Annotated in this window: 50 protein-coding genes and 2 pseudogenes (2 of these 52 cut by a window edge); 26 read left to right on the top strand and 26 right to left on the bottom strand. The window is 71.0% G+C overall.

The window, feature by feature from the left end; genetic code table 11:
- Both AB0I51_RS17720 and AB0I51_RS17715 read left to right on the top strand, forming a co-directional pair.
- Positions 1-1,599: the 3' portion of a GAF domain-containing protein gene (locus AB0I51_RS17720; RefSeq protein ID WP_362975979.1), read on the top strand. 87 nt of this gene lie to the left of the window's left edge; the window shows 1,599 of its 1,686 coding nt (coding positions 88-1,686); the start codon falls outside the window, past its left edge; the stop codon is at positions 1,597-1,599.
- 212 nt (positions 1,600-1,811) lie between these two features.
- Positions 1,812-2,294 (top strand): annotated as a pseudogene (locus tag AB0I51_RS17715) (M23 family metallopeptidase); the annotation flags it as partial.
- Between the two features lies 1 nt (position 2,295).
- Here the strand turns inward: AB0I51_RS17715 and AB0I51_RS17710 are convergent.
- The 5 genes from AB0I51_RS17710 to AB0I51_RS17690 form a co-directional block, all read right to left on the bottom strand.
- Positions 2,296-3,183: a Cof-type HAD-IIB family hydrolase gene (locus tag AB0I51_RS17710; protein ID WP_362975977.1), complete on the bottom strand. Its 888-nt coding sequence runs from the start codon at positions 3,181-3,183 to the stop codon at positions 2,296-2,298.
- A gap of 90 nt (positions 3,184-3,273) precedes the next feature.
- The gene (locus AB0I51_RS17705) at positions 3,274-4,167 is read right to left on the bottom strand and encodes an LLM class flavin-dependent oxidoreductase (RefSeq protein ID WP_362975975.1); all 894 of its coding nucleotides are present in this window, start codon (positions 4,165-4,167) and stop codon (positions 3,274-3,276) included.
- Positions 4,168-4,235: 68 nt separating this feature from the next.
- Entirely contained in the window at positions 4,236-4,598 is a 363-nt protein-coding gene (locus tag AB0I51_RS17700) for a hypothetical protein (RefSeq protein WP_240103464.1), read from the bottom strand.
- Positions 4,599-4,652: 54 nt separating this feature from the next.
- Entirely contained in the window at positions 4,653-5,897 is a 1,245-nt protein-coding gene (locus AB0I51_RS17695) for an SWIM zinc finger family protein (RefSeq protein WP_362975973.1), read from the bottom strand.
- Complete coding sequence (locus AB0I51_RS17690) at positions 5,894-8,773, bottom strand: DEAD/DEAH box helicase (RefSeq protein ID WP_362975971.1); 2,880 nt, start codon at positions 8,771-8,773, stop codon at positions 5,894-5,896. The genes AB0I51_RS17695 and AB0I51_RS17690 overlap by 4 nt, the downstream gene beginning before the upstream one ends.
- A 208-nt stretch (positions 8,774-8,981) precedes the next feature.
- Between AB0I51_RS17690 and AB0I51_RS17685 the strand changes: the two genes are divergently transcribed.
- A complete protein-coding gene (locus AB0I51_RS17685) occupies positions 8,982-9,230 on the top strand; it encodes a type II toxin-antitoxin system CcdA family antitoxin (protein WP_362975969.1) in 249 nt (82 codons plus the stop codon).
- On the top strand, positions 9,227-9,628 hold the full coding sequence (locus tag AB0I51_RS17680; protein ID WP_362975967.1) for a DNA-binding protein: 402 nt from the start codon (positions 9,227-9,229) through the stop codon (positions 9,626-9,628). Before AB0I51_RS17685 ends, AB0I51_RS17680 begins: the two co-directional genes overlap by 4 nt.
- Before the next feature lie 72 nt (positions 9,629-9,700).
- Here AB0I51_RS17680 and AB0I51_RS17675 read toward each other — a convergent pair.
- From AB0I51_RS17675 to AB0I51_RS17645, 7 genes and pseudogenes are all read right to left on the bottom strand, one after another.
- Positions 9,701-9,925, bottom strand: a pseudogene (locus tag AB0I51_RS17675) (LLM class flavin-dependent oxidoreductase); the annotation flags it as partial.
- 42 nt (positions 9,926-9,967) lie between these two features.
- Complete coding sequence (locus tag AB0I51_RS17670) at positions 9,968-10,414, bottom strand: hypothetical protein (protein ID WP_362975965.1); 447 nt, start codon at positions 10,412-10,414, stop codon at positions 9,968-9,970.
- 68 nt (positions 10,415-10,482) lie between these two features.
- On the bottom strand, positions 10,483-11,031 hold the full coding sequence (locus tag AB0I51_RS17665) for an RNA 2'-phosphotransferase (protein WP_362975963.1): 549 nt from the start codon (positions 11,029-11,031) through the stop codon (positions 10,483-10,485).
- 122 nt (positions 11,032-11,153) lie between these two features.
- A complete protein-coding gene (locus AB0I51_RS17660; protein ID WP_362976054.1) occupies positions 11,154-12,068 on the bottom strand; it encodes a MerR family transcriptional regulator in 915 nt (304 codons plus the stop codon).
- A gap of 89 nt (positions 12,069-12,157) precedes the next feature.
- Entirely contained in the window at positions 12,158-13,099 is a 942-nt protein-coding gene (locus tag AB0I51_RS17655; RefSeq protein WP_362975961.1) for a metal-dependent hydrolase, read from the bottom strand.
- Positions 13,096-14,874: an SDR family oxidoreductase gene (locus tag AB0I51_RS17650; protein WP_362975959.1), complete on the bottom strand. Its 1,779-nt coding sequence runs from the start codon at positions 14,872-14,874 to the stop codon at positions 13,096-13,098. The genes AB0I51_RS17655 and AB0I51_RS17650 overlap by 4 nt, the downstream gene beginning before the upstream one ends.
- Positions 14,871-15,713, bottom strand: a complete 843-nt coding sequence (locus tag AB0I51_RS17645; RefSeq protein ID WP_362975957.1) for a M24 family metallopeptidase — start codon at positions 15,711-15,713, stop codon at positions 14,871-14,873. Before AB0I51_RS17645 ends, AB0I51_RS17650 begins: the two co-directional genes overlap by 4 nt.
- Before the next feature lie 246 nt (positions 15,714-15,959).
- Between AB0I51_RS17645 and AB0I51_RS17640 the strand changes: the two genes are divergently transcribed.
- From AB0I51_RS17640 to AB0I51_RS17620, 5 genes are all read left to right on the top strand, one after another.
- Positions 15,960-16,940, top strand: a complete 981-nt coding sequence (locus tag AB0I51_RS17640; RefSeq protein WP_362976052.1) for an ABC transporter ATP-binding protein — start codon at positions 15,960-15,962, stop codon at positions 16,938-16,940.
- Positions 16,930-17,838 carry an ABC transporter permease subunit gene (locus AB0I51_RS17635; RefSeq protein WP_362975955.1) on the top strand — a complete coding sequence of 303 codons (909 nt, stop codon included), beginning with the start codon at positions 16,930-16,932 and terminating at the stop codon, positions 17,836-17,838. The genes AB0I51_RS17640 and AB0I51_RS17635 overlap by 11 nt, the downstream gene beginning before the upstream one ends.
- Positions 17,835-18,746 carry an ABC transporter ATP-binding protein gene (locus AB0I51_RS17630; protein ID WP_362975953.1) on the top strand — a complete coding sequence of 304 codons (912 nt, stop codon included), beginning with the start codon at positions 17,835-17,837 and terminating at the stop codon, positions 18,744-18,746. The genes AB0I51_RS17635 and AB0I51_RS17630 overlap by 4 nt, the downstream gene beginning before the upstream one ends.
- 11 nt (positions 18,747-18,757) lie before the next feature.
- Entirely contained in the window at positions 18,758-19,477 is a 720-nt protein-coding gene (locus AB0I51_RS17625) for an ABC transporter permease (RefSeq protein WP_362975951.1), read from the top strand.
- Between the two features lie 80 nt (positions 19,478-19,557).
- Complete coding sequence (locus AB0I51_RS17620) at positions 19,558-19,797, top strand: hypothetical protein (protein ID WP_359610812.1); 240 nt, start codon at positions 19,558-19,560, stop codon at positions 19,795-19,797.
- A 313-nt stretch (positions 19,798-20,110) separates the two neighbouring features.
- Here AB0I51_RS17620 and AB0I51_RS17615 read toward each other — a convergent pair whose 3' ends face one another.
- From AB0I51_RS17615 to AB0I51_RS17575, 9 genes are all read right to left on the bottom strand, one after another.
- Positions 20,111-20,914, bottom strand: a complete 804-nt coding sequence (locus AB0I51_RS17615; protein ID WP_362975949.1) for an HAD family hydrolase — start codon at positions 20,912-20,914, stop codon at positions 20,111-20,113.
- Positions 20,911-22,188 carry a serine--tRNA ligase gene (gene serS / locus AB0I51_RS17610; RefSeq protein ID WP_362975947.1) on the bottom strand — a complete coding sequence of 426 codons (1,278 nt, stop codon included), beginning with the start codon at positions 22,186-22,188 and terminating at the stop codon, positions 20,911-20,913. The genes AB0I51_RS17615 and serS overlap by 4 nt, the downstream gene beginning before the upstream one ends.
- A 562-nt stretch (positions 22,189-22,750) precedes the next feature.
- A complete protein-coding gene (gene pheA, locus AB0I51_RS17605; protein ID WP_362975945.1) occupies positions 22,751-23,683 on the bottom strand; it encodes a prephenate dehydratase in 933 nt (310 codons plus the stop codon).
- Positions 23,684-23,754: 71 nt separating this feature from the next.
- On the bottom strand, positions 23,755-25,053 hold the full coding sequence (gene efeB / locus AB0I51_RS17600; protein ID WP_362975943.1) for an iron uptake transporter deferrochelatase/peroxidase subunit: 1,299 nt from the start codon (positions 25,051-25,053) through the stop codon (positions 23,755-23,757).
- Positions 25,054-25,061: 8 nt separating this feature from the next.
- Complete coding sequence (locus tag AB0I51_RS17595) at positions 25,062-27,128, bottom strand: copper resistance protein CopC (RefSeq protein ID WP_362975941.1); 2,067 nt, start codon at positions 27,126-27,128, stop codon at positions 25,062-25,064.
- Between the two features lie 16 nt (positions 27,129-27,144).
- On the bottom strand, positions 27,145-27,588 hold the full coding sequence (locus AB0I51_RS17590) for a copper chaperone PCu(A)C (RefSeq protein ID WP_362975939.1): 444 nt from the start codon (positions 27,586-27,588) through the stop codon (positions 27,145-27,147).
- The gene (locus AB0I51_RS17585) at positions 27,585-28,235 is read right to left on the bottom strand and encodes an SCO family protein (protein WP_362975937.1); all 651 of its coding nucleotides are present in this window, start codon (positions 28,233-28,235) and stop codon (positions 27,585-27,587) included. The genes AB0I51_RS17590 and AB0I51_RS17585 overlap by 4 nt, the downstream gene beginning before the upstream one ends.
- A 95-nt stretch (positions 28,236-28,330) precedes the next feature.
- Positions 28,331-29,047 carry a YcnI family protein gene (locus tag AB0I51_RS17580; protein ID WP_362975935.1) on the bottom strand — a complete coding sequence of 239 codons (717 nt, stop codon included), beginning with the start codon at positions 29,045-29,047 and terminating at the stop codon, positions 28,331-28,333.
- 170 nt (positions 29,048-29,217) lie between these two features.
- Positions 29,218-30,072 carry a hypothetical protein gene (locus AB0I51_RS17575; RefSeq protein WP_362975933.1) on the bottom strand — a complete coding sequence of 285 codons (855 nt, stop codon included), beginning with the start codon at positions 30,070-30,072 and terminating at the stop codon, positions 29,218-29,220.
- A gap of 236 nt (positions 30,073-30,308) precedes the next feature.
- On the opposite strand from AB0I51_RS17575, the gene AB0I51_RS17570 reads away from it, so the two are divergent.
- The 9 genes from AB0I51_RS17570 to AB0I51_RS17530 all read left to right on the top strand — a co-directional run bounded on the left by AB0I51_RS17570 (position 30,309) and on the right by AB0I51_RS17530 (position 41,984).
- Positions 30,309-30,755, top strand: coding sequence for an ATP-binding protein (locus AB0I51_RS17570; protein WP_019073437.1), 447 nt, complete (start codon positions 30,309-30,311; stop codon positions 30,753-30,755).
- 373 nt (positions 30,756-31,128) lie between these two features.
- Positions 31,129-31,629 carry a tetratricopeptide repeat protein gene (locus AB0I51_RS17565; RefSeq protein WP_362975931.1) on the top strand — a complete coding sequence of 167 codons (501 nt, stop codon included), beginning with the start codon at positions 31,129-31,131 and terminating at the stop codon, positions 31,627-31,629.
- Positions 31,630-32,053: 424 nt separating this feature from the next.
- Positions 32,054-33,244 carry a cupin domain-containing protein gene (locus AB0I51_RS17560; RefSeq protein ID WP_362975929.1) on the top strand — a complete coding sequence of 397 codons (1,191 nt, stop codon included), beginning with the start codon at positions 32,054-32,056 and terminating at the stop codon, positions 33,242-33,244.
- Positions 33,245-33,357: 113 nt separating this feature from the next.
- Positions 33,358-34,596 (top strand): cupin domain-containing protein, encoded by a 1,239-nt coding sequence (locus AB0I51_RS17555; RefSeq protein WP_362975927.1) that lies wholly within the window; start codon positions 33,358-33,360, stop codon positions 34,594-34,596.
- Entirely contained in the window at positions 34,593-35,873 is a 1,281-nt protein-coding gene (locus AB0I51_RS17550; protein WP_362975925.1) for an MFS transporter, read from the top strand. Before AB0I51_RS17555 ends, AB0I51_RS17550 begins: the two co-directional genes overlap by 4 nt.
- Complete coding sequence (locus tag AB0I51_RS17545; protein ID WP_362975923.1) at positions 35,870-37,855, top strand: M13 family metallopeptidase; 1,986 nt, start codon at positions 35,870-35,872, stop codon at positions 37,853-37,855. Before AB0I51_RS17550 ends, AB0I51_RS17545 begins: the two co-directional genes overlap by 4 nt.
- A gap of 17 nt (positions 37,856-37,872) precedes the next feature.
- Entirely contained in the window at positions 37,873-39,840 is a 1,968-nt protein-coding gene (locus AB0I51_RS17540; protein WP_362975921.1) for a S9 family peptidase, read from the top strand.
- Positions 39,837-41,231: a Zn-dependent hydrolase gene (locus AB0I51_RS17535; RefSeq protein ID WP_362975919.1), complete on the top strand. Its 1,395-nt coding sequence runs from the start codon at positions 39,837-39,839 to the stop codon at positions 41,229-41,231. The genes AB0I51_RS17540 and AB0I51_RS17535 overlap by 4 nt, the downstream gene beginning before the upstream one ends.
- A 168-nt stretch (positions 41,232-41,399) precedes the next feature.
- On the top strand, positions 41,400-41,984 hold the full coding sequence (locus tag AB0I51_RS17530; protein ID WP_362975917.1) for a TIGR00730 family Rossman fold protein: 585 nt from the start codon (positions 41,400-41,402) through the stop codon (positions 41,982-41,984).
- Between the two features lie 26 nt (positions 41,985-42,010).
- On the opposite strand, the gene AB0I51_RS17525 is transcribed toward AB0I51_RS17530, so the two are convergent.
- A complete protein-coding gene (locus tag AB0I51_RS17525) occupies positions 42,011-42,865 on the bottom strand; it encodes a helix-turn-helix transcriptional regulator (protein ID WP_362975915.1) in 855 nt (284 codons plus the stop codon).
- Positions 42,866-43,724: 859 nt separating this feature from the next.
- Between AB0I51_RS17525 and AB0I51_RS17520 the strand changes: the two genes are divergently transcribed.
- The 7 genes from AB0I51_RS17520 to AB0I51_RS17490 all read left to right on the top strand — a co-directional run bounded on the left by AB0I51_RS17520 (position 43,725) and on the right by AB0I51_RS17490 (position 50,292).
- Entirely contained in the window at positions 43,725-43,910 is a 186-nt protein-coding gene (locus AB0I51_RS17520; RefSeq protein WP_362975913.1) for a hypothetical protein, read from the top strand.
- A 77-nt stretch (positions 43,911-43,987) separates the two neighbouring features.
- The gene (locus AB0I51_RS17515) at positions 43,988-45,106 is read left to right on the top strand and encodes a ParB N-terminal domain-containing protein (protein WP_362975911.1); all 1,119 of its coding nucleotides are present in this window, start codon (positions 43,988-43,990) and stop codon (positions 45,104-45,106) included.
- Between the two features lie 46 nt (positions 45,107-45,152).
- Positions 45,153-46,592, top strand: a complete 1,440-nt coding sequence (locus AB0I51_RS17510) for a PLP-dependent aminotransferase family protein (RefSeq protein ID WP_362975909.1) — start codon at positions 45,153-45,155, stop codon at positions 46,590-46,592.
- On the top strand, positions 46,589-48,088 hold the full coding sequence (gene gatA / locus AB0I51_RS17505) for an Asp-tRNA(Asn)/Glu-tRNA(Gln) amidotransferase subunit GatA (protein ID WP_362975907.1): 1,500 nt from the start codon (positions 46,589-46,591) through the stop codon (positions 48,086-48,088). The genes AB0I51_RS17510 and gatA overlap by 4 nt, the downstream gene beginning before the upstream one ends.
- Before the next feature lie 43 nt (positions 48,089-48,131).
- Complete coding sequence (locus AB0I51_RS17500) at positions 48,132-48,428, top strand: hypothetical protein (RefSeq protein ID WP_362975905.1); 297 nt, start codon at positions 48,132-48,134, stop codon at positions 48,426-48,428.
- 82 nt (positions 48,429-48,510) lie between these two features.
- Complete coding sequence (locus AB0I51_RS17495) at positions 48,511-49,449, top strand: intradiol ring-cleavage dioxygenase (protein WP_362975903.1); 939 nt, start codon at positions 48,511-48,513, stop codon at positions 49,447-49,449.
- A gap of 9 nt (positions 49,450-49,458) precedes the next feature.
- Positions 49,459-50,292, top strand: a complete 834-nt coding sequence (locus tag AB0I51_RS17490) for a triphosphoribosyl-dephospho-CoA synthase (RefSeq protein ID WP_362975901.1) — start codon at positions 49,459-49,461, stop codon at positions 50,290-50,292.
- Positions 50,293-50,295: 3 nt separating this feature from the next.
- Here AB0I51_RS17490 and AB0I51_RS17485 read toward each other — a convergent pair whose 3' ends face one another.
- The 4 genes from AB0I51_RS17485 to AB0I51_RS17470 form a co-directional block, all read right to left on the bottom strand.
- Positions 50,296-51,522 carry an MFS transporter gene (locus AB0I51_RS17485; protein ID WP_362975899.1) on the bottom strand — a complete coding sequence of 409 codons (1,227 nt, stop codon included), beginning with the start codon at positions 51,520-51,522 and terminating at the stop codon, positions 50,296-50,298.
- Positions 51,523-51,590: 68 nt separating this feature from the next.
- Positions 51,591-52,964 (bottom strand): PLP-dependent aminotransferase family protein, encoded by a 1,374-nt coding sequence (locus AB0I51_RS17480; protein ID WP_362975897.1) that lies wholly within the window; start codon positions 52,962-52,964, stop codon positions 51,591-51,593.
- 104 nt (positions 52,965-53,068) lie between these two features.
- Entirely contained in the window at positions 53,069-54,562 is a 1,494-nt protein-coding gene (locus tag AB0I51_RS17475; RefSeq protein WP_362975895.1) for an aminopeptidase P family protein, read from the bottom strand.
- Positions 54,563-54,655: 93 nt separating this feature from the next.
- Positions 54,656-56,200 (bottom strand): SpoIIE family protein phosphatase, encoded by a 1,545-nt coding sequence (locus AB0I51_RS17470; RefSeq protein WP_362975893.1) that lies wholly within the window; start codon positions 56,198-56,200, stop codon positions 54,656-54,658.
- 459 nt (positions 56,201-56,659) lie between these two features.
- Between AB0I51_RS17470 and AB0I51_RS17465 the strand changes: the two genes are divergently transcribed.
- Positions 56,660-57,008 carry the 5' portion of a bifunctional DNA primase/polymerase gene (locus AB0I51_RS17465; RefSeq protein WP_362975891.1) on the top strand. The gene runs 317 nt beyond the window's last position, so the window shows 349 of its 666 coding nt (coding positions 1-349); the start codon lies at positions 56,660-56,662; the stop codon falls past the right edge of the window.

Here is a 57,008-nt window from a genome sequence, read left to right as displayed (position 1 = left end):
GCGATGCGGTCCGTGGGCAGCGGGCTCGAACTGCACTCCACGCTGGAGCGGATCTGCGAGGCGGCGGCCAAGCTGACGGACGCCCGTTACGCGGGACTCGGTGTCGTCGACGAGGACGGCGACGCCCTCGCCGACTTCGTCTTCCACGGGGTCGACACGGGAACCGCGCGGCGCATCGGCCGGTTTCCCGACGGGCACAAGGGGCTGCTCGGCGCCCTCATCCACGAGCCGGAGCCGGTCCGGCTCGTCGATGTGACCCAGGATCCGCGCTCTTGGGGCTTCCCCGCGCACCATCCGCGGATGCGTGGCTTCCTAGGTGTTCCGATCCGGGTCCAGGGGGAGGTCTTCGGGAATCTCTACCTGGGCGAGAAGCGCGGCGGGGGCCCCTTCAGCGACGACGACGTCAGCATGGTCCGGGTCCTGGCGACCGAGGCCGGCATCGCGATCGGCAACGCGCGGCTGTACGAGGCCGCCCAGCAACGCGAGCGGTGGATCGACGGGTCGGTGGCCGTCACGACCGCCCTCCTGTCCGGCGGGGACGCCGAGGACGCGCTCCAGGTCGTCGCGGAACGGGCCCGCCGGCTGTCCGGATCGGCAGCCGGCATCGTGCTGCTGCCCGCCGACGAGGGAGGCATGGAGATCGTCGCCGTGGCCTCGGAACGGCCGGCGGACGCGCTCGGCGCGGTCGTGCCCCCGGAGAGCGAGATCGTGACCCAACTGCTCGACGGGCAGCCGGTGTTCGTGGCGGACGCGGCCACCGATCCCCGCATGGTCACCGGCCTCGCGCGCATGTACGGGCCGGTCATGGCGCTGCCCCTGCAGAGCGGCGGGCGCGTCCTGGGCGCCCTCGTCACCCCTCGGGCGCGGGACGAGCGGCCGTTCACGGAGGTGGAACGCACCCTCGCGATCCAGTTCGCCTCGCAGGCCGCGCTCGCGCTGATGATGGCCGAGGCGCAGCGCGACCGGGAACGCCTCGCGGTGTACGAGGACCGGGACCGCATCGCCCGCGACCTGCACGACCTGGTCATCCAACGGCTGTTCGCCACCGGCATGATGCTGGAGAGCGCCAAGCGCGACTCGCTCGTGCCCGAGGTGCGGCAGGGCGTCGGCAACGCCGTCGACGAACTCGACATCACCATCCAGGAGATCCGCACCGCGATCTTCGCGCTCCAGCAGGGGCCCACCGAAGCCCCCTCAGGGCTGCGCACACGGGTACTGCGGGAGATCAACACGGCCGCCGTACCACTCGGTTTCACGCCCGCGCGCCGTTTCGTCGGCGCGGTCGACACCGTGGTCGGCGAGCTGACCGGCAAGAACCTCATTGCGGCCCTGCGCGAGGCACTCTCCAACGCGTTCCGGCACGCGGCGGCCACCCGGATCGAGGTCGTCGTCGACGCGACCGCGACCCTGCCCGACGGACGGCCGGGCGTCCGGCTCACCGTGTCGGACAACGGGGTCGGCATCCCGGAGGGCGGTCGCCGCAGCGGCCTGAAGAACCTCAAGCGACGGGCCGAATCCCTGGGCGGCGACAGCTGGTACGGACCCGGCACCGGCGAGGACGGGGGCGGTACGACGGTGGTGTGGCAGGCACTCGTCTGAGCCCGTCACCACGGGGCTCCCACGGAGCCGTTCGCGCCACCCTGTCCCCCATGCGTACGACCTGAACAGGGCACCGGTCCGCCGCGCGGGTCACGATCGCTGACATGCCCTCATCTCGCCGTCACCCACTGCTCGTTCCCGTGTTGCTGTGCGCGATCGCCGTGCTGGCGGCCCGCCCCGGCGACGGCGACAGCCACACCGCAGGCGCCAGGCAGACGGACGCCTCGGTCGCGGCGGGCTCCTGCCCGGGCGCCGTCCGTCTCGATCAGCCGCCCACCACTGAAACCGCCTCATGGGTCGCGCCGGTGGAGACGGGCGAACTGTCCGCCGGATTCGGCAGCAGCGGCTCCCGCTGGGCGAACCGGCACACCGGCCAGGACTTCGCGGTGCCCATCGGTACGCCGGTCCGGGCGGCCGGAGCGGGCCGCGTGGTGCGGGTGTCCTGCGGCGGCGCCTTCGGCAATCAGATCGTGGTCGAGCATCCGGGCGGCTACTGCACGCAGTACGCCCACCTCGCCACCGTCGCCGTCGACGAGGGGGACCGGGTCACCGCCGGCCAGTGGATCGGCCGGTCCGGCACGACCGGCAACTCAACCGGTCCCCACCTGCACTTCGAGGTACGGGTCAGCCCGGAGGCGGGGTCGGCGGTCGATCCGCTGCCGTGGCTGGCGGCGCGCGGAGTGGCTGTCGGCTGAGCTACCGCCCCTTCGACAGCATCCGCTCGATCACGACGGCCACGCCGTCCTCGTTGTTGTCCACGGTCCGCCCGGAGGCCGCGGCGAGCACGGCGGGGTGCGCATTGCCCATCGCGTACGACCGCCCGGCCCAGGTGAGCATCTCGACGTCGTTCGGCATGTCCCCGAAGGCGACGACCTCCTCGGGCGCGATACCCCGCTCCGCGCAGCACAGGGCGAGCGTGCTCGCCTTGGAGACGCCCGGGCCGCTGATCTCCAGCAGGGCGCTGGGGCTGGAGCGGGTGACGTTCGCGCGGTCGCCCAGGGCGAGGCGGGCGGTGGTCAGGAAGTCGTCCGGGTCGAGGTCGGGATGGAACGCGAGGATCTTCAGCACTGGTTCGTCGGCCCCCGGGGCGTCCGCCGCGAGGAGCTTCTCGGCGGGCGCCAGGGTGTCCGGGATCTCCATGTGCAGCTTCGGATACGCCGGCTCCTGGTAGAAGCCGTAGGTCTGCTCGATCGCGTACACCGTCCCGGGCGCCGCCTCGCGCACCAGTCGTACGGCGTCGAGGGCGTTGTTCCGGGCCAGTTCGCGGACCTTCACGAAGTGGTGGGCCCCGGGGCCGCCGTGCAGGTCGACCACGGCGGCGCCGTTTCCGCAGATCGCCAGGCCGTGGCCGTGGACGTGGTCGCTGACGACGTCCATCCAGCGGGCCGGGCGGCCGGTCACGAAGAAGACCTCGATGCCCGCCTCCTCGGCAGCCGCCAGGGCGGCCACCGTGCGGGGGGACACCGACTTGTCGTCGCGCAGCAGAGTGCCGTCCAGGTCGGTGGCGATCAGCCGTGGCGGGACGGCGGAGGCCGGGGTCTCGGGCTGTCGAGTCGCTGAGGTCACCGGGCCATTCTCCCGCATATGCCCGCACGGCCGTGCGAGGGTGCGCACATGTGAGTGGTTACGGCCCCCAGCAGGGTCGTTGCGCCCGAGGTCACGGGTGCCGCCGGGTCAGCGGAGTTGTGTGGGGGCTTCCATCGCGATCTGCTCGAAGACCTTCTCGTCCGCCGCGAAGTCGGAGTCCGGGATGGGCCAGTGGATCACGATGTCGGTGAAGCCCAGTTCCTGGTGCCGGCCCGCGAAGTCGACGAAGGCGCCGAGGGACTCCAGCGGACGGCCACGGTCCGGGGTGAAACCGGTGAGCAGGATCTTGTCGATCCCGGCCGTGTCCCGGCCGATCGCCGCGCAGGCGTCGGCCAGCTTCTCGGCCTGCCCACGAATGGCGTGAACCGACTGCTCGGGAGTGCCGCTCTCGAACAGCCGGGGATCACCGGTGGTCACCCAGGCCTGCCCGTGGCGGGCGGTGAGCTTCAGACCACGGGGCCCGGTGGCGGCCACCGCGAACGGCAGCCGGGGCCGCTGCACACACCCCGGAATGTTCCGGGCCTCGTGCGCCGAGTAGAAGTCACCCTCGTACGACACCGAGTCCTCGGTGAGCAGCCGGTCCAGCAACGGAACGAACTCCCCGAACCGGTCGGCGCGCTCCCGCGAGGTCCACGGATCCTGTCCGAGGGCGGTGGCGTCGAAGCCGGTGCCGCCCGCACCGATGCCGAGGGTGATGCGTCCGTCGGAGACGTCGTCGAGCGTGATGAGGTCCTTGGCGAGGGTCACCGGGTGCCGGAAATTGGGCGAAGTTACGAGTGTACCCAGCCGCATACTCTGCGTAGCCATAGCTGCTGCGGTCAACGTGGGGACCGCCCCGAACCACGGCCCGTCCCGGAAGGTGCGCCAGGAGAGGTGGTCATAGGTGTAGGCGGCGTGGAACCCGAGGTCTTCGGCACGCTGCCAGACCTTCTGCCCCTCGCCCCACCTGTGGATGGGGAGGATTACGGTGCTCAGTCGCATGCCTTCGACCCTATGCTCCGGTGACTGCAGGCAACGACAGCACTGGACGTCCCCGGCTGGGGTTGCCTTCAGCGCTCGCGGTAACGCTCGAAGACGCGGGCGCGCTCCTGCTCCCAGGTCCAGTCCGCGGCTGTCCGGTGAAACGGGGCCCCGCCGGCCAACTCGAAGAACTGTCCGGCCGGCCTGCCGGTCTTCTTGAGGATGACGATGGCGGAGAGCATGGGCCTGGGCCCCTTGCTGTCCCTGCGGCACGCGTCGGCCAGCAGGTGGCTGATGATGGAGCCGCGGTAGTGGACGTGGTGTCCCTCCGCCTTCAACGCTTCGCTGAGGGACTTGTACCAGCCGTCGGTGCGGCCTTCCCGCGCCCAACGCCGAAGGATCTCCATCGTCTCGTCCAGCGCTGCCACGTACTCGGCGTCGCCCAGTCTCATCCCGCCCCCGTTCTCACGTCCGGTGAACGGACGCCACGCGCACCAGCGCTGTCGTCACGTCCCAGTACGCTGCCAGACCGCGGTGAGCGCGGCAACGGGGTCGGTGGCGGCCGGTGCCGCCGGCCACCATTCGCCGTCGTTTTCCTGGATGTAGGGGTACCAGCGGGCGTCTGGGCCGAGGCGCAGCTGGATGCCGTGGTCGGTGAGGGTGAGACGGTTGCGCCAGGCCCTGATGCACACAGGGGCGTCGGTCATCTCGGCGAGGGCCGCGGTCAGTGAGGTACGGGCCACTGCCATCGCCGACGGGTCCGGGCTGTGGGGCTGTTCGGCAACAGCGATGCCGGTAGGACCGCCGTGGCGCCAGGCGCGGGTGAGACGGGCGAAGGCGATCGGGTTGGCGCCGGTGGTCTGGATCAGGTGGTGGAACCACTCCGGGCCGGGACCGCTCGCGGCGATGCGTACCGCGTCCTGGTGCTGGGTCAGCTGCAGGGTGGAGGTGTCGCCGGCCAGCAGCTGTGTCGCCCGCGCGGAGGCGTCGGTCATCAGGCGCTCCAGGTCCGTGCTGGTCAGACCGCTCCCGGCCGGTGCGGGAACCGGCAGCGCGGCGGCGAGGGCGGACGGTTCGGGCAGGTCGGGCAACCCCGGGGCGTGCTCGGCCAGGGCGGCCCACGCGGCGTAGGCGCCAGCCGCGTGGATACCGGCCGGAGTGGGCGGGGCGTCTGCGGTCCGGCCGGCGGTGCGGCGTGCGCGCAACTCCGCGAGAACCTCGTCCCGGCCGCGGCCCCGCAGCGCGAACAGCAGGAACGGGTCGGCGTCGATGGTGGCTGCGATGGCGTAACAGAGCGCGGCGGCGTGTTTGCAGGGGTGGCCCCAGTCGGGGCATGAGCATTCGGGGTCGAGTTCGGTGGGCTGCGGGAGCAGGGGGACGCTGACGTGGCGGGCGTCATCGACGAGTTCGGCGGGCATTTCGCCGTCGAGGAGCGCGGCGAGATGGCCGGCGCGGGCCGCGATGGTGTCAAGCAGGGTGTCCCACTGGGCGTCGGTGAGGACGGGCAGGTGGACGGCGGAGCGGTAGGGGCGGGGACGGCTGCCCTGCACGGCTGCTTTGACCTGGCCGGGGGCGACAGTGACGGGGCCGACCATGCCCTGGCGGGCATAGGTGCGTCCGCGGGACAGGCGTCCCGAGTCCAGGGTGGAGTCCTCCAGGGCGGTTACCCACGCCTGGCCCCACCAGGTCGCGGCGAAAGCGCGCTTTCCGCGGGTGGGCGCGCGGCGCGGGCCGGGGAGAGAGGGGCTCATGACTGCCTCCCCAGGGCGACGAGTTCGGCGAGGTCGGCGTCGGACAGTTCTGTCAGCGCGGCCTCGCCGGAGCCGACCACGGCGTCGGCGAGCGCGCGCTTGGACTCCAGCAGCTGCGTCACCTTGTCCTCCACGGTGCCCTCGGCGATGAGCTTGTGGACCTGCACGGGCTTGTCCTGGCCGATGCGGTAGGCGCGGTCGGTGGCCTGGTCCTCGACGGCCGGGTTCCACCAGCGGTCGTAGTGCACGACATGGGTGGCGCGGGTGAGGTTGAGTCCGGTGCCCGCGGCCTTCAACGACAGCAGGAAAACCGGCACTTCACCGCATTGGAAGCGTTCCACCATCTCCTCGCGCCGCGCGACGGGCGTGCCGCCGTGCAGGAAGAGGGTGGGGATGCCGCGCCCGGCGAGGTGCTTCTCCAGGAGGGTCGCCATCTGCTTGTACTGGGTGAAGACCAGCACCGACTCGCCCTCGGCGGTGATGGTGTCGACGAGTTCGTCGAGAAGGTCGAGTTTGCCCGAGCGGCCGTGCAGCGGTGTGGACTGACGCAGGTACTGGGCCGGGTGGTTGCAGATCTGCTTCAGCGCGGTGAGGAGCTTGAGGATCAGGCCGCGGCGGGAGATGCCGTCGGCTTCGGCGATCTTCGCCATGGTCTCGCGGACCACCGCTTCGTACAGGCTCGCCTGCTCGGCGGTCAGCGGAACGACGCGGTCGGTCTCGGTCTTGGCGGGCAGTTCCGGCGCGATGCCCGGGTCTGACTTCCTGCGGCGCAGCAGGAACGGGCGGACGAGGCGGGACAGCCGTTCGGCGGCATGCGGGTCCTCGCCTGACTCGATGGCGCGGGCGTGGCGGTCGCGGAAGGTGGTGAGCGGGCCGAGGAGCCTGGGGGTGGTCCAGTCGAGGAGCGCCCACAGTTCGGAGAGGTTGTTCTCGACGGGGGTGCCGGTGAGGGCGACGCGGGCGCGGGCGGGCAGGGCGCGCAGTTCGCGGGCGGTGACGGCGTAGGGGTTCTTGACGTGCTGGGCCTCGTCGGCGGCGATCAGCGACCAGGCGTTCTCGGCAAGGGTCTCCCGGTCGCGACGCAGCACCCCGTAGGTGGCCAGCACGATCTCGTCGTCGGCCAGGTCCCTCAGGTGGCGGTCGCCGCCGTGGTAGCGGCGCACCGGCGTGGTCGGTGCGAACCTGGCCGCCTCGCGCTGCCAGTTGCCGAGCAAAGAGGTGGGGCAGACCACGAGCGTGGGCCCCGCGGTGGCAGGGTCGGTCTGGCGGTGCAGGTGCAGGGCGAGCAGGGTGATGGTCTTGCCCAGGCCCATGTCGTCGGCGAGGCAGCCGCCGAGGCCGAGCTCGCACATCTCCGCCAGCCAGGCCAGACCCCGCTTCTGGTAGTCGCGCAGCGTGGCCTTCAGAGCGGCGGGCTGGGTGGCGGGAGTACGGGATTCGGGTTCACGGATACGGGCGACGAGGTCGCCGAGCGCCCCGACCGCAGCACAGGTGATCGTCTCCCCGTCCCGCTCCACCTCGCCGGTCAGCGCGGCACCCAGGGCCTCCATGGGAGTGAGCGATTCCATCCGGCGGCGTCGGGCGCGGGCCACCAGCTTCGGGTCGGCGACCACCCACTGGTCGCGCAGCCTGACGAGGGGGCGGCGCGCCTCGGCGAGGGCGTCCATCTCGGCATCGGTGAGCGGCTCACCGCCGAGCGAGAGCTGCCAACGGAAGTCGAGGAGGGCGTCGGCGTCGAGCATGCGGCCGGCGCTGGAGCCGGGTGCGGTGCGCTGCCCGATCTCGGCAGTCGCGGTGAGAGCCTTGACCAGTTCGCGCGGCCAGTGCACGTCGATACCGGCGGCCCGCAGTGTGTCGGTGGCGTCGCCCAGCAGGTCGAGGGCTTCGTCGTCGGTCAGCCGCAGCTGGTCCGGAGCGGCGTCCTTCAGCAGCCGGTCGAGCGGAGGCCAGACGCGGGCGCCGCGGCGCAGTGCGAGCAGCGTCTCGGTTTCTGCGCGAGGGCCGAGGAGGCGTTCGGTTTCGGACGGCTCGTTCCACAGCCGTGCGGCCTCTACGACGAGCGCGGGATCTGCCGCGGTGTGCAACTGCAGCACGGCCCTGAACTGCCGACGCCGCCCCTCGGGTACATCGACCCGCAGTGAGACGCCGACGTCGGCGGTGAACGCGGCGGCGGTCTCCTCGGCCCACTCCCGCAGGGCGGGCACGGCACGTGCCTCGCGCCAGGCGTACGGCAGCGCCCCCATCGCGAGCGGCGCGGCCGGAGTACGGACCAGGTCGTCCGCGACCGCGTCGCAGAACTGGCGTACCAGCGCGACCGGTTCCGCGATGCGCAGTGGAGCCGGGCCGGGTTCGGGCAGGCAGTGGGCGTGGGGTGGGAAGGCGGCGCCGAGGGCGTCCAGCGTCTGCCGCTGTACGGCGGTGAGGGGACCTGCCTGCCACGTGTCGTAGCCGGCGTCGGTGAGGGCCGGATGGAGACGGCCGTCGGCGAGCAGCCGCAGCGCGAAGCGGGAGGCGGCTTGCCAGGCCGCGGCGGACGGATGCGCCGGCCGGGCGTCGGCCAGAGCGGCGACAGCGACGGCGGCGGGCAGTGCATAGCCCTCGACTCTGCGGCGTCGGACCGACCGGCCGTGCGGCAGCACCAGTTCCACCGACTCGGATTCGATGCCCTCGGGCACTGTGCCGTCTGTCGCCGCTCCCCCGGTGGGCTTCCAGAGCAGCAGCCGTCCGAGGCGGGCGGGTTCGCCGGGCAGGAACACCGTCGCCCAGCCGCCGTCGAGCAGGGCGACCGCGAAGGTGGTTGCCTCCGGCGTGGCGAGCGGTGGCGTGATCCTTGTGCTGGTGCGTGGTTCTCGTACGACGACCCGTGCCACGCCCATTCGCCCCATCGTGTTCAAGGCGGCCCTCACCGCGTCCCGCTTACCAGGCCAGGCCCATCATGAGGGGTCGGCGCAGCCTTGCTCAAACCCGGACGTCGGCGGCTGTTCCCTTTCGGCAAGCATGGCCCCGGTGTGGCTGGCAGTGGGTACGGTGCGGACGTGCGCCGAGCGACACGACCCGGGGCGCATATCGCAGTATGCTCGGGTCATGGCGGACACCACGCGTATCACTGTGACGCTGCCGAGCGAGCAGGTCGCCGAGCTCAGGAAGCTCACCGACAACGTCTCCGGCTATGTCGCCGAGGCGGTGGCGCGGCAACTGCGGCACCAACTGCTCGGTGCCGACCTGCAGCGTCACCAGGAGGAGCACGGGGCATTCACCGAGGAGGAGTTGGCGGAGGCGCGCTCCAGGATCTTTGGGACGACGGGTACGGACGGATCGGCCAGCGCGGCGTGAAAGAGCATGTCGAGACGGTCGTACTGGACTCCCAGGGGCTTTCTGCCTGGATCGCCCAGGACCGCAAGATCCTCGCGATGTTCCAGGTGTTCCATGCCGTGGGTGCCGATTTCGTCATCGGTGCCAACACCATCGTGGAAGTCAGCCATGCGCGGGTGAACATGCCTCGGCTGCGGTGGACGCTCTCCCGAGTCAAGGTCGAGCCGGTGACCGAGGACGCGGCGAAGGCGTCCGCGGAACTGCTCAAAGCCGCCGGTCTGCACGGCCACAAGTACGCGATCGACGCGACCGTGGCCGAGGTGGCCCTGCGTCAGCCGGGTCCGGTGGTCATGCTGACCTCCGACGTCGACGACATGGCCCGGTTGTGTGGCGACCGTGTCCGGCTCATCGGCATCTGAGAGGGGCAGCTGTGCCAGCTGACCGAAGGAAACCTTCGCAGGTCAGGCTGCGATAGGTGAGAAAGGCTTGACCGACGTGACGAGCGTGCCCAGGCGCATCCGCTCAGTGACTGCCGCGGCGGCGGTCAGCGTCGGTACGGCGCCGAACCACGGGCCGTTCCGGAAGGTGCGCCAGGACAGGTGGTCGTAGGTGTAGGCGGTGTGGAAGCCGAGCTGCTCCGCGCGCTGCCATGCCTCGCGGCTCCCCTCGTTCCAGCGGCGGTACGGGACGATCACGGTGCTCAGGCGCAGGTTCATGGCTCCCAGGCTGTGCGGCCGTCCGTGTTTCACGTGAAACCGTCACCTGATGCGGCCGTTCAGCCAAGGCGTGAGAGTGATCATCGAGATCCACTCCTTGTGCGTCCGGTCGCCGGGCAGCGGGACGATCAGGTTGCAACTGGGTGGGAAACGGCGGGCCTTGACGTAGGCGTGGCCGTCGAAGACGGAGCGGAGGAAAGCGGGGACGTCGTCGCGTGCGACGTCGGGGCAGGCGATGCCCTCGACCGTGATCACGGCGTCGCCCTCGGGAAAGAGCCGTACGCTCACCCGTGGCAGTCCGCCGAACTCGACGAAGGCCTCGTGCGGAAGCGAACCGTCGGGGTCCGTGGTGACGCCGAAACCCGCGGAGGTGCGGCGCGAGGTCTGGTCGGCACCGATGTCGTGGGTGACCTCGATCTCACGCGCGTACTCGGTCGCGATGTCGCGCAGGGCGGTGACGGCCGCCTCGGCGCTGGGGAAGTGGTCCATACCTCTGATCATGCCGGGGGTGGTGCGGCCGAGGCCATACCCGGTGACACATCTCGGGCCGCACGGGATCAGTGGGATTCGGGGAACCGCAGATAGCGCGTGGGTACCGTCTCCGTGAGCCACACCCCGTTCTCGCTGACCCGGAACACATGGCCGTCGCCGTGCATCGCGCCCGCGTCCACGGCGAGCACGACGGGCCGGCCGCGGCGGGCACCCACCCTGGTCGCGGTCTCCCGGTCGGCGGAGAGATGCACGGCGTGGCGGTTCATGGGGCGGAGTCCCTCGGCCCGGATCGCGTCCAGGTTGCGTGCCACCGTGCCGTGGAAGAGATACGACGGTGGGGTGGCCGGGGGCAGTCCGAGGTCGACCTCGATGCTGTGGCCCTGGCTGGCGCGGATACGCGTGCCCTCGATCGCGAAGCGTTGCTTGTCGTTCGTGGCCACCACATGGTCGAGCTCCTCACGGCTGAACCGGAACCCGTGCGCGGCACAAGCGGCGATCAGCGTGTCGATCTCGACCCAGCCGGCCTCGTCGAGGGTGAGCCCGATCCGCTCGGGCTGGTGGCGCAGGTGCTTCGAGAGGTACTTCGACACCTTCACGGTGCGTCTTTCATCCATCCGCTCAGCATGACGGGAGAGACGCGGATCACGCATTTTCTTTTGGAGCCGATGTTTGGTCCACAACCAACTGTAGTTATCCACAGGGGATTTGGCGTTTCTGTGGACAACTCCCTGTCATGTCACACCTGTTCGTCAAGATCGGCCGGGGGGCGACCACTTGGCATGAGCGCATCCAACGCCCTTGCCCGCAGCTCCCGTTCAGCCGCCAGCGCGACGAACTCCGCCGCTCTCGCCGTCCCAACCAACCCCTCCACGGACCGCATTGTCTCCTCGGGCACGGCCACGGAACGTGACGAGGACACCGGCGGCGAAGGTTCCGCCGCCCCGAGGTGCTGCCGCAGCGAACGGTTGGCGAACAGCCGCATCGCGCGGGCGAGTTCGGCATCCACAGTCTGCTGGGCGAGCGGGCGCAGCCGTCGTACGAGGGAGGCCGCCTCGGCCGCGTCCGCGTCCGTCGGACGGTGCGGGCCGTCGAGGTAGCGGGCGAAGACGTGCTCGGTGGTGAACTCCAGGAAACGGGAGGCGATGTGCTCGACCTGGACCCTCAACTCCCGCAGATGGGAAGAGATCGCGGACAGCGGGACTCCGGAGGCGTGCAACTCGACGGCCACCGCCAGCTCTTGGGGGCTCGGCACGAGGAAGGAGTCGGCGTCTCCGGGGACCGGCTCCAGCACGCCGAGTTCGACCGCTTCGGCGATAGCCGCGTCGTCCGGGCTGCCGCCGAAGCGCCGCTCCAGTTCGGCGCGCGAGATCCGGGCCGCCTCCTCGTCAGTCCACGGCCCGTCGACCTCCGCGACCAGCCCGAGCACCCCGCCCAGGCCCCGGCCCGCGTCCCAGGCCTCCAGCAACTCCTTGATGGAGGCCAGGGTGTAGCCGCGGTCGAGCAGGTCCGCGATCTGGCGGAGCCGGGCCAGATGGACGTCCGCGTACACATTGGCCCGCCCGCGCCGTTCGGGGCGGGGGAGCAGACCGCGGTCCTGATAGGCGCGGATCGTCCGGACGGTGGCCCCGCTGAGCTGCGCGAGATCCTCGATCCGGTAGGCGACCCCACCGGAGCCGGAGCCGGAGCCGGAGCCGGAGCCGGAGCCGGTGCCGGTGCCGGTGCCGGTGCCGGTGCCGGCACTCACGCGGCCCCCGCCCCTGCCTCCGCCCGCGCCGCCGGTGACCGCCTCAGGTACTCGACCGCCCGGCTCAGCGATCCCTCCCGCGACGGATGGTAGGAGCGCCGCAGATAGCGGGGGACGGCCGCGCCGAGCGACCGCCAGGTGGGCAACAGGCCTTTCCGTACGGCCCTGTTGTGCTCGGCGAGCGAGTAGCGGACGCGTCCGGCGAGCTGGGGGTCGTGGCGGATCAGGTAGGCCGTGCCCCAGGCCCACAGGTAGAGCATCACGGGCGCGGTGACCGTCATGCCGGCGATACGGCGGGCGTACCGGGGGAGACCGCGGCCCCCGCAGTGCTGGAACATGTCGAAGGCCACCGCGCGGTGTTCGACCTCCTCCGCGCCGTGCCAGCGCAGCAGGTCGAGCATGATCCCGTCGGCGCCCGCCCGGTCGAGGTCCTCGGCGGCCAGGATCCAGTCGCCCAGCACCGCTGTGAACTGCTCGATCGCCGCGACGACCGCGAGCCGGAAGCGCAGCCACTCGCGCTCCGGCAACGGCGCGCCGAGCGGCGGGCGTTCGCCCAGCAGCCGTTCGAAGAGGAAGTCGACGTGCCGGGTGAAGTCGGCGGTGTCGAGCCGCTGGGCTGCGAGATGGTCCAGCACGTGCGCGTGCTGGACGCTGTGCGTGGCCTCCTGGCCCATGAACCCCTTGACGTCCGCGAGGAGTTCGGGGTCCCTGACCAGCGGCAGGCCCTCCTTGAGGACCTTCACGAACCACCGCTCCCCCGCCGGCAGCAGCAGATGCAGCACGTTGATGACATGCGTGGCCGTCGGCTCGTCCGGGATCCAGTGCAGGGGTGTGCGCGACCAGTCGAAGGAGACCCGGCGGGGCGCGATCGCGTGGTGCTCGCTCACGTCGTGCTCGTGCCCGTTCTCGTCGTGCTCGTGCTCGTTCGCGGAGGTCACAGCGGCGGCTCCAGCCGGGCCACCGTCCGCAGCGCGCGCGGGGCGAACCGGGACAGCAGATGGGCTCCGCGCGCCTCCGGAGTGACCGGCACGACCGCCTCGTCGCGGACGACCGCCCGCAGGATCGCGTCGGCGACCTTCTCCGGTGGGTAGTTCCGCAGTCCGTACAGCCGTGCCGACCGCTTCTGGCGCCGCTTCTCCTCGGCGGCGTCCACCCCGGCGAAGTGCGCGGTCGAGGTGATGTTGGTGTTGACGAGGCCCGGGCATATCGCCGAGACGCCGATCCCCTGCCCGGACAGTTCGGCGCGCAGGCACTCGCTGAGCATCAGGACGGCCGCCTTGGAGGTGCTGTAGGCGGGCAGCGCCTTGGAAGGCTGGAAGGCCGCCGCCGACGCGGTGTTGACGATGTGGCCGCCCTGACCGCGCTCGGCCATCTGCTTCCCGAAGAGCCGGCAGCCGTGGATCACGCCCCACAGGTTGACGTCGAGGACCTTCTTCCAGTCCTCCGGGGTGGTGTCGAAGAAGGAACCGGAGAGTCCGATTCCAGCGTTGTTCACCAGGACGTCCACCACGCCGTACTCGCCGGGGACCTTCGCGGCGAGCTTCTCCATGGCCTGTCCGTCGGAGACGTCGACCGTCTCGGCCCAGGCCTCGGGGGCACCGATCAGCCGGGCCAACTCGGCGGTGCGGGCGGCGCTTTCCGCGTCCCGGTCGACGGCCACCACGCGTGCGCCCGCCTCGGCGAACGCGAACGCCGTGGCCCGCCCGATCCCGCTGCCCGCCCCCGTGACCAGCACGAGCTGCCCGCCGAACCGCTGGGCGTACCTGCCCGTCCCCGTGGACACCGCCGGAGCTCCTTCGCCGGACGTCACCCGACCTCCTTCGCCGGCGGTCACGAACTCCGTGATCCAGGCCGCCAGTTGATCGGGTCGGGTGCGCGGGATCCAGTGCTTGGCCGGCAGCGTCCGCCGTACCAGCTCCGGCGCCCACTCCTCCAGCCCGTCGTAGAGCCGCTCGGAGAGAAACGCGTCCCCCAGGGGCGTGATGAGCTGCACGCGCGCGTGCGCGTACGCGTCGGGGCGCGGGCTGCGCAGCCTCGCCCGGATGTTGTCCCGGTACAGCCAGGCGCCGTGGGCCGCGTCCAGGGGAAGCGACGACGTGGGGTAGTCGCCGCGCGGCACCTTCTCGACGCGTTCCAGGATCTTCGGCCAGCGTTTGCCGAGCGGGCCGCGCCAGGCGAGTTCGGGCAGTGCGGGCGTGTGCAGCAGGTACACGTACCAGGACTTGGCGCCCTGGCCCAGGAGTTGGCCGACGCGGCGAGGGGTGGGACGGGTCAGGCGCTTGTTGATCCAGTGCCCGAAGTGGTCGAGGGAGGGCCCGGACATCGACGTGAAGGAGGCGATACGGCCCTTCGTGCGCTCGACCGTGACGAACTCCCAGGACTGCACCGAGCCCCAGTCGTGCCCCACCAGGTGGACCGGCCGGTCCGGGCTGACCGCGTCCGCGACCGCCAGGAAGTCGTCCGTCAGCTTCTCCAGGGCGAAGCCGCCCCGCAGCGGTTTCGGCGCCGTAGACCGGCCGTGGCCCCGGACGTCGTAGAGCACGACGTGGAAGCGGTCGGCCAGCCGGGAAGCGACCTCGGACCACACCTCCTTGCTGTCGGGATAGCCGTGCACCAGGACGACCGTGGGGTTCGACGGGTCCCCCAACTCGGCCACGCACAGCTCGACTCCGCCGGTCCGCACCCGGCGCTCGCGCGCACCCTCAAGCGTCACTTGTCCTCCGCCCAGCGCCGCACGTGCGGCAGATCGTCGTCCAGCCAGAAGGCGCTCTGCTCGGGGTCCTTGGAGTCGGTGACGACGAGGATCTCCTCGAACTTGGCGCCGGTACCCCGGAATCCGAGATGCGGTTCGACCGCCCACAGGCCCGGGTGCGGGGGATGGTCGGAGAAGCGGTACGGCGACCACAGCGGGGACCAGCCGTCGCGGTGGCCGTGCAGCGCGTCGCTCGCGAGGCCCTTCAGGGCCTGGGTTCCGAATCCGAACAGGCGCGGGGACCAGGGGCGTTCGGCGACCCGGTCGACCTTGTGCGCGATCACGCCGAAGGGATACGCGCGGTGCCGGTTGGCGTAGCCCTGGCGGACCATGAGGCGGTCCACGTCCTCGTAGATCTCGCGCAGCGGGCGCCGCTCGCGCACCTCGCGCAGCAGCAGCTCACGATGGGCCTCCAGGTCGGCCATCAGCCGGTCCTGTACCGGGTTCGAGCCCAGGGAGCCCGAATACCCGATGTCGGCCGTGAAGCCCTTGTGCACGGGGGCCATGTCCAGGATGAACGGCATCCCGGGCTCCAGTCGGCGGTTCGTGGGGAAGAACTGGAGCGGTATCCGGAAGTTCGTGAACGCCGTGCGGTCGCCGAACCAGGCGAAGGGCAGATGGAACCAGTCCTTCACGCCCCGCGCGCGCAGCCACGACCGCTGCATCCGGGCCGCCTCGCGCTCGGTCACTCCCGGCTCCAGCCGGGCCGCCACGGCTTCGGCGCACTCGTACGCCAGCCGCTGGACCTCCCTGAACCCCCGCAGTTCCGCGGAGAGTTCGCGTGTCACCGCCGTAGTCATGCCACCGCCCCACCTGTACACACCGACTGCGGTACGTGCCCGTAACTTGACACTGGTGAATGTGACAGTTGTTAGAGGCTGCGTCAATAGGCTTGATCTCTACCTGTGGACAACCCCGCGGGCCGGTCGGGTAGCTCTCAAGTAGGGGCATCCCCTACGGACCCGTACGTCTGGAGTCTGACGCGAGGACAGCTCTGCGGGTTGACGACCGGAGTGGTCCGCGTCACTACCTTCGTAGACGTGACTGTGATCGCGACCGAAAGCCTGAGCAAGCGGTTCCCCCGGGTGACCGCGCTTGACCGGCTCTCCGTGGACGTCGGCCCCGGTGTGACGGGGCTCGTCGGTGCCAACGGAGCCGGCAAGTCGACCTTGATCAAGATCCTGCTGGGTCTGTCCCCCGCCTCCGAGGGCCGAGCCGAAGTGCTCGGCCTCGATGTCGCCACCAAGGGTGCCGACATCCGTGAGCGCGTCGGGTACATGCCGGAGCACGACTGTCTGCCGCCCGACGTCTCGGCCACCGAGTTCGTCGTCCACATGGCGCGCATGTCCGGACTGCCGCCCACCGCGGCACGCGAGCGCACCGCGGACACGCTGCGCCATGTCGGTCTGTACGAGGAGCGCTATCGCCCCATCGGCGGCTACTCGACGGGCATGAAGCAGCGCGTCAAGCTCGCGCAGGCACTCGTCCACGACCCGCAGCTGGTCTTCCTGGACGAGCCGACCAACGGCCTCGACCCGGTCGGCCGCGACGAGATGCTCGGCCTCATCCGCCGTATCCACACGGACTTCGGCATCTCGGTGCTGGTGACCTCGCACCTGCTGGGCGAGCTGGAGCGCACCTGCGACCACGTGATCGTGGTCGACGGCGGCAAGCTCCTGCGCTCCAGCTCCACCACGGACTTCACCCAGACCACGACGACCCTGGCGATCGAGGTCACCGACACCGACGAGCACCCGGACGGCACCCGCGCGGTGCGCGAGGCGCTCCACGCGCGCGGGGTGGACACCCACGACAGCAGCGGCCTGCCGGGCGCGGGCCACGTTCTGCTCCTGACGGCCTCGGGCGAGGAGACGTACGACGTGGTCCGGGACGTGATCGCGGACCTCGGCCTCGGCCTGGTGCGCATGGAGCAGCGCCGCCACCACATCTCCGAGGTCTTCACCGACACCGAGACCGGCACCGGCAGCGACGCAGAGCGGAAGGAGGCCGTAGGCCATGGCAATTGACCAGCCCCTGGTCCCCCAGCCGGGCGACCAGACCCGTATCCACAACATCGGCTACCGCAACTACACCGGCCCCCGCCTGGGCCGCGCCTACGCCCGGCGCTCCCTCTACTCGCAGTCCCTGCGCGGCGCCTACGGCCTCGGCCGCTCGGTGAAGTCCAAGGTGCTGCCCATGCTGCTGTTCGTGGTCATGTGCGTGCCCGCGGCCATCATGGTGGCCGTCGCGGTCGCCACGAAGGCCAAGGACCTGCCCGTCGACTACACGCGCTACGCGATCATCATGCAGGCCGTCATCAGCCTCTACGTCGCCTCCCAGGCACCCCAGTCCGTCTCGCGCGACCTGCGCTTCAAGACCGTGCCGCTGTACTTCTCCCGGCCGATCGAGACTGCCGACTACGTGAGGGCCAAGTTCGCGGCCCTCGCCTCGGCCATGTTCATCCTGACCGCCGCCCCGCTGATCGTGCTCTACGTAGGAGCGTTGCTCGCGAAGCTGGACTTCGCCGACCAGACCAAGGGCTTCGCCCAGGGACTCGTCTCCGTGACCCTCCTCTCGCTGCTCTTCGCCGGCATCGGCCTGGTCATCGCCGCGGTCACCCCGCGCCGCGGCTTCGGCATCGCGGCCGTCATCGCTGTACTGACCATCTCCTACGGCGCCGTCTCCACCCTCCAGGCCATCGCCGACGCGCAGAACGCCACGAGCGCCATTCCCTGGATCGGCCTCTTCTCGCCCGTCACCCTCATCGACGGCCTGCAGTCGGCCTTCCTGGGCGCGAGTTCGGCGTTCCCCGGAGGCGTCGGCCCCACCCACGGACAGGGCGTCGTCTACGTCCTCGCCGTCCTGGGCCTCATCGCCGCGACCTACGGCCTCCTGATCCGCCGCTACCGGAAGGTGGGCCTGTGACCACGCTCTCCATCGACCACGTCTCCCGCTGGTTCGGCAACGTGGTCGCCGTCAACGACATCACCATGAACGTCGGCCCCGGCGTCACCGGACTCCTCGGCCCCAACGGCGCCGGAAAGTCCACCCTCATCAACATGATGGGCGGCTTCCTCGCCCCCTCCACCGGTACCGTCACCCTCGACGGCCAACAGGTCTGGCGCAACGAACAGATCTACAAGCACATCGGGATCGTCCCCGAGCGCGAGGCGATGTACGACTTCCTCACCGGACGCGAATTCGTCGTCGCCAACGCCGAGTTGCACGGCCTCGGCGCCAAGGCGGCCCAGAAGGCGCTGGCCACGGTCGAGATGGAGTACGCGCAGGACCGCAAGATCTCCACGTACTCCAAGGGCATGCGCCAGCGCGTGAAGATGGCGTCCGCCCTGGTCCACGACCCCTCGCTGCTCCTGCTCGACGAGCCCTTCAACGGCATGGACCCGCGCCAGCGCATGCAGCTCATGGACCTGCTGCGGCGGATGGGCGACGAGGGCCGCACGGTGCTGTTCTCGTCCCACATCCTCGAAGAGGTCGAACAGCTCGCCTGGCACATCGAGGTCGTCGTCGCCGGCCGGCACGCGGCCAGCGGCGACTTCCGCAAGATCCGCCGCCTGATGACCGACCGCCCGCACCGCTACCTGGTCCGCTCCAGCGACGACCGCACACTCGCGGCCGCGCTGATCGCGGACCCGTCGACCTCGGGCATCGAAGTCGACCTGGCCGAGGGCGCGCTGCGCATTCAGGCCGTCGACTTCGGCCGGTTCACCGCCCTGCTGCCCAAGGTGGCCAGGGACCACGGCATCCGGCTGCTCACGGTCTCGCCGTCGGACGAGTCGCTCGAATCCGTCTTCTCGTATCTCGTCGCGGCGTAGGAGGCCAAGAGATGTACGACCCCACAGTCGCCCGACTCACCTACCGGGCCCTGCTCGGCCGGCGCCGGGCTCTCATCCTGGGCGCCCTGCCCCTGCTGCTGATCGTGATCTCCGTGGTGGTGCGCGCGCTCGCCGGCGCCGACGACCAGACCGCCGTCGACGTCCTGGGCGGCTTCGGGCTCGCCACGATGGTGCCGATCATCGGCGTCATCGCGGGTACCGGCGCGATCGGACCGGAGATCGACGACGGCTCGGTGGTGTACCTGCTGTCCAAGCCGCTGAAGCGGCCCACGATCATCTTCACCAAGCTGATCGTGGCGGTCGGCGTCACCATGGTCTTCTCGGCCGTGCCCATGCTGATCTCCGGGCTCATCCTGAACGGTAACGGCCAGCAGATCGCCGTCGCCTACACCGTGGCCGCCCTGGTCGCCTCCATCGCCTACGCGGCACTCTTCCTGCTGCTCGGCACGGTCTCGCGGCACGCGGTGGTCTTCGGGCTCGTCTACGCCCTCGTCTGGGAGGCCCTGTTCGGCTCCCTGGTCGCCGGCGCCCGCACCCTGAGCGTCCAGCAGTGGTCCCTGGCCGTTGCCCACAAGGTGTCCGGCGGTGAGTTGGTGACCTCGGACGTCGGGCTGACCACGGCGACGGTGTTCCTGGTCGCGGTCACCGTGGGAGCGACCTGGTACGCCGGACAGAAGCTGCGCTCGCTGACCCTCGCCGGCGAGGAATGACAGGTCCTGATCTTGACGGGGGCTTCATCTCTGTCCGGGCACACTGGGCAAATGGGGACGCACGGCTAGGAGGAACGGGGATGGCGGGACAGGCACCGTACGGCGGCGGACAGGCCGAATCCGGGGACGGCTGGGACAAGTTGGTCCTGGACGACGACTTCATACGGTCCGCCGAGACGGCCGAGCCGTCCGCGCGCGCCCGGATGCTCGCGGCGCGCTGGCGCAACGAGTCGCCCGAGCCGCAGCCCTGGCGCTCGGACGAGCCGCCCGCAGGCTGGTTCTTCAGCAAGGCGCGTCGGCGCAGGTGGCGCCGGAGCTAGCCCTCACCCGGCTGTCCTTTTTTATTCGGTGGCGTCCAACTCGGCGTACAGGCACAGTTGTTCTGTCGACGCCGGAGCAGCCGGCGCCACCGACTGGGAGAGGAGCTGGACGATGTCGATGCACGACAGGACGTCCAACTCCCTTCAGGGCAGCCCGCGGCGGTCTCCGGAGTAGTTACCCCTCCGTCGAGTCGCCCACCACGGGAAGCTGCCCGGGGCGGCCGCTTCGAGCACGCGACTCATTATCGCGTGGGCCGCCCTCCCCGTTGCCCCCATCGCAGGGGGCATGCCGAGCTGGGGCGGTTGCCCACACCTACGCGAGCAACCGCTCCAGCACGACCGCGATGCCGTCGTCCTCGTTGGAGGACGTCACCTCGTCCGCGACCGCCTTGAGTTCCTCGTGGGCGTTGGCCATCGCCACGCTGTGGGACGCCCACGCGAACATCGCGATGTCGTTGGGCATGTCGCCGAAGGCGATCGTGTCGGCGGCCTTCAGGCCCAGGCGGCGGGCCGCGATGGAGAGGCCCGTGGCCTTGGAAAGGCCCAGGGGCAGCAGTTCGACGATGCCCTCGCCCGCCATCGCGACCGTGACGAAGCCGCCCGCGGCCTCGCGGGCCGCCTCGGCGAGCTGGTCGTCGGTGAGGGCCGGGTGCTGTATGTAGATCTTGTTCAGAGGAGCGGCCCACAGATCGGACACGTCCGTGAACGGGGTCGCGGGCAGTGCCCCCGCGACCCGGTACCCGGGACCGACCAGCACCTCGCCGTCCAGGCCGCCCTGGCTGGCAGCCAGGAACAGCGGGCCGACCTCCGCCTCGATCTTGGCGAGCGCCACAGCGGCCAGTTGCCGGTCCAGGGTGACCGAGGTGAGCAGGCGGTGCTCGCCGGCGTCGTAGACCTGGGCACCTTGGGCGCAGACCGCGAGGCCCTCGTAGCCGAGGTCGTCGAGGATGTGCCGGGTCCAGGGGGCCGCGCGGCCGGTCACCACGATGTGCGCGGCGCCGGCCTCCGTGGCCGCCGCGAGGGCGGCACGGGTGCGCGGCGAGACCGACTCGTCGGAGCGCAGCAGCGTCCCGTCGAGGTCGGTCGCGATCAGCTTGTACGGGAAGCCGGTGCTCACTTGGCGACCGGCTGCAGAACCTCACGGCCGCCCAGGTACGGACGCAGCATCTCGGGCACGCGCACCGAACCGTCGGGCAGCTGGTGGTTCTCCAGGATCGCCACGATCGTGCGCGGTACGGCGCACAGCGTGCCGTTGAGCGTGGCCAGCGGCTGTACCTTCTTGCCGTCGCGCAGCCGCACGGAGAGCCGTCGGGCCTGGAAGCTGTCGCAGTTGGAGGCCGAGGTCAGCTCGCGGTACTTGCCCTGGGTCGGGATCCACGCCTCGCAGTCGAACTTGCGGGACGCCGACGCGCCGAGGTCGCCGGAGGCCACGTCGATGACCTGGAAGGGGAGTTCGAGGGCGGTGAGCCACTGCTTCTCCCAGTCCAGGAGGCGTTGGTGCTCGTTCTCCGCGTCCTCGGGGAGGACGTACGAGAACATCTCGACCTTGTCGAACTGGTGCACGCGGAAGATGCCGCGCGTGTCCTTGCCGTAGGTGCCGGCCTCGCGGCGGAAGCACGGGGAGAAGCCCGCGTAGCGCAGCGGGAGCTTGTCGGCGTCGAGAATCTCGTCCATGTGGTACGCGGCGAGGGGGACCTCGGAGGTGCCGACCAGGTAGTAGTCGTCCTTCTCCAGGTGGTACACGTTCTCCGCGGCCTGGCCGAGGAAGCCGGTGCCCTCCATGGCGCGCGGGCGGACCAGCGCCGGGGTCAGCATCGGGATGAACCCGGCCTCCGTGGCCTGCGCGATCGCCGCGTTGACGAGCGCCAGTTCCAGGAGGGCGCCGATGCCGGTGAGGTAGTAGAAACGCGAGCCGGAGACCTTGGCGCCGCGCTCGACGTCGATGGCGCCCAGCGCCTCGCCGAGCTCCAGGTGGTCCTTGGGCTCGAAGCCCTCGGCGGCGAAGTCGCGGATCGTGCCGTGCGTCTCCAGGACGACGAAGTCCTCCTCGCCGCCCACGGGCACGTCGGGGTGCACGAGGTTGCCGAGCTGGAGGAGGAGCTGCTTGGTCTCCTCGTCCGCCTCGTGCTGCTCGGCGTCGGCCGCCTTGACGTCGGCGGCGAGCCGGCCCGTCTTCTTGAGCAGCTCGGCCTTCTCGTCGCCGGAGGCCTTGGAGATGAGCTTGCCGATGCTCTTCTGCTCGGAACGCAGCTCGTCGAAGCGGATGCCGGACGACCTGCGCCGTTCGTCGGCGGACAGGAGAGCGTCGACGAGCGCGACGTCCTCTCCACGGGCGCGCTGGGACGCGCGCACACGGTCGGGGTCCTCACGGAGCAGGCGAAGGTCAATCACGTGGAACAGGCTACCGGTGCGGGGTTCCGGCTCACGACTTGGTATTCCGAACTGTGGCTTACATCCAGTTATGGGGTAATTGCGGGGAGTGTCGATGTCGGTGGATGCGAGTCAATAAATGAGCGTCCCGCTCCCTGGAACGGGGCAGACGCGAGGCGGCCTGTTGACTCGAATCCCTTGTGGGAAACGGGACTTGAGGCCGCGGTTGTCCACAGGAATCCACACCCCGGAAGAGTTATCCACAGGCTGTGTGGAAGATCTGTGGATGCCGGAAGTGATCATTCCTAAAGAGGTCACCAGGTCGAGGAATTCCCGACCCAAACATCCCTCACACCCACTTTCGGGTGGAATTGCGTCGCTCCATAGGATTGCTCGAAGGAAACGGGTGGACGAAGAGTGACCTACGCGCCGGTGCCCGCACGAGGGGCCTGTAGGGCGATTTGTCGACAGACTGATGCCCCACTGTCGACTTGTCCCCAGGTCGAGAAGTGAGCCTGTGGATAACTTCTGTGGATAACGAAGATACGCAGGTACTACCGGGGCACTGTCGGCGCACCGCCGGTCAGAAACGGCCGTCCTGGCAGTGCGCGACCCAGTCCGCGGCCGACAGGAACTCCTCGTCCGAGGTCCCCGGGAACAGCGGCCGTACGCCGTCGACGCCGACGTCCGCGCGCGGGTACGAACCGAGGAAGCGCACCTGCAGACAGATCCGCTTGAGCCCCATCAGCGCCTCGGCGACCCGGCGGTCCGAGATGTGTCCCTCGGCGTCGACGCAGAAGCAGTAGTTGCCGATGCCTGCGCCGGTCGGGCGGGACTGCAGCAGCATGAGGTTGATGCCCCGGGTGGCGAACTCGCCCAGCAGGTCGCGCAGACCGCCGGGGTGGTCGTCGCGCTGCCAGATCACCACGGACGTCTTGTCCGCGCCGGTCGGGGCCGCGGGGCGGGCGGGCCTGCCCACCAGTACGAACCGGGTCTGCGCGTTCTCCGCGTCGTGGATCTCCGTCTCCAGGGCCTCCAGGCCGTACCGGGCGGCGGCGAACTCACCGGCGAACGCGGCGTCGTAGCGGCCCTCCTGGACCAGCCGGGCGGCGTCCGCGTTCGAGGCGGCCGACTCCCACAGGGCGTCCGGGAGGTTAGCCTTCATCCAGTTGCGGACCTGCGGCTGGGCGGCGGGATGCGCGGAGACCGTCTTGATGTCGGAGATCTTCGTGCCGGGCCTGACCAGCAGCGCGAAGGTGATCGACAGCAGCACCTCGCGGTAGATCATCAGCGGCGCGCCCGCGACCAGCTCGTCCAGGGTGGTGGTGATACCGCCCTCGACGGAGTTCTCGATCGGCACGAACGCGGCCTCGGCGTCACCGGAGCGCACCGCGTCCAGGGCGGACTGCACCGACACATACGGGATCAGCTCCCGGGTGGCCGCCTCGGGAAGCGTCCGCAGGGCGACTTCGGTGAAGGTGCCCTCAGGGCCGAGATACGCGTAGCTGGCTGGCATGACTTCACCCTAATGGGCCTTGCGAAACCCGGTGCACCCTTCCCGAACCGGCCACCCCAACGGGCGACGGCTCACCCCTCCAGCAACCGCTGCCCGACGTACTCGCCCTCCGCCGCCCCGCCCGGGACCGCGAACAGGCCGCTCGCCTCGTGCCGGATGTATGTGGACAGGGCGTCGCCGCGGTCGAGTTTGCGCTGCACGGTGACGAAGCCGCGCAGCGGGTCGGCCTGCCAGCAGACGAAGAGGAGCCCGGCGTCCGGCGTGCCGTCGGCGGCGATGCCGTCGTGGTACGAGAAGGGGCGCCGGAGCATCGCCGCGCCGCCGTTCTGGTCGGGGCGGGCGATCCGGGCGTGCGCGTTGATGGGGACGACCAGGGCGCCCTTCGCGTCGGTCTTCTCCAGGTCCATCGCGGTCGTCTCACCGCCCCCGGAAAGCGGCGCCCCATTGGACTTGTGGCGCCCGACGACGTTCTCCTGGGCGCCGACCGAGAGCTTCTCCCAGTCGTCGAGGAGCATGCGGATCCGGCGTACGACCGCGTAGGAGCCGTTCGCCATCCAGGCCGGGTCGGCCGAACCGGACGCCGGCACGAAGATCCGCTTGTCGAAGTCGGACTCGGTCGGCTTGGGGTTGCGGGTGCCGTCGAGCTGGCCCATGAGGTTGCGGGCCGTCATCTTGTGGGCTGTCGCCCCCGGCGTCCGGTTGAAGCCGTTCATCTGCCAGCGGACCCTGGCCGCGCTGCCCGCGTCCTTCTGGATCGTGCGCAGGGCGTGGAACGCGACGAGAGCGTCGTCGGCGCCGATCTGCACCCACAGGTCACCGTTGCTGCGCGCCTTGTCGAGCTGGTCGGAGGAGAAGTCCGGCAGCGGGTCGAGGGAGGCGGGGCGCTGCTTCTCCAGGCCCGTACGGGAGAAGAAGCTGTTGCCGAAGCCGAAGGTGATCGTCAGCGAAGAGGGCCCCGCGTCCCGGGCGACATCCGTGTCGTCCTGCGCCGCCGCCTCGCCCGCCATCAGCCGCTGGGCGGTCGTCGACCAGCGGCGCAGCAGGGCAGCCGCCTCCTTGCGGCCCGTGCCCGCCGCCAGGTCGAAGGCGACCAGGTGGCCGCGCGCCTGGAGGCCCTCGGTGATGCCGGGCTGATGTTTCCCGTGAAACATTGCCCTGTCCGCGCCAAGTGAGGTGAGGGGTGTGGCCCCGGCCGGTGCGGACGCGTACCCCACGGCCCCGCCCGCCGCACCGAGCACGAGCCCGGTGGCACCGGCCGTAGCGAGGAGCCGTCGGCGGGAAACACCCTCCCCCGGGGAGGCGTTTTCGGAAACGGCCTCCCCAGGAGGTGCCTTTACGGTGCTGGCCTCGGGAATGGACTGGTCAGGCATGGCGTGGTTCAGCCGATCTGCGCGTTCTTGTCGACGGTCGTCTGGTCGATGTCGGAGGTCCGCACGGTCACCGAGATCTTCCAGTCGCCCGCCATGGGGATCTGGATTCCGTTCGCGGCCCAGTGCCCGGTGGTGATGCGGTCGGGCGTCACGGGCAGCGGACCGATCTTCTTCGCCGCGAGCGTGAAGGCGACCTTCACCTCGGGGACGTCGAAGGCCCGGCCGTTGGGGCGCTGCACATAGACGTGCATCTCGTTGCCGCCCACCCGCGCGGGGTCGATGTCGACCCGGATGACGCCCTTGCCGTCCGCGCCCCCGGTGTCGAAGGACATGTCCAGGGTCAGCGCGCCCGAGGACGACGAGGAAGAGGACGAGGAGGAAGCCTTGGCCGCCTTCGCGTCCTGCTCCGTGCGGCCCGGTTCGGTGGTCGTCAGGGCCGTGGTGACGGCGAGGACGACGACCGCGACGGCGGCCTCGGCGAGGACCGAGCGGCGCAGCCCGAAGAGGTTCGGATCGGCGTCCCGCAGCCGCTTCTGCCGGGTGCTGTCCACGGCGGCCTGCTGGCGCGCGAGTTGGGCGGCGCGCTTGGAGTCACCGGACGCGGTGGACGAGGTCGACGAGGTCGCGGGGGGATCGGACTCGGCCGATGATGCGCCGACGACGGCGGAGTCCGTGGCCTTGGAGTCGGTGACCGCGGCGGACGCCTTGGCGCCGGAGTCGACGGCCTTGGCGGACGCCTTGGCGCCGGAGTCGACGGCCTTGGCGGACGCCGTGACGTGCTCCTTCTCCGGCTCGCGCTCCTCGGCCGTCTCAACTGCCTTGTCCGTCACGGAGATCTCGGCCGTGTCCGCGAGCCGCCCCGTCCACCGCCGGGAGATCGACGCGATCCCGACGAGCAGCGCCACAAGCCCGATCTTGACGAGCAGCAGCTGCCCGTAGCCGGTGTCGGTGAACGCCGACCAGGAGCCGAGCTGGCGCCAGGACTGGTAGACGCCGGTCGCGACGAGCGCGACGACACTGCCGAAGGCGAGGCGCGAGAAGCGTTGTACGGCGGCCCGGCCGACCGGGTGGTCGGCGGGCGCCCGGTACAGCGAGACGAGGAGGGCGGTGAGGCCGCCGAGCCAGGCCGCGACGGCCAGCAGGTGGACGACGTCGACGGGCATCGCGATGCCGGGCTGCAGCCCGGTCGAGGCGTGCTCGGACAGGGCCCAGCTCGCGGCGAGTCCGGCGGCCACCACACCGCCGCCGATGGCGAGCCCGAAGGTCAGGTCGCGCTTCTCCTCGTCCTCCCGCTTGTCGTAGGCCCCGAAGAGGACGGCGATGAACAGCGCGGCGGCGGCGAGCAGCAGCAGCCGGGAGACGAGCGAGGCGCCCGTCTTGGTCTGGAGGACCTGGCCGAGGAGGTTCAGGTCGAAGATGTCGCCGAACTTCCCGGAGGTCGTGTACGAGCCGCGCAGGAGCAGCAGCCAGAGTGTGGCCGCGGTCAGCGAGACCCAGCCGGACACGACCAGCCGCTGGAGGGCGCGCACTCCGGCGCCCCGCTGCCAGCAGGCCAGGACGAAGGCGGCGCCGCCGACCATGACGATGAAGCCGGCGTACGACATGTAGCGCCCGAAGCCGTACAGCCCGCCGACGAGCCCGCCGCCGACGTCCTGTTCGGCCGACGCGGAGACGGTGGTCTTCGAGGGGGAGCCGATCGAGAAGGTGAAGGCGCCGCCCACGGGGTGGCTGTCGGCGGACACGACCTGCCAGGCCACCGTGTAGGTGCCGTCGGGCAGTCCGCTGCGGATCTGCACGGCGTACGTCGTACCGCTGATGTTGGACGGTTTGCCGACGTCGACGCGTTTGCCCTTCGGGTTGAGTACGCGCAGCGAGTCGTTGTTCGTCGCGACCTTCTCGGAGAAGGTGAGCGAGACCTGTGTCGGAGCCTTGTTGACCACCACCCCCGAAGAGGGGTCGCTGCCGGTCAGGGCGGCGTGCGCGGAGGCCGTCCCGGCACCCGCGAACAGCATGCCGACGACGGCCAGGAACAGCAGCACCAGAGTGCGGACTCGGGGGGTGATGGTCGTCTTCAAGGTGGGGGTCCCTCCCTCAGTGCCCGGTCGTGGGGTTGTACGTCGCCGACTTCACGGGCATCTCAACCGTGAGAGGGCCGGACTTGGCAAAGTGCAGCTTCACCGTCACGTTGTCGCCCTGCTTCAGCGTGTGCTTCAGCTTGTCGAACATCAGGTGGTTGCCCCCGCTCTTGAACACGAGTCGGCCGTGTGCGGGCACGTCGAGCGACTGCACCTCCTCCATCGCCTGGCCGACCGTCTCGTGCACGGAGACCGGGCCGACATTGCTGGTGACGGAGGTCAACTCGTCCTTCGCGCCGCCCTTGTTGGCGATGTCCAGGAAGCCCGCCGCCATGTCCGAGACCGGCTGGGGCATATAGGCGGAGCCGACGGAGAGCTGGGCCTTCGCGTCGTCCGAGCCGCAGCCGGTGAGGACCAGCGCGCCGGTCAGCACCGCGACGGGCCCGGCGAACCGCCTCACGGCGTCGCCCCCTTGATGATCTTGGGGAGGTCCTTGGTGTAGTCGTCGACGGTGGTGTCCTGGCCGTAGAGCAGGTAACCGCCGTTGGTCTTCGGAGAGAAGGCGACGACCTGGGTGCCGTGGACGGAGACGAGCTTGCCGTTCTTGTCCTTGGAGGTCGGCTCGATGGAGATGCCCAGGGTGCGGGCGCCGGCCTGGATGGTCGCGAAGTCGCCGGTCAGGCCGACGAACTGGGTGTCGATGCCCTTGAGCCACTTGCCGAGTTCCGAGGCGGTGTCCCGGGCCGGGTCGGTGGTGACGAACACGACCAGCAGCTTGTCCTGCTCGGCCTTGGGCAGGGACTTCTTGGCGACGGCGATGTTGTTCATCGTCAGCGGGCAGATGTCGGGGCAGTGGGTGTAGCCGAAGTAGATCAGCGTCGGCCGGTTCTTCGTCTCCGCCCGGAAGTCGTACTTCTTGCCGTGCGTGTCCGTGAGGACGAGGTCCGGCTTCTCGAACGGGGTGTCGAGCACGGTGGCGGCCTGGGTCGCGGTGTCCTCGGAGACCACGGCGACGGGGCTGTTGCCGTCGTCACCGCTGCCGCAGGCGGAGAGCGTCAGGGTGGCGGCGGCGAGCAGCGCTGCCGCCGCGAACGTCTTCTTGCGCATAGGAAAAATGTCCCAGTTGTGAGAGCTCCGGCGCGCACCGGGGGTCGTACGCAAGAGTCGCACGGACCCCTGTGCGCGCCATGAGCGGACGGGCCTCAGACGGTCGTACGCCGTCGGCCGGCGAGCACGCCGTACGCCACACCGGCCGCGCCGAAGGCGATGCCGACCACGGCGAGGACGCGGGCGGTGGTGTCGGAGGAGTCGGCGGCGGTCGTGGTGTCGGCGGCGGTGTTCTCGGTCTTCTCGGAGGCGTCCTCGGCGGTCGCGCCGGAGGCGGGGGCGGCGGCGAGTTCGAGGACCGGAGCGGGGTTCTCGGGCTCCTCCGCGCCGTCCTTCTGCACCTCGATCCAGCGCACGACCTCCTTGTCGGAGTAGGTCTGCAGCGCCTTGAAGACGAGCTGGTCGGCATCCGTGGGCAGCATGCCGACGGAGACCGGGAACTTCTGGAAGTAGCCGGGCTCGACGCCCTTGCCGGTCGCGGTCCAGGTGACCTTGGTGACGGCCTCGGTGATCGTCTCGCCGTGCATCTCGGCGGGCTTGGGCAGCTTCGACTTGGTGACCTTGACGGTCCAGCCGCTGATCGGCTCCGGCATCACGGAGGCCAGCGGGTGGTCGGTCGGGAAGGTGACTTCGAGCTTGGTGGTCGAGGCGTCGTCGCGCTCGTTCGGGACCTTGAAGTCGACGACCGCGTAGCCGCCCTTGACGGCCGTGCCCTCCGGCTGCACGGAGACGTGCGCGAAGGCGGGGGAGGACAGGACGACGACGGCCGAGCCGGCGACGGCAGCGGCGGCGGCGATACGAGAAGCCTTCATGGAAGGGAGCACTCCACTTCGAGTTCGAGTGAGTTCCGGTGGTGAAGAGGGGCGCGTGAACACCTGGGTGGCACCAGGGGTTTCCCGGCGGAAAAAGCCGGGCACGCGCGTGTGCCGCACGACGGCGGCCTCTCCACGCACGAGAGGAGTGCGGTGGTGGTCGCGTCGCGTCAGGCGGCGAGGACGTGTGCGGCGGCCGAAGGCGGGCCGCGGCGGATCACCGAGTGCTGGAGTGCAGCGGTGTGCGGCGCGGGCGGCGCGAAGTGGTCGGTACGCCGCAGCCGCGGACCCGTCCCGGGTGCTCCCGGCAGCCCGGCCCGCAGGGCGCGCACCAGGGCGAGGGCTCCGCGCAGGGACCGTACGAGCGCCCCTTCCGCGACTCCGTGCGCCGACAGTTCCACCAGGCGCCGCAGCGCCAGGTCCCCGTGCCGCAGCAGCCAGCCCGCGGCGAGTGCCGCGAGGAGGTGGCCGAGCAGCATGGACACGGACGGGAACAGCGACATGGAGGAGGCGGCGGAGGTGGACATGGCGTCCGCCGGGTGGTGCATCGACCCCATGGAGCTCATCGGGCCCGTTGACCCCGTGGAGCCCGTCGAGCCCGAAGTCGGCAGCAGCCGTGCGGCGGTGAGGATCTGATGGGCCTGCGCCGGGCTGATCGCCGCCGCGGTGGTCCCGCACAGCAGATGCGCTGCGCGTGCGACGAGCGTCGCGTCGGACGCGGGCAGGCTGCTCGCGGTCGACGTACCGGCTGTCTGGCCGAGTCCGAACAGCGTGTGCAGGACGGTCTGTCCGACCGCGAGCAGTGCCGCGATGCCCGGCAGCGAGCGCTCGCGCCCGGCGAGCGGTGCGACGACCAGGAACGTGGCGAGGAAGCCCGCGCCGAGTGTCCACAGGGGCACGGTGGCGCAGGAGGCGATGGCATGACCGGCCGCGGCCAGCACGACACAGACCGCGGCGAACACCGCGGCCCGCAGGGCCCGGAGTTCAGCTCCGGAGCGCGCCGTACGTGGGTGGGGGGCAGTCATGGCGGGCTCATCATCGCACCGGCCCTGCGGGCTCCATACGGCAGGTCCATCGCACCGGAACGATAATGTGTCATAGATCACAAAGGTCACTCTCCGGTGTGAGCTACCTCCGGATACACCAATTACGTTTCAGACACATCCCCCATATGGGCGGCATCACGTCAACTCCGTGCTTACACAGGGGCACTGGCGGCAATAGGTATCACTATGTCGAGCCGCGGCCAGGAGGCTGGAGCATGAGCATCTGGTGGTCACTCCATCTGAGGCGCGAGGCCGCGAGCGTTCCGCTCGCCCGCCGGCTTCTCCTCGGCACGATGGAGACCGCGGGCGTCGACCCGGACATCTCCTACGACCTCTCGGTCGCCCTCAGCGAGGCGTGCGCCAACGCCGTCGAGCACGGTGGCGACACCGAGCCCGGCGCGTCCTCGGAGGCGTACCGCGTCACCGCGTACCTCGACGGCGAGAAGTGCCGTATCGAGGTCGCCGACTCGGGCCCCGGCTTCGCGCGCGCCCAGGCCGTCCGTCCCGCCCCCAGCGAGGCGGAGAACGGCCGGGGCCTGTGTCTCATCCAGGAACTCGCCGACCACGTCCACATCGGCAACAAGCCGGGTGTGGGTGGCGCGGTGGTGAGCTTCGACAAGATCCTGAAGTGGCGGAAGGACGCGCCGCTGATGGCGGTGTAGGGCTGTTCCCGGGGGTCGGCGTCCGGCCCGTTCCCGGCTTTGTTCAACTGCTGCCGGGCAGCGGTTGAACAGTTCCCCGATCAAATTTGCGTCGGTTGACGGAACTCTTCAGATCCGGCGAAGATCTTCTCAGTCGCCGGGAACAGCCCGGGGAAAAGGCGAAGGGAAGTGAATCGCGATGGAGAACGTCGAGTTCGACGACATCGAGTTCATCGAGACGGCCGAGGAGCTGCTCGCCACCTCCTACTACAAGAACATTCAGTAATTGTTCTTGAAGTAGCCCTGTGGTGAAGGGCGGCGCCTTCGGGCGTCGCCCCTCGCCCCTTTTCAGGACGACTCACCGAGCAGAGCGCAGATCCGGAAGGCTGTCGTAGTGACGACATCTGAAAATGATTGGGAGGAGCGTGTCGCCTCCCTCTGGGCCGCCCTTGACGACCATGCCGAGGATGAATTCCTCGGGCTGATCCAGAAACTCACCCAGGAGCTCCCGCCGGGCGATGCGCGAGCGCCTTTCGAGCTGGCGTGCGCCCAAGACTCCACCGGCCATTCCGATCGCGCGGTGCCGCTCTACCGGGAGGCGCTCGCGTCCGGCCTGACCGGGATACGCCGCCGCCGTGCGGTGATCCAGCTCGCCAGCTCGCTGCGGAACGTGGGGCAGGTGGACGAGAGCGTCGCCCTGCTGGAGGCGGAGCGCGGCGCGGGGTCCGACGAGCTCGACGACGCCGTCGCCGGCTTCCTGGCACTCGCGCTCGCGGAGGTCGGGCGGGAGCGCGAGGCGCTGTCGTACACCCTCGTCGCGCTCGCCAGGCACCTGCCCAGATACAACCGCTCCCTCGCCAACTACGCCGGCGACCTGATCGTGGAATCCGAATAGGAATTCCTCGGAAATTTCTCCGCCTGCACCATCGAAGGCCTCATCAGAAGCGGCCCGGACGCCATTACGACGGCGTCCGGGCCGCTTTCTTCTGTGTGTGCACCAGCGCGTCCGGTCCGAAGTTGAACTGATTGACGCATGCCCCGGTCAAAGGCGAAGATTTTCTCAGTCGCCGGGAACAGCCCGGGGAAAAGGCGAAGGGAAGTGAATCGCGATGGAGAACGTCGAGTTCGACGACATCGAGTTCATCGAGACGGCCGAGGAGCTGCTCGCCACCTCCTACTACAAGAACATTCAGTAATTGTTCTTGAAGTAGCCCTGTGGTGAAGGGCGGCGCCTTCGGGCGTCGCCCCTCGCCACGAGAGAACAGCGGGCCACCTGGCTTCCCAGTCCCACAAGACATTCCATTCATTGAGAGGCAGGCATGGCGAACCACGCATTCGCGGACCTGGTGGGAGACGAACAGGTCTTCTTCACCGAGTACTTCAACAAGAAGCCCATGCTGCGGAAGAACGCCGTGCCGGGGGACCCGCGCGACATACTCTCGCTCCGCAAGCTCGACCAGTTGGTCAACCTCGAGGTGATCCGGCCGCCCTACATCAAGGTCAACCTCAAGGGCAACGGTGTGCCCGAGCAGGGCTACAGCCGCAACGTCGTCGTACAGGGCCAGACCATCACGGACACCGTCGACCCGGAGAAGATCTACGAGCTCTACCGGGCCGGCGCCACCGTCACCTGGTGCTCGCTGAACCACATCATCCCGGAGATGCGCGACTTCACCCGCGTCATCAGCGAAAAGATGGCGGTGCGGACCGACACGGTCGCCTTCCTCACGCCCACCGGCAAGAAGGGCTACCCGCCGCACCACGACCCGGTGGACCTGTTCATCGTGCAGTTGGAGGGCAGCAAGCACTGGAAGCTGTGGAACCCTCCGACCCCGCGCCTGGGCAACAACGCCCAGTACACCCTGGAGGGCCTCGGCGAGCCGGAGATCGAGGTCTCGCTCCAGCCCGGTGACGTGCTCTACCTCCCCTACGGCACCCCGCACGCCGCGACCGCCGAGGGCAGCGGATCGCTGCACCTGTCGATCATGATGCGTCCGCGCATGTGGCGGGACCTTCTGCAGGAGACGCTCGACGACCTGGTCGGCGCCGATGTGTTCAACGAGTACCCGCACATCGGCGAGGCGCGTGCCGCCGACGTCGAAGCCGTGTTCAAGGAGAAGATCCACGAACTCGTCGCCCGCCTGGAGTCCGTGGACCCCTCGGCGGAACTCGACCGGCTCGCCGACCTCGGCCGGCAGCTGCCGGGCAGCTCCCGGGGCGACACCTTCCAGGCCATCGCCGACATGGACGACATGGGACCCGCATCGCGGCTGCGCCGCGGAAAGGCGCCCCTGGCCTTCGGCGAGGACGACAACGGCCGCACCCAGCTGACCGTCAACGGTCACAAGATCGCGGTACCCACACCGATCGCCGAGACCCTGGCCGCGCTCGGCCCGGACGCGTCGATCACGGCGTCCCACGTGTTCCCCGGTGTGGACGAGCTCCGTTCGGCCAAGGCCGCTCAAGGACTCACCCGGCTGGGTGTGTTCGAGCTGGTCCCGGCCGGCTGAAGAGCTGCCGGTACCCGGCGCGATCCGACGCGGTCCCGGACCTGTTCCGGGACCGCGCCGGATCGCCGGACGTCCGGCCGACCCGCACCGATTCGCCAGTAGGAGGCAACAACGTGGACCCCTACTCCTTCGAGGATTTCGTCGGTGACCCGGACGTCTTCTTCGCCGACTACTTCGACAAGCAGCCGCTGTTGCGCACGGGAGCGCTGGCGGGCCGCCTCGACGGCCTGCCCTCGGTGCGACAGCTCGACGACATCCTCGCCCTGGAAACCACGCCGCCGTCCTATCTGCGGGTGACCAAGGGCGGCAAGGGTGTGCCCTCCGGCGCCTACACGCGCACCGTCGCACGCGGCGCGGCGCTCGCCGAGGCCGTCAACCCGGACAAGGTGTACGAGCTGTTCCGGTCCGGGGGCACCGTCACCTGGAACTCCCTCCAGCACGTCCTGCCGTCGGCCCGCCGTCTGATGGAACCCTTCGCCGACGCGCTCGCCTGCGACGCGGAGGTGGTCCTCTTCGTCACCCCGGCCCGCACCGACGGCTTCGCCCCGCACCGCGACTCCATCGACGTCTTCGTCGTCCAGGTCGACGGCACCAAGACCTGGCGGGTGTGGGCCACTCCGGAGCACCGCCGCGGGGACGAGGGCTCGTACACACCCGAGGAACTCGGCGAACCCGTCCTCGAGGTGACGCTGCGCCCCGGTGACGTGCTGTATGTGCCGCACGGCACCCCGCACGCAGCCGCCGCCGAGAGCGAGCTGTCGCTGCACCTGTCCGTCGGGGTGGAGCCGCGCCGGTGGCGCCATCTGCTGCAGGACACCGTCACCGCCCTGGTCGAGGACGACGGCTTCCACGGCTTTCCCCACCTGGCCGAGGGCGAGGACGCCGCCGCCGTGGCGGCGCTCACCGAGAAGCTGGAGCTGCTGCGCGAGCGGCTCGCCCGGCTGGACGTGGCCTCGGAGGCCAAGCGGCTCGTCGCCGTGGGCCGGGCCCGCAACGGGGCCGACCGGACCCGGGAGTTCGCCCGGCTCGCGGCCGTCGACGCCCTCACCCCCGGTACCCGGGTGCGCCGCGCTGCCGTACCCGTGGAGATCGGCGACAGCGAGGCCGGCCGGACCGCGCTGCGGGCGGGCGGCCACAGGCTGGCCGTACCGGACGCCGTCGCGGGCGCGCTGCGCGCACTCGAATCCGGCCGGACCGTGAGCGCCGCCGAGTTCTTCCCCGGAGTCCCCGAGGCCCGGTCCCTGAGCGCTGTCCGGGGTCTGGCCCGGATCGGCGTCCTCGAAGCCGTCGCCGGCCCGCCGGCCGGCGCATCCCCCGACGCCGTACCCGTCGCCGACGAGAAGAGGAAGTGACCCACGAGATGGCCACCGACACCACAGCACCGACCGCCGCCACCGGGGCCCCACCGGAAACCCGGGCCGCCTGGCGGGACGTCTACCTCCTCGCCGGCATGCGGGGCCTGTCCTTCGCGGGCGACATCGCCGCCGAGACCGCCATCGCGCTCCAGCTCCAGTCCAAGGGCGCCGGTTCGTACGCCGTCATGGCGCTGCTGCTGGCCGCGACCGTGCCGCCGGTACTGCTGTCGCCGCTGACGGGCAGGGTCGCGGACCGCTTCGACAGCCGTACCCTCATGGTCACCGTCGGGTCGTTGCAGGCCCTGATCTGCGTAGCGATGACGATCTGGACCTCACCGGCCGTCCTGATCGCCCTCTCCGCCGTGCTGTCCGCCGGACTCGCCTTCACCCACCCGGTGTTCGGGGCACTGCCGAGTGCCATCGTCGGCAAGGACAACGTGCCGCGGGCCTCCTCCATCTCCCAGACCTGGGCGATGGCCGGCATGGTCGCCGCGCCCGGTGTCGCCGGCTTCCTCATCGGCCGGTTCGGGGTGACCGTGCCGCTGCTCATCGACGCGCTCAGCTTCGCCGCCGTCGTCGCGGGCGGCCTGCTCATCCGCACCCGGCTGCACAAGGGCCGCGGTGCCGCGGCCGCGGCCGAGGACACCGCGAGCACCGACCGGCCGGCTCCGTACAAGGTCACCGGCGACCGCTTCCTCACCGCCGTGCTCATCCTCAGCGGCGCGGTCATGGCCGCCGCGAGCATCATCAACGTCCTGATCGTCTTCTACGTCCGTGAGACCTTCGGGGCCTCCGAGGAGACGTTCGGCCTGATCATGTCGGCGTGGATGCTCGGCCTGATTCCCGGCGGGATGCTGGTGCGCCGGGTGAAGCGGTTCAGTCACGAGGCGATCCTGATCGGCACGTTCCTCTGCATCGGCGTGGCCATCCTCGGCACCGGGCTGGCGCCGGGAGTCTGGTGGATCCTGCCGTTCTACGTCCTGGGCGGCATCGGCAACGGCGCGCAGGCCACGGTCACCCACATCCTGCTCAACGTCCGGGTGCCCGAAAGCCACCGCGGCCGTGCCTTCGCCGCGCTCGGCGCGGTCTCCAACACCGGCCCGGCCCTCGGCTACCTGATCGGCGGAGCGATCCTCAGCTTCACGTCGGCGCGCCACGGCTTCCTCGCCGCCGGTGCCTTCGCCCTGGTCGCGCTGGCCGTCTTCGCGAAGGGCGTGCTGAAGAACTCGGACGCCCAGGCACCCTCCGGACAGCTGAGCGAGGCCGCGCGATGACGGTGGCCTCGGACCCGGTGGCCGTCCCGGCGGGACTGCCGCACGACGTGGACGTCGATCTCTCGGTCAGGCCGCAGGACGACTTCTACCGCTTCGTCAACGGGCGTTGGACGGACGGCCATGTGCTGCCGGCCCACCAGGCCGAGGCCACCACTCTGACGCTGCTGGCCGACAAGGTGCAGGACGACGTCGAGCGGGTCGTCCGCCGAGCCGTGGAGCATCCGGAGGAGAGCGGCACCAGCCGTCGTATCGCCGACCTCCACGCGAGCTTCATGGACGAGGAGCGCATCGAGGAGCAGGGCGCGGCCCGGGCCTTCGCGGCCGATCTGGACGCCGTCCGCTCGGCCGCCGACCGCGGCGCGCTCGCCCGGCTGATGGGCCGGCTCCAGGCCCAGGGCGTGGGGGGCGCCCTGGACTTCTCGGTCGCCGTCGACACCGCCCGCGCCGGCCAGTACGTCCTCCTGCTCTCCCAGGCCGGACTCGGCCTGCCCGGTGCCGCCGGCTACCGGCGGGAGGGCGGGGAACGGCTGCTGGAGCAGTACACCGAGCACATCGGGGTGATGCTCGCCCACGCGGCGGTCCCCGGTGCCGCGGCGGCAGCCGCGGAGGTCGTCCGGCTGGAGACCGGGCTGGCCGCCCGGCACACCGTCCCGCAACCCGGTACCCCGGTCCGCTCGCTGACCTGCTCGGTGGCCCGACTCGCCGCCCGCGACGGAGGTTTCCCCTGGGCGAGCTGGCTGCGCGGACTGGGCGACCCGCCCGCCGACGCGACCGTACGGCTGCGGCAGCCGGCCTTCGCCGACTCCCTCGACGAGTGGTGGCGCACCCGGAGCCTGGACGAGCTGAAACTGTGGCTGACCTGGCGGTACGTCCACGAGATGGTGCCGTTCGGACCCCGCAGGGTCTTCGCGGACAACTTCGCCTTCTACGGCCGCACCCTCAACGGCTTCACCGAGCCGCGGCCCCGCCCCCTGCGGGCCCTCTCCTTCGTGGAGACCTTCCTCGGGGACGCCGTCGCCGAGCGCTATCTCGCCGAGAACCTGCCGCCCGGCACCGTCGAGGCCGCGCGCGAGCTGGTCGCCGCACTCGTGGACGCCTACCGGACGTGCATGGAGGGGGCGGACTGGATGGCGCCCAGCACCCGGGACGCCGCGCTGCGCAAGCTCGACGACATGGTCTTCGAGATCGGCCACCCGCACGGCACGGATGCCCCGGAAGGCGATCACGACGACCCGTGGGTGGACCCCGCGGACCTCCTCGGCAATGTGAAACGGGGCCGCGCCCGGCACATCGCGCGGGAGCTCGCCCGCCTCGGCACCCCCGTCGACCGCGGCGAGTGGAAGATCCACCCGCACCAGGTCACCGCCTACTACCGGCACGGCCTCAACCAGGTCGTCATCCCCGCAGGACTGCTGCAGCCCCCCGTCTTCGACCCCGCGGGCGACCCCGCGCGGAACTACGCGGTGCTGGGCGCGATCGTGGGCCACGAGATGGCGCACGCCTTCGACAGTCGCGGCTCCCGCTACGACGGCCGGGGCCGGCTGCGGGACTGGTGGACGCCCGAGGACCGCGCCGAGTTCGGCCGGCGCACCCAGCTGCTCGTCACGCAGTACGACGGGTACGAGCCCGAGGGCTTCCCGGGCCGGCGGGTCAGCGGGGCCCGCACGGTCGGCGAGAACATGGCGGACATCGCCGGAGTCACCGTCGCGCACACGGCCTTCGCCGCGCACACCGGGCGGACGACCGGAGCCGTCGTCGGCGCCGGGGACACCCGCCGGTTCTTCGTCCACTGGGCGACCATGTGGCGCGCCCGGACCACGGCCGCCCGGATGGCCGAACGGCTCGCCTCGGACCGCCACGCGCCCGCCGAGTTCCGCTGCAACGGCGTGCTCGGACACGTCGGCGCGTTCCGCGACGCCTTCGGTGTGCGGCCGGGCGACGCCCTCTTCATCGACCCCGCATCACGTTTCTCTCTTCTGTGAGTCTGTGAGGCCATGACATGCTTCCCACCGACATCGACCTGCTCCCCGTCCTGGGGCGCCCCACGATCTCGCCGGACGGCCGGTACGCCGTCGTGGAGGTCACCCGCGCCGACGTGGCGGGCGACGACTACGTCACCGAACTGCTGATCGCGGACACGACGGGCACGACCCCGCCGCGCCGCGTCACCCAGGGCCCCTACGACGGTGCGCCCGCGTTCTCGCCCGACGGCCGTTTCCTCGCCTTCCTGCGGCCCGGCGCGCACGGCCGGGCGCAGATCCATCTGCTGCCCATGGAAGGCGGCGGCGAGGCGTTCCCCGTCACCGACCATCCGATGGGAGCGGGCCAGCCGGTGTGGAGCCCGGACTCGACCCGGATCGCGTTCACCGGCCGGGTACCGGCGCCGGGCCGCTACCAGGGACCGCCCGAGCAGGAGAGGCCCCGCCGCGTCACCACACTCGTCTACCAGCTGGACGGCTTCGGCTACACCTACGACCGGCCCCGGCAGGTCTTCGTCACGGATCCACTCGACCCGGAGACCCCGGCGCTGCAGCTCACCGGCGGCGACTACGACCACGGCGACCTGGCGTGGAGTCCCGACGGCGGACTGCTGGCGTTCGTGACGGCCCGGCACGCGGAGCGCGGCGACGACTCGCGCTGCGACATCTGGGCGGTGGCGCCCGACGGCACCGGCCTGCGGCCCCTCACCCACGGCGGGATGTACCTGTTCACGCCGCGCTTCTCCGCCGACGGCGGCTCGGTCGTCTTCTGCGGCGCCGAACTCGACAAGAACAACCACTCGTGCGCGACGGCGAGTTACGGTCTCTGGTCGGTCCCGGTGCGGCCGGCCGGACAGGAGGTCACCGCGCCCGCCGACGGCCCGGCCGCCCCGCGCCGGCTCACCGGTGACGCCCACCACCTCAGCTTCGCCAGCCAGATGATCTGGCCCGCCGCCGACGGTGTGTACTTCGCCGGCGACCACCGGGGCGAGGTCAACCTCGTCCTGGTGCCCTACGACGGCGGTGAGCCGACCCCCGTCCTCACCGGCCGGCGCCAGGTCAACGGGTACGCGGTCGCCGAGACCGCCCGGGGCGTCACCGTCGCCGCCGTCGTCTCCAGCGACCGCAGCGCCGGCGACCTGCTGGTGCTGCGCGACGGCACCGAACGGGTCCTCACCCGCTACGGCGCCCGGCTCACGGAACGCGGCGCGCTGCTGCCGATGGAGGAGTTCACCGCCCACGCCCCCGACGGCTACCCCCTGCAGGGCTGGGTGGTGAAGCCGCAGGGGCCCGGCCCGCACCCCGTGATCTTCCAGGTCAAGGGCGGCCCGTACACGCAGTGGGGCCACACCCTGAACGGCCCGGCCGCCTTCGACGAGGCGCAGGTGTACGCGAGCGCCGGATACGCGGTTGTCCTCGGCAACCCCCGGGGCTGCTCCGGCTACGGGCAGGCGCACGGCGCGTACGTCAGGGAGGATCTGCCGGGCAGGTCGGCCGTCGACCTGCTCGCCCTGCTGGACACGGCACTGGAGTCGCCCGACCTGGACGGCGGGCGGGTCGGCGTGATGGGCGGCTCGTTCGGCGGCTACATGGCCGCGTGGTTCAACGCCCACCACGGCGAACGCTTCCGCGCCATGATCGGTGAGCGCGGGCTGTACGCCATCGACAGCTACGCGGCCACCAGTGACGACGGTGTCGACCTCGCGGTCGCGCTGTACGGCGCCGACCGGAACCGCTGGGCGGAACAGAGCCCGCTGACGTATGTGGACCGGATGGCCACGCCGATGCTCATCATCCAGTCCGAGGAGGACCGGCACTGCCCTCCGGAGCAGGCCCAACGGCTGTTCACGGAGCTGAAACTGCGTGGCGTCACCGCCGAACTGCTGCTGTTCCCCGGCGAGGGGCACGACATGTCCCGTTCCGGCCTGCCCAGTCACCGACTGGCGCGCTTCGAGGCCGTGCTGGAGTGGTGGGGGCGGCACCTGTGAGCGGCCTGGCGGACGTGGCGGGCCTGGCCGACCTGCGACCGGCCCGGGAGGACGTGCCGGCCGGCGGTTCCCGGGTCCGCGGGACCGGGGGCCGGTCGGCCCTGGACATCGACGAGGGTCGGCTGCTGCGGCGGCTCGCCGAACTGGGCCGCATCGGTCGCGATGGGCGGACGGGCGGGATCACCCGGGAGGGGTTCAGTCCGGCCGACCGCGAGGCCCGCGCCTATCTGATGGACGAGGCACACGGCGCGGGACTCGTCCCCGCGGTCGACGCGGCCGGGAACATCATCGTGCGACCCCGGTGCGACGGGCGCCGGGAAGAGCGGCAGGCCCTGATGATGGGCTCGCACCTGGACACCGTCGTCAACGGCGGCCGGCTGGACGGTGCCTACGGGGTGGTGGCCGCCCTGGAGGTCCTCCAGGTCTTCGAGGAGCACGGCGCCGACCTGCCGTACGAGCCGGTCGCGGTGGCCTTCGCCAACGAGGAGGGTGCCCTCTTCCCGCAGCCCTTCTGGGGCTCCATGGCGATCGCCGGACGGCTGGCGGGCCTGCCCCGTGAACCGCGCGACCACTCCGGGCGTCCGCTGCGTGAGGCCCTTCGACTGGCGGGAGGCGACCTGGACGCGCTGGGCAGCGCCGCCTGGCAGCACGGCTCGGTGGCCGCGTACCTCGAACTGCATGTGGAGCAGGGCCCGGTGCTGGAGCGCGGCGGCAGCCGGATCGGCGTGGTCGAGGCGATCACGGGCCGGACCGTGCTGACGCTGGAGGTGCGCGGTGCGGCCGGGCACTCCGGCACCAGTCCCATGGAAGGGCGCCGGGACGCGCTCACCGCCGCCGCGCGGGTGGTGCTGGCGGTGGAACACATAGCGCGGGACCGCGAGTTGTGCCGGGTCGCCACGGTGGGATGGCTCGACCCGCACCCCAACACGCCCAACACCATCGCCGGGTCGGTGCGGTTGACGGTGGATCTCCGGGACACCGACGTGTGGCGGGCCGCGGCGGCGGAAGAGGCCGTGCGTCAGGCGCTGCGGGCGATCGCCGCGTCCACCCGCACCGAGATCGAGGTGGTCGCCGAGACCCGCTCCGACCCGACCTCCACCGACCCCGTGCTGCGCGCGGCCGTCGAGTGCAGTGCCGACGAACTCGGGCTCGCCCGCGAGACGCTGCCCAGTGGCGCCGGGCACGACGCACAGATGGTCGCCGACATCGCGCCGATCGGAATGATCTTCGTGCCCAGCATCGGCGGCATCAGCCATGTACCGGAAGAGGACACCGCGCCCGAGGACCTGGTCGCGGGTGCGCGGGTCCTGCTGCGTACCGCGTCGCGGGTCGCCGGCCACGCCGTGCGGCCCGCGCGGGCGACGACCGCACGGTCCGTCAACGAGCACTAAGTGGACCTGGTGAAGTCGACTGCGGTTCGGCAGCGCCCCAAAGGGGGGCGGGGCTGTGACATGTGCGGCTACCGCCGCGCGGGCGCGACCAGCCACGACGGCGCTGCGGCAAAAAACCGACCCCTGACGCACATCCAGCGAAGCGCTTAGCCCCGAAGGTGGGAAGCCATGCACAAGAGGCCCGACAAGAGTGAACGCGTCGCGGTGTTCTGCGGCGCCCGGCCAGGTGTACAGGCCGAGTACATCGATTTCGCCCGGCAGTTCGGCCACTCGCTCGCCCGCCGCGGGCTCGACCTGGTCTACGGCGCCGGCGGGGTCGGGGTGATGGGGGCCGTCGCGGACGGCGTGCTCGGCGGCGGCGGAACCGTCACCGGGGTGATCCCCCGCAGCCTGCACGAGCGGGAGCGCGCCGACAGGGCGCGCGGAGAGATCTTCGTGGTCCGCTCCATGCACGAGCGCAAGGCGCTCATGTACCGCCTGTCCTCGGCCTTCGCGGTGCTGCCCGGGGGCATCGGCACGCTGGACGAGCTGATGGAGGTGCTGACCTGGAACCAGTTGTCCCTGATGGAGAAGCCGATCGTGGTCGTCAACCACGGCGGCTTCTTCACCCCGATGCTGCGCATGCTGGACCACCTGGTCGCGGAGGGCTTCCTCAGCGCGGACGAACGGCAGCTGATCCAGGTCGCGGAGACGGCCCAGAAGGCACTGGACCTGCTCGGTTTCCCCGTCCGGGCCCTGCCGGTCCCCGCCTGAGGTGACGGTCCGCCATGCGGTCGCGGCTACTCGGGAGACGCGGGCAGATGGCCTCGCTGGACGGCGAGCACTCCGGCCTGGAAGCGGCTGCGGGCGTCCAGTTGGGTCATCAGCCCGTTGGCGATCCGGCGGGCGGTCCGGGGCGAGACGCCGAGGCGCTTGGCGATGGCCTCGTCCGTGCACCCCTGTGCCAGCAGCCTCAACGCCTCGGACTGCTGCCGGGTGAGCGAGCCGGGACCCGGCTGCGGCTTGGTCTCCAGGGGGTCGGCGGACTGCCATATGCTCTCGAACAGAGCATGCAGAGACGCGATCATTCCCTGGGACGTCACCTCCACGGCACCCGCGGCTGTGTTGTCGGTGTCCGTGGCGAGGACCGCCGCCTTCCGGTCGTAGATGATCATCCGGTTGGGCAGCGAGGGGATGGTCCGCACCTGGCAGCCCTGCTGGGCGAGCCAGTTCGCGTACTCCATGGTGTCGGGGCAGGACCTGATGGACTCGAGGTAGACCGTGCGCATGCGGACCCCGCGCTCCAGCAGCTGCTGGTTGAGCGGGCGTGAGGCGCGCATGTTGGCGGGTGTCTGCGGGCCGCCGGGGGCGAAGGTCAGGAGTTCGTCGGCGACTCGGTTGTGCAGGGCGGAAAGGTGATCGCGAATGGCGTCCAGTCCCTCCAGGTACTGAACGCCGGAAGCGGAAGGTCCGGTTCTCTTGCGGCCGTCGAATTCGATAATGAGTTTCGCGGCGGCGGCCCGGCTGGCCTCAAGGCGTTTCTGGTGCTCGGCGATTTCGGCCTGTTGCTGGGCCAGGAGGTACTCCATGGCCACATGAGGGCTGACCGCGTGCAACTGGGTCGAATCCTCGGTCGAGACGCGGACCAGAGCCATTTCGCTGAGCCTGTCGAGTGCCGTTCGCACTTCACGTTCGTAGAGGCCCAGAAGTGCGGACAACTCCGTGACCCCGCTTTGGGGGTGCGCGAGGATGGCTTTGTAGACGGACTCCGCGACATCGTCAAGGCCAAGAACGTCAAGCATCGGTCGGCAGCTCCGGCAGATATCCAGAATCCGATTCGGTCACTACAGCCAGTGATGAGCGCTGGAGGGTGAGTTGACATTACGTTGCAGGATCGTCACACGCAAGAAGGCGTCGGTAATGGGAGGTTTAAGGGAAAAAATCCATATGCTGCCGAGATGTGTTCCCGGGGGACTCCACGGTCTTCACCTGAGGTAACGACATGTATCTGGTCCACGTGCACCTGTGCCCCCACCCCGGGGGCCGCACCCTTCCCCCCGCGACGGCATCGGCCATTGCCGGCTGCGGATCGGATATCGAGGGATTTGAGCATGTGAGCGTGCATCGGCACGCACGGCCGGCCCCGGTTGTGGGGGTCTATCTGCGCGCCGCATCTCTCGAAGTGGCGGAGTGCAGGGCCGAGTCGCTCTGGCGGCGCACCTGTGTCGCGCATCCCTGGCTGTGCGAATGGAAATTCTGCCGGGCCGAAGTGCCCTTGATGAGGACTGAACCCGACGCATGAAGTTCGGAACTTAACATTCCGCACGTCCCTTGGCGATCACTTGACTCATCCAAAAGATTTTCATGACGATAGTCTGGTGTTTCCTTGGTCCCCGCTGGACACAGTAGGCCAAGGCCGGTTTGCCCCCTCGCGAAGTGCTGTTCCCACCCGTTGAGCAGCCGTAAGACTTCTGCCTGCCGCCGCACCATCAGGTCGACAGAAAGGCATAAGTGATGTCGCGTCAGAGCATCGTCAAGCTGTCCCACCGGTTCATGCGCGGTGTGATCGTGACCGGTTCGGTCCTCGTGGCCGCCGGTGCGGGTGTCGCCCACGCCGACGCCCGCACCCAGGCCTCCGCCCATGTCTCCGCGACGACCTCCGGATTCGTCACGGGCGAGGACGACCTCGGCTGGCAGTGAGCGTCACCGCGGCGCCGTGAACCGGCGTGCGAGCAGCGGGACTTCCAAGGGGGAACTGTCGTGAAGGAGACGCTGTCGTGAACCACGACGAGCAGGATCACCGAGACAGCCGAAGTGCCCGGGCGGAACGGGCGGCCCAGGGGGAACACAAGGCGCCGGACAACGCGGACCATCTGATCAGGCTTCGGGACCAGGGACTCCTGGACCAACCGGTCGAGCTCGTCGCGATCGAGCGGCTGAGCGTCGACTTCTCGCCCCGGCTCGACGGCGAGGACGAGGACTACGCACAGGAATTGGCCGACGCGGCGGTGGAACTGCCGCCCATCCTGGTGCACCGCCCCACCATGACCGTCGTCGACGGTGCGCACCGGCTGAGAGCGGCACGGCTGCGGGGCGCCGACCGCATCGCCGCACGGTTCTTCGACGGGAACCGGACGGACGCCCAACTGCTCGCCGTCGCGACCAACATCGCGCACGGACGCCCGCTGTCGAACGAGGACCGGGCCGCGGCCGCCCGGCGCGTCTTCGCCTCGTACCCGCACTGGTCGGACCGCGCCGTCGGATCCGTCACCGGCCTGTCCGCCAAGAAGGTGGCCCAACTGCGCGGAGGCGGCGGAGGGGAGCCCGGGGCCCGCCGGATCGGGCGGGACGGCCGCTCCCGGCCGCTCGACTCGTCCCACAGCCGCGAACTGGCCGGCCGGCTCATCAGGGACGACCCGACCGCCTCCCTGCGGCAGATCGCCGCCCGGACCGGCCTCGCCCCGGCCACGGTGGCGGACGTAAGGGCCCGGATCCGGCGTGGTGAGAGCCCCGTTCCGGTGCGGAAGAACCGTGCGGAGCCGGCCCGCGAGACCGGGGGGACCGCCACGGCGCCGCACGAGCCGGGGGCGGCCGGGCACAGGTCCCGGCGGGCGGTGTCACCCGTCGAACTCCTGCGTATCGTCGACTCGCTGCGACGCGACCCGTCCCTGCGGTTCAGCGAATCGGGCCGCAGCGTGCTGCGGGTGCTCGACGCCTGTGCCCTGGTGGCCCGCGATCGCCGGGGCATCGCCGACTCGGTGCCGGCGCACTGCAAGGGTTCCCTGGCGCAGCTCGCCCATGGATACGCCGGGCTGTGGCAGATGCTCGCGGACGACCTGGAGAACGCACCGGCCGGTTCGGCCGACGACGGACAGGTGGCCTCCGTGGGCGCCTGAACGCCCGGGACACGCGGAGACGGAGAGACGGAGCGGGGGACGACGAATGGGTGGCAACAGCACGGGCCGAAGGCCCCGGGCGATCGCCGCGCACCGCCTGGAGCGGTCGCTCGCCGACTGGCGGGGCGGAGACGGCAGCACCTGCGGGAGGCTGGCCGAGTCCCTGCGCGCGCTCATCGGCGACGGCCGGCTGCCGGCCGACGCCAGGCTGCCGGCCGACGCCAGGCTGCCGGCCGAACGGGAACTTGCCGCCGCCCTCGCCGTCAGCCGCACCACGGTCGCGGCGGCCTACGGGCTGCTGCGCTCCACCGGTCACGCGAGAAGTCTCGGCGGCTCCGGCACGTACGCGACGCTCCCGCAGCCGGGGCCCGCGCGGGAGCGCGTGCCGGACGCCGCCGTCATCGACCTGATGACGGCGGCCCTGCCCGCACCGGAACCGTGGTTCTCCCGGGCGCTGGCCGAGGCCGCGCACGACATGGCGTCGTACGCGCCGACGCACGGGTGTTTTCCCGCCGGGCTGGCGGACTTCAGGAAGACCGTGGCCGACCACCACACCCGGCGGGGCGTGCCCACCGACGCCGGGCAGATCCTCGTCACGAGCGGGGCGACCGGCGCTTTCGCCCTGCTGCTGCGGGAGTTGGTCGCACCGCACGACCGGGTGCTCGTCGAGTCACCCGGCCACCCCAATCTGATACATGCCGTGGAGGCGGCCGGGGCCCGCCCCGTCGCCGTACCGCTCGGGGACGCGGGGTGGGACCTGGCGGTCTGGGCACGGGCGTTGCGCGAGACGGCCCCCCGACTGGCCTGTGTGACCGCCGACTTCCAGCAGCCGACCGGGCTGCTCATGGCCGAGGAGTCCCGCCGTGCCCTCGTCGCGCTCGCCGCGGCGACCGGCACGACGCTGCTCGTCGACGAGACGCTGGCCGAACTCTCGCTCACCCGCCCCGGGCCGGCCCCGCTGCCGTGCGCCGCCTTCGACCAGGGCGGCACCGTCGTCACCGTCGGATCCGCGGCCAAGTCCCTCTGGGCCGGACTGCGCGTCGGCTGGATCCGCGCCACGCCCTGGCTCGTCCGCGCCTTGGTCGCGCGGCGCACGGGAGCCGATCTCGCGCCGCCCGTGCTCGAACAGCTCGTGGCACACAGACTCCTCGGGGACGCGGACACGTTCGCGGACGTCCTCGTCCTCCAGCGCGAGCGGGCCCGGGTCCGGCGGGACGTCCTGGTCGCGGCCCTGCGCCGGGAACTGCCCGGGTGGACCTTCCGGGTACCCGACGGCGGGCTCGCGCTGTGGGCCCACGCGGGCGGCCGGTCCGGCCACGAACTCGCCGCCGTCGCACAGCGCCACGGCGTAGGGCTGGCCCCGGGGAACCGCTTCGGCCCGGACGCGCACCTCGACGGCTTTCTGCGGCTTCCCTACACCCAGCCTCCCGAGATCATCGAAGAGGCCGTACGCCGCATCGCACCACACGGGAAGGGTCCGCAATGACGGACAGCGACATCATCAAGCTCACGGCGACGGAGATCGCCGGCCTGATCGCCTCCGGGGAGGTCAGCGCCCTGGAGGTCACCGAGGCCCACCTCGCCCGCATCGAGGCCGTCGACGAGAAGGTCCATGCCTTCCTCCACGTCGATCACGAGGGGGCTCTCGCGCAGGCCCGTGCCGTGGACGCCCGGCTCGCGAAGGGCGAGCGGCCGGGCCCGCTGGCCGGGGTCCCGCTGGCTCTCAAGGACGCCTTCACCACCCGGGGTGTGCCCACCACCTGCGGCTCCCGCATCCTCGAAGGCTGGATTCCACCGTACGACGCGACGCTCACCCGGAGACTCAAGGACGCCGGGACAGTCATCCTGGGGAAGACCAACATGGACGAGTTCGCCATGGGCTCCTCCACCGAGAACAGCGCGTACGGACCCACGCGCAACCCCTGGGACCTGACGCGGGTCCCCGGCGGCTCGGGCGGCGGATCGGCCGCGGCGCTGGCCGCCTACGAGGCACCGCTCGCCATCGGCACCGACACGGGCGGCTCGATCCGCCAGCCGGCGGCGCTCACCGGAACCGTCGGGGTCAAGCCGACCTACGGCTCGGTCTCCCGCTACGGCCTCGTCGCCTACTCCTCCTCCCTGGACCAGGGCGGCCCCTGCGCCCGCACGGTCGCGGACACGGCCCTGCTGCACGCGGTCATCGCGGGTCACGACCCCATGGACTCGACCTCCATCGACGCGCCGGTGCCCCCAGTCGTGGAGGCGACCCGCCACGCGTCGGCCGCCGGGATGCGCGTCGGTGTGGTGCGGGAGTTCGCGGGCGAGGGTTATCAGGCCGGGGTCATGCAGCGGTTCGAGGAGTCGGTGGACCTGCTGCGGGAGCTCGGTGCCGAGGTCGTCGAGGTGTCCTGTCCGTCCTTCACCTACGCGATGCCCGCGTACTACCTGATCGCGCCCTCCGAGTGCTCCAGCAACCTGGCCCGCTTCGACGCGATCCGGTACGGGCTGCGTACGGGCGACGACGGCACCAGGTCCGCGGAGCAGGTGAGCGCGCTGAGCCGGGCGGCCGGGTTCGGACCCGAGGTGAAGCGCCGCATCATCCTCGGCACCTACGCACTCAGCTCCGGCTACTTCGACGCCTACTACGGCAGTGCCCAGCGGGTCCGTACGCTGATCATCCAGGACTTCGCCCGGGCCTTCGCGCAGGTGGACGTCCTGGTCTCGCCGACCATGCCGACCACGGCCTTCCCCCTCGGCGAACGCGTCGACGACCCCGTGGCCATGTACCGCGCGGACCTGTGCACGATCCCGGTCAACCTCGCGGGCAACGCCGCCATGTCACTGCCGTGCGGGCTGTCCCCGGAGGACGGCCTTCCCGTGGGGCTGCAGATCATCGCTCCGGCCATGGCGGACGACCGTCTGTACCGGCTCGGTGCCGCGTTGGAGACAGCCCTCGCCGAACGCCGGGGCCACCGCCCGCTGGACGGGGCGCCCGCGCTGTGAGGAGCGTCCCGTACGAATCCGTCGAGCATCCAGGAGGAACACCATGAACGTGACGAAGGCGCAGTCCGAGACCCTGACCCCGCACGAGATCTCCGGTGTCGTGGATGCCTGGGTCACCACCAACCGGGGGGCCGACGGCAGTCTGGCGTTCCATCTTCTCGTGGGACCCGCCGACCGGCCCGAGGAGTGCGACCGCATCGAGTTCGCCCTCGACGCCGAACACGCCACCGTGCTGTTCGAGGAGGACGCCGGCCGTCCGCGACCGACCGTCACTTCCCCGATCCCGGTGCCGTGCCGGGTGGGCGTCGAGTTCCACTCCACCTTGTCGGCCCGCCGGTGACCGTTCAGCTTTCTGAGAGTTCTTACCTTGCGCACAGTGCACGCTCAGGCCCTTGACGGCGGGCGTTCGTAGCTTCGCGATCATGACGGGAAACCACAAGGACACAACCCTCAGCCGGCGCCGCGCCCTCGCCGTGACCGGCGGGACGGTCGCGGCCGGCGGGCTGGCGATGGCCGGGCTGCAGTCGGCGTTCGCCGACACCGCGGACACGACGGCCGACGCGACCGACTCGGCGACCTCTGCCAGCGGTGAGTGCATGACGCTGATGACGAGCGTCACGGAGGGTCCCTACTACCTCGACGGTGCCTTGGTGCGCAAGGACATCACCGAGGGCAAGGCGGGCGTACCGCTCACCCTGCGCCTGACCGTGGTCGACGCCACCGACGGCTGCACCCCGGTCTCCGGCGCGGCCGTGGAGATCTGGCACTGCGACGCGTGGGGCTACTACTCCGGCTACACCACCGCCAACCCCGGCGGCTCGGCCCCCGCGGAGAGCGAGGAGGGCGACTCCGCCAACGACCAGACCTACCTCCGCGGTTACCAGATCGCCAACGCCAACGGGGTCGTCAAGTTCGAGACGATCTTCCCGGGCTGGTACACCCCGCGCACCTGCCACATCCACGTCAAGGTGCACACGGGAGGCGAGAAGGAGGACGGCACCTACGAGGGCGGCAAGGTCAACTACACGGGCCAGCTGTTCTTCGCCGACGACATCGCCGAGGAGATCTTCACCCTCGACCCGTACGCCAAGCACACGGGCTCGTACACCGTCCTCGCCGACGACATGGTCTACGACGGCGGAGGCGCCGCCAGCGGCCTCCTCACCCTCAAGGCTGTCCACAAGAAGGACCCGTCCAAGGGATACAAGGGTTCCCTGACGCTCGGCGTCGACCCGGACGCCGAGAACACCGGCGCCGGCAGCGGCGGAGGCGGCACGCCCCCGAGCGGCGCTCCGAGCGACGCCCCCACGGGTACGCCGCCCGGCGACAGCCCCTCCCCTTCGGCCTCTGCCTCCTCGTAAGGTACGACGATGAAGAGCCGCGAGGACGAGGCACTGGCGCGGGCCGCCGTGGACGCGCTCACCGGGCAACTGGCGCTGGCTCCCAAGCCGGGCCTGCCCGACCCGCGTGACCTCGACGCCCGCACGACCCGCGTGGACCACCGCGCCCTGCGCTGGTCGGCCAGGGCGCTGACCCCCGGCCTCGCGGCGATGGCGGCTTCCGCCCGCCGCACCGGCGAGCCCACTGCCCAACTCCGCGCCGAACTGGGCGCGATCGGCCGCTGCGCCGAACACTCCGTGGCGCTCGCGGGCGGCGGCCACCGGGGTGCCCTGTGGGCGCTGGGTCTCCTGGTCGCGGCGGCGGCCCTGGACCCCCGTGCCGGGGCCCCTGACGTCGCCGCGACCGCGAAGCGCATCGCCGCCCACCCCGACCGCCGCGCCCCGCGCCGACCCTCGCGCGGCTCGTCGATTTCTGCGAAGTACGGCGCGGCCGGCGCGCGGGGCGAGGCGAAGGCCGGATTCCCGCACGTACGGCGGGCGTTGGACACCCTGGCCACCACCCGCGCGGCCGGTGCCACGGAGACACAGGCCCGCCTCGACGCGCTCCTCACCGTGATGTCCACCCTCCAGGACACCGAACTCCTGCACACCGCGGGCCCGTTGGGCCTGCGCCAGGTCCAGGCCGGGGCGCGCGCGGTACTGGAGGCGGGCGGCACGGCCACGGAGGCCGGCTCGGCGGCCCTGGCCGCCCTCGACACCGACCTCCACGCGCGCGCGTGGAGCCCTCGCGGAAGCGCGGGCCTCCTGGCGGGCGCACTGTTCCTGGACTCGCTGCCGGTCGGCCCGCGAACACCGGCCGTCTGACGGTCACTTCACCAACACCGGCCGCCTGACCGTCACTTCACCCGAACCGGCCGCCCACCGCGCCGCCGGTCCCATCGCGTACGACGCCGCCACCGTCGCCCCGCCCAGCAGCAGCCAGCCAGGCGTCCCCCACTCCAGCAGCAGGGACGTCAGCACCAGGGGGCCCATCGTCCTGGCCACGGTCACGCCGGTCCCGAAGAACCCCTGGTACTCGCCCACCCGGTCGACGGGCGCCAGCGCGAAGGACAGCTGCCAGGAACCCGCCGACTGCCCCATCTCGGCGGCCACCTGGAGCACCGCCCCGACCACCAGCGCCCCCGCCGCCACCCACGGCGACGCGCCCGCCGACAGCGCGAACGCCGCGCAGGCCGCCAGCATCACCCAGCCCGAACGCCGCACCACGCGCGTGGCCGACGCGAGCCCAGTGACCCCTCGCGCCGTCCGCACCTGGAAGACCATCACCGCACCGGTGTTGAGCACGAACAGGGCCGAGACCAGCCAGGTCGGCGCCTCGGTCCGCTCGGCGATCCACAGCGGCAGCCCGAGGCTGAGCAGCGGCATCCGCAGCAGCAGCACGGTGTTGAGCAGCGCGACGACGGCATACGGCCGGTCCCGCAGGACGCCGAGACCGCCCGACGTCTTCACCCGGGCGACCCGAACCGACGGCAGCCGCAGCAGCAGCCCCGCACAGACCAGGAAGCTCACCGCGTCCAGCGCGAACACCCCGAGGTACGCCGACCGGGTCCCCGCCCGCAGCGCGAGCCCGCCGAGGCCCGCGCCCACCGCGAGACCGGCGTTCAGCGTCGACTGCAGATGGGCCAGCAGCCCGGTCCGCTCCCCGGCGGACACCAGCCCCGCCAGCAGCGCCTGCCGGGCCGCCGCGAGCCCCGACTGCGCGGACGCGTACCCGCACGCGGCGAGCACGAAGGGCACGAATCCCCGTACAACGAGGAAGGACGCCACCGCGAGCCCGGTCGCCAGCGCCAGCAGCACCGCCGTACCGCGCGGCCCGCGCCGGTCGGCCAGCCGCCCCAGCGGCACGCCCACCAGCGAACCGACGGCCCACGCGAGGGTGAGCCCGAGGCCCACGCGCGCGGGGGCGAGCCCCACGACGTGGGTGAAGTACAGCGCCGAGGTCACGTAGTAGGCGCCGTCACCGACGGAGTTGGTCAACTGAGCCAGTGCGAGGGTGCGTTGCGGACCCGCAGGCGGGACGAGTGAGTTCGTCATGACTACGACGTTAGAAGCTCATTGGGTCTCCGGTGAGACCCAATGGTCACTCCTTTTGTTGGCCCAATTCAGGACCCCTCCAGCACCCGCCCCAAGGCTTCCAAAGCCTCCGGATACACCCGCTCCCGAGGTGTCCCGTACCCCACCACCAGCCCCTGCGGCCGGTCCGCGCCCGCCTCCGCCGTGTGCCAGTGCTCGCCGAGCCGCCCCACCGCGAGCCCCTCCTTCTCGGCCCGCGCCAGCACGGCCTCCTCGTCGGCCACCTCCACCAGCGCGTGCAGCCCGGCCGCGATCCCGCGCACGCTGCTGCGCGCCCCCAGCCGGCCGAGGAGCTGGTCGCGGCGGCGCCGGTAGCGCAGTCGGCACGCGCGCACGTGCCGGTCGTAGGCATGGCTCTCGATCATCTCGGCGAGCGCCAGCTGGCCGATGGTCTCGGTGTGGTGGTCGCTGTGCAGCTTGGCGTCGGCGACCGGGTCGACCAGGTGGGGCGGCAGCACCATCCAGCCGAGCCGTAGCGCGGGCCCGAGCGTCTTGGAGGCGGTGCCCAGGTACGCGACCTGTCCCGGTGCCATCCCCTGGAGCGCGCCCACGGGCTGGCGGTCGTAGCGGAACTCCCCGTCGTAGTCGTCCTCGACGATCAGTCCTCCACGCGCGCGTGCCCAGTCGGTCAGTGCCCGTCTGCGCTCCGGGTGCAGGGTCACGCCGGTCGGGTACTGGTGGGCCGGCGTGACCACCACGGCCGCTGCGTTCCCCAACTCCTCGGCGCGGACGCCCCGTTCGTCGACCCCTACGGGGACCACGGTGCCGCCGTTGTGCCGGACCACCTCCCTGTGGAACGGCAGCCCGGGGTCCTCCATGGCCACCCGGGAACCGTCGAGCACGCGCGTGAGGAGCGCGAGTCCCTGGACGTACCCGGAGGTGATGACGATCCGCTCCGGGGGCGCGATCACCCCGCGCGCCCGCCCCAGGTAGCCCGAGAGCGCTGTGCGCAGTTCGACACGGCCGCGCGGATCGCCGTAGTCGTACGCCAGGGAGGGGGCCGTCGCGATGGCGCGGCGCAGGGAGCGCAGCCAGGCCGCCGCCGGGAACGCGCCGACGTCCGGGCTGCCGGGCCGCAGGTCGAAACGGGGTACACGCGCGCGTGCCGCCGCCCCCGGTGCCTCCGCGTCGACGGAGGGCAGCCGCGCGACCTGGGTGCCCGAGCCCTGGCGCGCGGTCAGATACCCCTCGGCGACGAGCTGGTCGTAGGCCGCCTTCGCGGTGCCCCGGGAGACGCCGAGTTCGGTCGCGAGGCGTCTGGTGGCCGGGAGGCGTGTTCCGGGGGCCAGGCGGCCGTCGCGTACGGCGTCCCGGAGCGCGCGTTCGAGACCGGCACGCCGGCCGCCCTCCGGGTCGGGTTCCAGATGCAGGTCGACGCCGACACCGGACCAGAAGTCGTTCACGGAAAAGCCCTCCCCCTAGGCACATGACTGCCATGCGACCGGCACACGAATGGCCGGGCACCGCACGTGTGCCCGGCCATCAGTCTTGTATCAGTTATCGGCTGTCAGCTCTTGAGGGACGCCATCCAGCGCTCGACCTCGGCCGAGGTCCGGGGCAGGCCGTCGGACAGGTTCCGGTTGCCGTTCCCGGTGACCAGGATGTCGTCCTCGATGCGGACACCGATGCCGCGGTACTCCTCGGGGACGGTCAGGTCGTCCGCCTGGAAGTACAGACCGGGCTCCACCGTCAGGACCATGCCGGGCTCCAACGTGCCCTCCACGTACGTCTCGGTGCGCGCGGCCGCGCAGTCGTGGACGTCCATGCCGAGCATGTGGCCCGTGCCGTGCAGCGTCCAGCGGCGCTGGAGACCAAGCTCCAGGACACGCTCGACCGGGCCCTCGACGAGGCCCCACTCGACGATCTTCTCGGCCAGCACGCGCTGCGCCGCGTCGTGGAAGTCGCGGTACTTGCCGCCCGGCTGCACCGCCGCGATACCGGCCTCCTGGGCCTCGTACACGGCGTCGTAGACCTGCTTCTGGATCTCGCTGAAGCGGCCGTTGACCGGCAGCGTGCGGGTGACGTCGGCGGTGTACAGGGTGTGCGTCTCGACGCCCGCGTCCAGGAGGAGCAGGTCGCCGGAGCGGACCGGGCCGTCGTTGCGCACCCAGTGCAGGGTGGTGGCGTGCGGGCCCGCGGCGCAGATCGAGCCGTAGCCGACGTCGTTGCCCTCGACGCGCGCGCGGAGGAAGAACGTGCCCTCGATGTAGCGCTCGCTGGTCGCCTCGGCCCTGTCGAGGACCTTCACCACGTCCTCGAAGCCGCGGACCGTCGAGTCGACGGCCTTCTGCAGCTCGGCGATCTCGAACTCGTCCTTGACCAGCCGGGCTTCGGAGAGGAAGACCCGCAGCTCCTCGTCGCGCTCGGCGGTGACCTTGTCGGTCAGCGCGGCCTCGATGCCGGCGTCGTGGCCGCGTACGACGCGGACCGGGCCGGTGGCCTCGCGCAGGGCGGCGGCCAGTTCGCGGACGTCGGAGGCGGGGATGCCGTAGAGCGCCTCGGACTCGGTCAGCGAGTGGCGGCGGCCGACCCACAGCTCGCCCTGGCCGGAGAGCCAGAACTCGCCGTTCTCGCGGTCGGAGCGCGGCAGGAGGTAGATCGTCGCCTTGTGGCCCTCGGCTGTGGGCTCCAGGACGAGGACGCCGTCCTCGGTGAGGTTGCCCGTCAGGTACGCGTACTCGACCGACGCCCGGAAGGGGTACTCGGTGTCGTTCGAGCGGGTCTTCAGGTTGCCCGCGGGGATCACCAGGCGCTCGCCCGGGAAGCGCGCGGAGAGCGCGGCGCGGCGGCGGGCGGTGTGCCCGGCCTGTTCGACGGGCCGCAGGTCGTGCAGCTCGGTGTCGGCCCAGCCGGACTTCATGCTCTCGGCCAACTCGTCGGACACGCCCGGGTACAGGCCGTTCTTGCGCTTCTTGATGGGCTCCTCAGGCTCGGTTTCCGGGCCCGCTGCGGTAGCAGCAGGATCCGATACAGCCGGGGTGAGCTCGTCGGCCACGGTCATCCTCCTAGATACGGCACTGGACCCCCTCCATCGTACGGTCGTACGGAAGGGGGCCCAGGGCCGTATGGCCTGTTACACATGGCTTCCGGGCGACTACTCGAAACGGGCCGCCAGGAGGACGACGTCCTCGTCGCTGTCGGCCGTGTCGAGGCCGTCCGGCAGCACGGTCCGCAGCACGTGGTCGGCGATCGCGGCCGGGTCGGCGCGCAGTGCCTTGGGGACGCTCGCCGCCGCCGAGTGCAGACGGGCGAAGGCGCGGTCCATGGGGTCGCCGGTACGGTGCAGCAGCCCGTCCGTGTAGAGCAGCACCGTCTCGCCGGGCTCCGCCTCCAGCTCCACGCTCGGCGCCTCCCAGCAGGCCAGCATGCCCAGCGGCGCGGACACGGAGGTCTCCACGAACTCGGTGCGCCGCTCGCCGACCAGCAGTGGCGGGCTGTGTCCTGCGCCGGCCAGGGTGATCTTGCGCAGCGCGGGCTCGCAGTAGGCGAACAGGGCGGTGGCCGAGCGGGCGGGTTCGGTGAGCCTGAGGAGCAGTTCGAGGTCGGACAGGACCGCGACCGGGTCCTCGCCCTCCATCACCGCGTACGCCCGCAGGGACGCCCGGAGCCGGCCCATCGCGGCGATCGCGCTCGGCCCGGAACCGGTCACCGAGCCGACGGCGAGACCGAGCGCGGCGTCCGGCAGCGGCAGCGCGTCGTACCAGTCGCCGCCGCCGCGCGGACCCGTGCGGTGCAGCGCGGCGAGCTGCACACCGGCCACGCGGGGGAGCCGGGACGGCAGCAGCTCCTCGGCGATGGTCGCCACGCACGCGCGCGTGCGCTCGACTTCGAGCAGCCGCGCCAGGTGCTCGGCGGCGAACCGGGCGTACAGGCCGGCGAGATGGCGCTGCCGCTCGACCGGCTCGGCGGGCTCTTCGTAGAGCCACACGGCGGCACCCAGCCGCCCGGCCGCGTCGGTCGCCAGGGGCAGCGCGTAACTCGCCGCGTAGCCCAGGCGCACGGCCACTTCGCGGTGGCGCGGGTCGAGGCAGTCCTCGGCGAACAGGTCGGGGTGGACGACCTCGCCGCCCTCGCCGCCCGGGGCCCCGTCCAGAATCTGGCCGTAGGACATCGCCCCGCGCGGGACGGTCTCGATGTGGCCGAGGTCGGAGCGGTCCAGGCCCAGGCCGATGGTGGTGTGCGGGCCGAGGCCGTCGCCGGGCTCCAGGACGACGAGTCCGCGCGGGGCGCCCACCAGGGCGGCTCCGGCGCGCAGCAGTTCCTGGAGTGCGTCCGCGAGTGCGTCCGTGCGGTTCAGACGTTCCGTGAGTTCGTGGAGGGTCGTGAGGTCGGAGACCCAGCCGGCGAGACGGTCCTGGAGCAGGGCACTTGGCGCGTTCGGAGCGGTTTCCGGCGGATTCTGGACGTTCGAGGAAGGGGCCGGAGGGGTACCGGTGGCGGCAGGCGCGGGCGCGACAGTGTGTGCGGGCGAGGGAACCGTTGAATCGATTCCAGCCACTTTCGGAGGGTGAGGGGCGTTCATGGCGTCCGGCTTTCCGACCGGTGCGTATTGCTCAAAAGCATCGCAAACCCCCATGTCATTCTGCGCCGCTGGCAGTGTCTCCACATGTACACGCACTCGTGAGGGGATGTCCAGCATTGTCCTGCTGGGATTCCTGGTGTCCATGGGTTTCGCGGGGGCATTTCGCTCTCCCCTTGCGGATTGGCAAAGTTGGCTTAAAACTGCATCAGGGGACGGTCCATTGCGGTCGACTGGGCTTGCTCGACGGAGCGTCACAGCGGTCGTGATGGGTACGTACTCGGAGAAGGCCAGGGGTGGCGAGGGCCGCCCGGAACCTGGTGAGGGACCCGGGCGTCTTAACCACCGACGATCGTGCCCCATCCTCCCGTGGCGGAGGCGGAGAGAAATACGCGGGACGGCAAAACGCCAGACTTCGCCACCCCCGCGCCACGCCCATGCTTTTCATGCACGCACGGGTTCCCCTTGCTTCGCGCAGGGGTGTGATGCGCCAACAGGTACGCACAGTGAAGTGATCGACACATGGTGTGATGTGGTCCTCGGTGTTGCCAGCGGTGCAACGGAAAGGAACGAGCGCTCATGCGCGAGATCCTCGGAAAGCGACGCAGGCTCCTGTCCAGGCGAGACAACAGGAGGTCTGAGATGCTCGGCGCGGCCCTGACCTTCGCGACGGAATGGAAATGGCCCGTACTCCCGGGCGTGGCACCGGACCCCCAGGGCCGGGCCCGCTGCGGCTGTCCGGACCCCGAGTGCACGGTTCCCGGCGCCCACCCCTTCGATCCCGGCCTCCTCGCGGCCACCACCGACGCCCGCATGGTGCGCTGGTGGTGGGGCAACCGCCCCGCCGCGCCCATCGTCCTCGCCACCGGCGACAAGGCCCCCTGCGCGGTCAGCCTGCCCGCCCCCGCGGCCGCCCGGGCACTGGCCG

It is taken from the genome of Streptomyces sp. NPDC050549 (assembly GCF_040655035.1).
Lineage (GTDB): Bacteria > Actinomycetota > Actinomycetes > Streptomycetales > Streptomycetaceae > Streptomyces.
Note: the sequence above shows the minus strand (reverse complement) of the source record. Positions and strands in the feature narration are given on the sequence as shown.

Excerpts from the sequence above, each read along its gene's own strand:
- AB0I51_RS17710 (WP_362975977.1), bottom strand. The coding sequence starts at position 3,183 with ATGCGGGAGAATGGCCCGGTGACCTCAGCGACTCGACAGCCCGAGACC.
- AB0I51_RS17705 (WP_362975975.1), bottom strand. The coding sequence starts at position 4,167 with ATGCGACTGAGCACCGTAATCCTCCCCATCCACAGGTGGGGCGAGGGG.
- AB0I51_RS17700 (WP_240103464.1), bottom strand. The coding sequence starts at position 4,598 with ATGAGACTGGGCGACGCCGAGTACGTGGCAGCGCTGGACGAGACGATG.
- AB0I51_RS17695 (WP_362975973.1), bottom strand. The coding sequence starts at position 5,897 with ATGAGCCCCTCTCTCCCCGGCCCGCGCCGCGCGCCCACCCGCGGAAAG.
- AB0I51_RS17690 (WP_362975971.1), bottom strand. The coding sequence starts at position 8,773 with ATGGGCGTGGCACGGGTCGTCGTACGAGAACCACGCACCAGCACAAGG.
- AB0I51_RS17685 (WP_362975969.1), top strand. The coding sequence starts at position 8,982 with ATGGCGGACACCACGCGTATCACTGTGACGCTGCCGAGCGAGCAGGTC.
- AB0I51_RS17670 (WP_362975965.1), bottom strand. The coding sequence starts at position 10,414 with ATGGACCACTTCCCCAGCGCCGAGGCGGCCGTCACCGCCCTGCGCGAC.
- AB0I51_RS17665 (WP_362975963.1), bottom strand. The coding sequence starts at position 11,031 with ATGGATGAAAGACGCACCGTGAAGGTGTCGAAGTACCTCTCGAAGCAC.
- AB0I51_RS17645 (WP_362975957.1), bottom strand. The coding sequence starts at position 15,713 with ATGACTACGGCGGTGACACGCGAACTCTCCGCGGAACTGCGGGGGTTC.
- AB0I51_RS17635 (WP_362975955.1), top strand. The coding sequence starts at position 16,930 with ATGGCAATTGACCAGCCCCTGGTCCCCCAGCCGGGCGACCAGACCCGT.
- AB0I51_RS17625 (WP_362975951.1), top strand. The coding sequence starts at position 18,758 with ATGTACGACCCCACAGTCGCCCGACTCACCTACCGGGCCCTGCTCGGC.
- AB0I51_RS17620 (WP_359610812.1), top strand. The coding sequence starts at position 19,558 with ATGGCGGGACAGGCACCGTACGGCGGCGGACAGGCCGAATCCGGGGAC.
- pheA (WP_362975945.1), bottom strand. The coding sequence starts at position 23,683 with ATGCCAGCCAGCTACGCGTATCTCGGCCCTGAGGGCACCTTCACCGAA.
- efeB (WP_362975943.1), bottom strand. The coding sequence starts at position 25,053 with ATGCCTGACCAGTCCATTCCCGAGGCCAGCACCGTAAAGGCACCTCCT.
- AB0I51_RS17585 (WP_362975937.1), bottom strand. The coding sequence starts at position 28,235 with ATGCGCAAGAAGACGTTCGCGGCGGCAGCGCTGCTCGCCGCCGCCACC.
- AB0I51_RS17580 (WP_362975935.1), bottom strand. The coding sequence starts at position 29,047 with ATGAAGGCTTCTCGTATCGCCGCCGCCGCTGCCGTCGCCGGCTCGGCC.
- AB0I51_RS17575 (WP_362975933.1), bottom strand. The coding sequence starts at position 30,072 with ATGACTGCCCCCCACCCACGTACGGCGCGCTCCGGAGCTGAACTCCGG.
- AB0I51_RS17570 (WP_019073437.1), top strand. The coding sequence starts at position 30,309 with ATGAGCATCTGGTGGTCACTCCATCTGAGGCGCGAGGCCGCGAGCGTT.
- AB0I51_RS17560 (WP_362975929.1), top strand. The coding sequence starts at position 32,054 with ATGGCGAACCACGCATTCGCGGACCTGGTGGGAGACGAACAGGTCTTC.
- AB0I51_RS17545 (WP_362975923.1), top strand. The coding sequence starts at position 35,870 with ATGACGGTGGCCTCGGACCCGGTGGCCGTCCCGGCGGGACTGCCGCAC.
- AB0I51_RS17540 (WP_362975921.1), top strand. The coding sequence starts at position 37,873 with ATGCTTCCCACCGACATCGACCTGCTCCCCGTCCTGGGGCGCCCCACG.
- AB0I51_RS17530 (WP_362975917.1), top strand. The coding sequence starts at position 41,400 with ATGCACAAGAGGCCCGACAAGAGTGAACGCGTCGCGGTGTTCTGCGGC.
- AB0I51_RS17525 (WP_362975915.1), bottom strand. The coding sequence starts at position 42,865 with ATGGCTCTGGTCCGCGTCTCGACCGAGGATTCGACCCAGTTGCACGCG.
- AB0I51_RS17520 (WP_362975913.1), top strand. The coding sequence starts at position 43,725 with ATGTCGCGTCAGAGCATCGTCAAGCTGTCCCACCGGTTCATGCGCGGT.
- AB0I51_RS17510 (WP_362975909.1), top strand. The coding sequence starts at position 45,153 with ATGGGTGGCAACAGCACGGGCCGAAGGCCCCGGGCGATCGCCGCGCAC.
- gatA (WP_362975907.1), top strand. The coding sequence starts at position 46,589 with ATGACGGACAGCGACATCATCAAGCTCACGGCGACGGAGATCGCCGGC.
- AB0I51_RS17500 (WP_362975905.1), top strand. The coding sequence starts at position 48,132 with ATGAACGTGACGAAGGCGCAGTCCGAGACCCTGACCCCGCACGAGATC.
- AB0I51_RS17495 (WP_362975903.1), top strand. The coding sequence starts at position 48,511 with ATGACGGGAAACCACAAGGACACAACCCTCAGCCGGCGCCGCGCCCTC.
- AB0I51_RS17490 (WP_362975901.1), top strand. The coding sequence starts at position 49,459 with ATGAAGAGCCGCGAGGACGAGGCACTGGCGCGGGCCGCCGTGGACGCG.
- AB0I51_RS17485 (WP_362975899.1), bottom strand. The coding sequence starts at position 51,522 with ATGACGAACTCACTCGTCCCGCCTGCGGGTCCGCAACGCACCCTCGCA.
- AB0I51_RS17475 (WP_362975895.1), bottom strand. The coding sequence starts at position 54,562 with ATGACCGTGGCCGACGAGCTCACCCCGGCTGTATCGGATCCTGCTGCT.
- AB0I51_RS17470 (WP_362975893.1), bottom strand. The coding sequence starts at position 56,200 with ATGCTGGACATCCCCTCACGAGTGCGTGTACATGTGGAGACACTGCCA.